Below are 46,014 nucleotides of genomic sequence, written 5' to 3'. Positions count from 1 at the left end.
GTACCGACTGGGGGGGGGGGGCGGTCGCCGCCGCGGCGGGGGCGTTGGGGCTGCGGTTCACCCAGTTCACACTGGTGGGGATGCCGCGGCAGTGGCCGGCGGCGCGCTGCGCCGCCGACCAGTGCCGTGGCACCCGCTGCCGCGTACGATCGGTCGCGGGGGTGGTTCGCGATGTCGGGAATCAGGGGTTCGGCGATGCGGGGCCGAGTGGCGGCATCCGTCGCAGTGATGCTCGGAGTGGCCCTGGGCGGCTTCGGCCTGACGGGCTGCACGGCGTCGGGCGGCTCGAGCGGCGGGGATTCGTCGGCGCTGCCGCCGGTGATCGTCGACCTCGGCGACGTCGACGGCACGACCGTCGAGGTGCCCGAGGGCGGATCCGTCGACCTGACCGGCGACGACGAGACCTACACCGACTGGACGGCCGACATCGCCGATCCGGCGGTCGTGGAGTTCGTGCCCGGCCGCGACGACGGAAGCGCGCAGTTCAACCCGGGCCTCACCGCGAAGTCGGTGGGGACCACCGAGGTGACGCTCGACAACAGCGAGAGCGGCGACTCCGTCACGTTCACCGTCGACGTCGTGCCGAAGCCCGACGGCTACTGACGCCCGTGCCCCGCGCGCGGCGGAGTCAGCCCAGCAGCAGGTTGCGCAGCTGGTCGGTCGAGTGCACGACTGCGATCGTGTCGGCGGCCTCGGCGGGGGAGCCGTAGCCCCACTCGACGAGGATGGTCGGCACGCCGTTCGCGGCGGCGCCGAGCGTGTCGTAGCCGCGGTCGCCGACCATGACGGCGTTCGAGGTGTCGATGCCCTTGGCCTGCAGGCGGCGCAGGGCCTCGCGCACGACGTCGGCCTTGGTGCTCAGCTCCTCGTCGTCGCTCGCGCCGGTGATCTCGGTGAAGTACTGCGAGAGCCCGGCGTGGTCGAGCACCTGGCGGGCCATCGACTCGGGCTTGGAGGTCGCGAGGGCGACGGGGATGCCGGCGGCGTGCAGCCGCTCCAGCACTCCGGCGACGCCGGGGAAGACGGGGGAGCGGAGGAAGTGTTCGCCGTAGTGGTCGCGGTAGACGTTCAGGGCCTCCCACGCCTCGGCGTCGTCGAAGCCGGCGGTGAGGCGGAGGCTGTCGAGCAGCGGGGGCCCGACGTAGGAGCGGAGCACGTCGTCCGAGGGGACGTCGAGTCCGAGCTCCGTGAACATGTGCGCGAGCGACGCCGTGATGTCGGCGGCCGAGTCGACGATCGTGCCGTCGAGGTCGAACAGCACCGTCGACCAGGTGCGCGTGGGCGCCAGGGTCTGGGTGGGCATCGTGGAAGTCACCGTGTCATCCTACGGGTGCAAACCCTGAGTCATTCTCAGGTACCGAGCCTCGTTCGGCGATCGTGATGTATGCGAGTGCATGGGATCCGCGTGTTTCCGCGCCTCGTGCACGACCCTGCGAATCCGCTGAAACGTCTCAGAACAATCTCGCGTGCCCACTGTCGATGCCGCGCATGGCGTCGTAGTCGAGCACGACGCAGCGGATGCCGCGGTCCTCGGCGAGCGTGCGCGCCTGGGGCTTGATCTCCTGCGCGGCGAACACCCCGCTGACGGGCGCGAGGCGCGGGTCGCGGTTCATGAGCTCGAGGTAGCGGGTGAGCTGCTCGACGCCGTCGATGTCGCCACGGCGCTTGAGCTCGACGGCGACCGAGGCGCCCGTGGCATCCGTCGCGAGGATGTCGACGGGACCGATTGCGGTCATGTACTCACGGCGCACGAGGCGGTGGCCCTCGCCGAGGAGTTCGATCTGCTCGGCGAGCAGCTGCTGCAGGTGGGCCTCGACGCCGTCCTTCTGCAGGCCCGGGTCGATGCCGAGCTCGTGCGCGGAGTCGTGCAGCACCTCGTGGATCGACACGACCAGCTGATCGGCGGTCTTCTTGTGCGTGACCTTCCAGACCTCGACGATGCCGGACTCCCGCTGCTCGTCGTCGGGCGGGACGGCCTCGAGCGTGCAGGGCGGGCTCATCCAGTTGAGCGGCTTGTAGCTGCCGCCGTCGGAGTGCACGAGGAGGCTGCCGTCGCCCTTCACCATGAGCAGTCGCGTCGCGAGCGGCAGGTGGGCGGAGAGCCGGCCCGCGTAGTCGACGGAGCAGCGGGCGATGACGAGGCGCACCTGTCGAGTGTACGGCGAGGCGCCGACGCGCTCCGCCCTGCGCGCGGCTCGGGGCAGCGGTCGGCGACGGATGCCGCGGGGCGGCGGTCGGCGACGGATGCCGAGGCGGCTGGCCCGCGCCTCAGCCCTTGACGTGCGCCCGCGGCCCAGACTGCTCGCGCGCCGCCGGCGCCGCGATGCCCGCCAGCACCATGAGCCCGAGGAGCACGAGCAGCGCGTTGAGGATGCCGAAGTGCTCGCCGAGGAAGCCGAGGAACGGCGGGCCGGCGAGGAACGCGCAGTAGCCGATGATCGCCACGGCGCTCACGCGCGAGGCGGCGAGCCGGCGGTCGGGCACGTCGGCCGCGGCGGACATGCCGACCGGGAAGCCGAGCGAGCAGCCGATGCCCCAGAGCACGGTGCCGAGGATGAGCGTCCACGGCTCGGTGCTGAAGATGAAGAGGGAGAGGCCGACGACGCCGATCGCGGCGAGGGCCTGCAGCATCCGCACGCGCCCGAATCGGTCGATGAGCGGGCCGCCGACGATGCGCGCGCCGGTGATGGCGATCGTGAAGACGGTGAACACGGCCGCGCCGATCGTCGCGTCGTAGCCGTGGCCGTCGACGACCGCGAGGGCCAGCCAGTCGTTGGCGCCGCCCTCGGCGAAGGACATGCCGAGCATGACCACGCCGATGAGGAGCAGGCGCACGTCGGCCCAGACCGCGAGGCTCTCGCGCAGGCGCTGCGACAGCGGCACCTTGGGAGCGTCGGGGTGCGGGCCGTCGCCGAGCTCCCCGCGCACGGGCACGTAGCGCACCGCGACGATGACGCCACCGACGACGAGCAGTGCGATCACGCCGAGGTGCGCGGCGACCGCGATGCCGAGCGCGGATGCCGCGGCGGCGAGTCCGGCGCCGGCGACCGTGCCGAAGCTGAAGAACGCATGCATGAGCGGCATCAGCGTCTTGCCGATCTCGCGCTCGGCCTCGGCGCCCTCGACGTTCATCATCACGTCGACCGCGCCGTTGCCGAAGCCGAACAGGAAGAGCCCGATCACGACGAGCGGCACGGACGGCAGCAGGGAGCCGCCGACGCCGACCGACACGAGGCCGACCGACACGGTCACGAGCACGCCGATCATGCCGGCGCGCGCGCCGACGCGGGCCATCAGCCACGGGGCGGCGATGAGGCCGAGCACGGCGCCGATCGATCCGCCCATGATGACGAGCCCGACGCCCTGCGTGCTGAGCTCGGTGAAGTCGCGCACGGCGGGGAGGCGCGCGACCCAGCTCGCCATGCTGAGGCCCGAGAGGAAGAAGACCGCGAAGACCGCGTTGCGCCAGGCCGTGAGCTCCCGGCGGGGGCGGGCGGCATCGGTGCCGTCGGTCGAGTCGGTGCCGTCGGTCGAGTCGGTGCCGGTGGGGCTGCCGGCGCCGTCGCCGGGGCGCGCGGTGGCGCGCTCGTCGTCGGCGGGCACGGATGCCTCGGGGCGCTCGGCCAGCACGGATTCGTCGTCACGGTGTTGCGACATCACTGCCTCGTCGTCGAAGGGGCCTCGTCGGGCCGGATGCGGGAAGGAGTCCGATCAGTCTAGTCGAATCGATTCGATTTGCCACTACCGAATCACGTTCGGATTTGAGGAGCGGTCGATCGGGGCTGTCGGGGCGCGGGATGCCGCGAGTCACCCCGAATCGCGGAGCGTCCGCTTTCGGGCGGCGAAACCGGGTGACTCGGCGCTCATGCGGTGGGACGTGCATCGAGTCACGAGTTTCCGTCGCTCGCTGCCGAGCCAGGCGACGACTTCTCGTGACTCGACGACGCCGGATGCCGCGAGCGACGCGCCGCGGCATCCGCTCGCCTTTCGCCGGCACCACCGGCCGCCGCCCGCACGGCCCCCGACGCACGCCCCGGCGTCATCGACCCGCGGCCGCGATTACGATGAACGGGTCACCTCGACGTGCGTCGTGACCCTCGGCGCACGAGCCCGGCGCCGGCCCACCCCGCAGGCGCCCGTACGAAGAAGGCATCGCCGATGAAGGCCCTGTACAAGCCCGCGCCCGCAGCGGGACTCGAACTCGTCGACCGACTCGAGCCCGAGACCGGGCCCGAGGAGGTCAAGATCCGGGTGCTCCGCACGGGCATCTGCGGCACCGACCTGCACATCGAGCAGTGGGACGACTGGGCCGCGTCCGAGATCCGCACGCCGCTGATCCCCGGCCACGAGTTCTACGGCGAGGTCGTCGAGGTGGGCGACCTCGTCCACGACGTCTCGGTCGGAGACCGCGTCTCGGGCGAGGGCCACATCGTGTGCGGCATGTGCCGCAACTGCCGCGCCGGCCGCCGCCAGATGTGCATCCGCACGAAGGGCCTGGGCCTGCACCGCGACGGCGCGTTCGCCGAGTACGTGGTCATCCCCGGCGAGAACGTGTGGGTGCACCACGCCGACGTCGACCCCGAGGTCGGCGCCATCTTCGATCCGTTCGGCAACGCCGTGCACACCGCCCTGGCGTTCTCGGTCGTCGGCGAGGACGTGCTCGTCACGGGCTGCGGCCCCATCGGCCTCATGTCGATCGCGGTCGCGCGCCACGTCGGCGCCCGGTTCATCGTCGCGAGCGACGTGAGCCCGGCGCGCCTCGAGCTGGCGCTCGCGATGGGGGCGGATGCCGCGGTCGACGTGTCGCGCGAGCGCATCCGCGACGTCCAGCCGCGCCTCGGCATGCGCGAAGGCTTCGACGTCGGCTTCGAGATGTCGGGCTCGGCGAAGGCGCTGCCCGAGATGATCGAGAACATGAACCACGGCGGACGCATCGCGCTCCTCGGCCTGCCGAGCGAGCCCTACGCGATCGACTGGGGCAAGGTCGTGACCCACATGCTCACGCTCAAGGGCATCTACGGTCGCGAGATGTTCGAGACGTGGAACTCCATGAGCGCGATGCTGCAGACGAGCGCCGAGCTTCGTTCGCGCGTGGCATCCATCATCAGCGACCGCTACCCCGCGCGGGAGTGGCGGGCGGCGTTCGACGCGGCCGCGTCCGGCGGCGTCGGCAAGGTCATCCTCGACTGGACGGAGGTCTGAGCGTGTACGGATCGGTGAAGGAGCAGCTGCAGGCGGAGCTCGACGAGATCGAGGCCGCTGGGCTCACGAAGCGCGAGCGCGGCATCCACGGACCGCAGTCCTCGGAGATCGAGGTCGCCGGCCGCGACGTGCTGAACTTCTGCGCGAACAACTACCTCGGCCTCGCGAACGACGAGCGCATCAAGGATGCCGCGCGCCGCGGCCTCGACGAGTGGGGCTACGGGCTCGCGAGCGTACGGTTCATCTGCGGCACGCAGGAGCTGCACCTCGAGCTCGAGCGCAAGGTCTCGGACTTCCTCGGCTACGACGACACGATCCTCTTCTCGTCGTGCTTCGACGCGAACGGCGGCGTCTTCGAGGTGCTCTTCGGTCCGGATGACGCGATCATCTCGGACGAGCTCAACCACGCGTCGATCATCGACGGCATCCGCCTGTCGAAGGCGCAGCGGTTCCGCTACCGCAACCGCGACATGGCCGACCTCGAGGCGAAGCTGCAGGAGGCATCCGGCGCGCGCCGCCGCGTGATCGTCACTGACGGCGTCTTCTCGATGGACGGGTACATCGCGCCGCTGCGGGAGATCTGCGACCTCGCCGAGCGGTACGACGCGCTCGTCTTCGTCGACGACTCCCACGCCGTCGGGTTCGTCGGCGAGCACGGTCGAGGAACGCCCGAGTACTGCGGCGTCGAGGGCCGGGTCGACATCACGACCGGCACGTTCGGCAAGGCGCTCGGCGGGGCATCCGGCGGCTACGTCGCGGCCCGCCAGGAGGTCGTCGACCTGCTGCGCCAGCGCGCGCGGCCGTACCTCTTCTCGAACACGCTCGCGCCCGCGATCGTGTCGGGCACGCTGCAGGCGATCGACCTGCTCGAGTCGTCGGGCGAGCTGCGCGAGCGGCTGAAGGCGAACGCTGCGCTGTTCCGGTCGCTGATGACGGATGCCGGCTTCGACCTGCTCCCCGGCGAGCACGCGATCGTGCCTGTCATGTTCGGCGACGCCGCGCTCACCGCCCGCATCGCCGACGCGCTGCAGCAGCGCGGCGTGTACGTCACCGCGTTCAGCTTCCCCGTGGTGCCGCGGGGGCTCGCGCGCATCCGCGTGCAGCTCTCGGCGGCGCACTCCGAGGACGAGATCCGCCGCTGCGTCGAGGCGTTCGCCGCGGCGCGCGACGAGGTGATGGCCGCCGCGTCGTGAGGGTGACGGATGCCGCGACGGCGCGGCATCCGATGGGGCCGACCGAAGGGAGCCGACCATGGCCGAGGGATTCGTCGCGACGTCGACGATCACGATCGACGCGCCGCGCGAGCGCGTCTGGGCGGTGCTGACCGACCCCGATGCCACGCGCGAGTTCATGTTCGGGACGACGCTCGAGACGGACTGGACCGTCGGTGGGCCCATCCGCTGGCACGGCGTGTGGGAGGGGCGCGAGTACTCGGACCACGGCGTGATCGTCGAGTTCGAGCCCGGGCGGCGGCTCGTCAACACGCACTTCAGCCCGCTGAGCGGCGACGCGGACGTGCCCGAGAACCACCACACGCTCACGTGGACGCTCGAGGACGCCGGCGACGGCACGGTGTTGACGCTCTCGCAGGACGGCAACCGCACGACCGAGGCGCGCGACCACGCCCAGGGCATGTGGGACTCGGCGCTCGCGAAGGTGAAGGAGCTCGCGGAGCACGAGTGAGCGGGTCGCGGCGGGTGGCGCTTCGCCAGGTCAAGAACGGCGGATATACGATCCGACACCCCGGCCCGTGACTCACTCCACCGGCGCGCCGGATCGTATCTCCGCAGGATTCGACGCTCGGCGCGCCCGGGCCGCGCCTCCCAGCCGGGATCGAATCGATTCGGCCTACAATCAGGGGCGAAGGCCGGTTCCGCCGGCCGCCGAGGAGCGACCACACCCATGACCGAGACCGCAACGCGTCCCACCCTCGCCGACGTCGCGGCGAAGGCCGGCGTCTCCGCGTCGACCGCGTCGCTCGCCTTCAGCGGTTCCGGCCCGGTGTCGGATGCCACGAAGGAGCGCGTGCTCGCCGCCGCCTCCGAGCTCGGCTACGCGGGCCCCGACCCGCGGGCGCGCTCGCTGCGCCGCGGCCGCTCGGGCATCGTCGGCGTCGTGCTCGAGGAGCGCGTGCGCGCGGCGTTCCTCGACCCCGTGAAGATCCAGATGCTCGACGGCATCACCGAGGGCATCGCGCCGCTCGGCGCCGGCCTGCTCCTGCTCACCGACACGGGCGAGGCGGGCGGCAACGCCGTCGGCATCGAGTCCGCGCCGGTCGACGCGGTCGTGCTCATCGGCTGCAGCCCGCGGCTCGGGCACTCCGTCGACGCGCTCCGCCGTCGCGGCATCCCGGCGGTCGCCATCGAGGGCGACCCCGGCGAGGACGTGCCGCAGATCTCCATCGACAACCGCGCCGCCACGCGTCGCGGCGCAGAGCACCTGCGAGAGCTCGGGCACACGGATGTCGGGCTCGTCACCCTCCCGTTCGACGCCGCCCGCACGCGGGGCCCGCTCACCTCGTCGCTCGTCGACTCGAGCACGGCCGACACCGCGACGGAGCGACTCCGCGGTGCGCGCGAGGTGTTCCCCGACGCGACGGGCCGCGTCACCGCCGCGAGCTCGATCGAGGAGGGCCTCGAGGCCGGACGCGCCTTGCTCGCCGACCCGTCGCATCGCCCGACGGCGATCCTCGCGCAGAGCGACCTGCTCGCCGCCGGCGTGATCTGGGCGGCCGAGGAGCTCGGCATCGCGGTGCCCGCCGAGCTCAGCGTCGTGGGCTTCGACGGCATCCGCGTCGACGGACTGCAGCACGACCTGACGACGCTCGTGCAGCCGTCGGTCGCCAAGGGCCGCGCCGCGGGCGAGGCCATCGTGCGCCTTCTCGACGGCGAGCCCGGCCAGCCCGCCGAGTCGGTGCAGTTCACGAGCACCCTCCACGTGGGCAGCACGACGGCGCCGCCGCGCGGCTGAGCCGGCCTGGGCAGGCGCGCGCGACCACTTCCGGCACGCATTTGCATGAGATTCGGCGAGATGGATCCTCATACGGACTCATGACCCGGAATCTCATGCAATTCGGCGAAGCCCGCGATCGCACGACTTCAACGGACCCTCGTAACTCAGGGGATTCCGCGAAGTGGGCCGCCGCCTGGGACATACATCCCCGAGTCGCCTGAGTCACGCGGGACGCAGCGTGCGCCGCACCGGGGGAGCGAGCGAAGCGATGTCGGGCCGTCAGGCCGCCGCGCCCAGGACCATCCAGCGCGTGCCACGCGCCCGGAGCGACAGCGTCACCGCGCGCGCCGCGAGGTACCCGATCGCGAACGACGCAGTGAGCCACGCGAGCCAGGCCGCGCCGGGGAGGCCCGCGGCATCCGCCCACCAGACCGTGCCGAGCGCCAGCGGCACGAACGCGGCGAGGTTCACGAGGCCGGTCCAGGCGAGGTAGCGGGCGTCGCCTGCGCCGATGAGCACCCCGTCGAGCACGAAGACGAGTCCCCCGAGCGGTGCCGACAGCCCGAGCACGACGAGCGACGGCGGGAGGAGCGCCGCCACCTCGGGCGACGACGTGAACAGCGCCGGCAGCACCCACGCCGTCGCGATCACCACGGCGCCGAGCACGACGCCCGATCCGATGCCCCACTGCACGCAGCGACGCAGCACCGCGCGCACGTGCTCGACGTCGCCCGAGCCGAGCCCCTTGCCGATGAGCGCCTGCGCCGCGATCGCGAGGGCGTCGAGCGCGAACCCGAGCGTGAAGTAGATCGTGATCGCCACCTGGTACGCCGCGAGTTCGTCGGACCCGAGCGAGGTCGCCGCCCATGTCGCGAGCAGCAGGGCCACGCGCAGGCTCGCCGTGCGCAGGAAGAGCCAGCCGCCCGACACCGCTCCGCGCAGGACGCCGGCGTGATGCGGCAACGGACTCGCGCCCACGCGGCCGACGTGCCGCGCGACGACGACGAGGTACACCGCGACCATGCCCCACTGCGCCACGACCGTGCCGATCGCCGACCCGGCGATGCCCCAGCCGAACCCGTAGATGAAGAGCGCGTTGAGCGCGATGTTCACGGCGAAGCCGATGCCGGCGACCCAGAGCGGCGTGCGCGTGTCCTGCAGGCCGCGCAGCAGGCCGGTGGCCGCGAAGACGATGAGCATGGCGGGCAGCCCGGCCATCGAGATCGAGAGGTACGTGGATGCCGCGGCCGTCACCTCGGCGGATGCCCCGAACACCCCGACCAGCCACGGCGTCGCCGCCCAGCCGGCCAGCGCGAGCACCGCGCCGAGCCCGAGTGCGAGCCAGAGCCCGTCCACTCCGGATGCCACGGCACCGCGTTCGTCGCCCGCACCGAGCCGGCGCGCCACCGACGGCGTCGTCGCGTAGGCGAGGAAGACCATCAGCCCGATGATCGTCTGGAGCACGGCGCTCGCCAGGCCGAGGCCCGCCAGCGGGGTCGCGCCGAGGTGTCCGACCATCGCGGTGTCGGCGAGGAGGAACAGCGGCTCGGCGATCAGGGCGCCGAGCGCGGGAACGGCGAGACGGAGGATGTCGCGGTCGACCGCGCGGCTGGAGAGGGTGGTGCTCATGTGCTCTCGAGCCTAGGCGTCGCCGCCGACTGCCGGGCCGGGCGTTCGGCGGCAGGCGGATGTCGAGGACGAGACGATCCACTGACCGCGTCACGGCGACCGACCCCGAGCGCTGCGCTCGAATCCTGCGCCGACGACGAAATCCTGCGTGGGCACACGGAATCATCTGAAAACGGATGCATTGGAACCGCTTTCCTCGATACGTTGATGCGAGGTCGGCCTACGGGCCGCGAGCGGCACGATGAGGTGCCGCTCGCTCGTCTGCGGGCGTCGATCGCTGCGAACAAGACACGAAACGCACGAGTACAGAGAGGGCACCACCGATGAGTACATCACCCACACCCGTCCGATGGCGCAGACGAGCGCTCGCGGCGGCCGGAGCCCTCGTGCTCGGGACGTCGCTGTTCGCCGCCACCAGTGCAAGTGCCGCTGACGAGGACCCACGAGAGAACCTGCCGCCCGGGTACCTCGGGGCGCAGACGGCGACGAGCAACATCGAGCTGCTGGCGAGCCTGCCTCGCGCGGGCGCGTTCGACGCGGCTCCCGGCCAGTTCAGCTACGTGAACTCCGACCTGGCGTTCACGGGCGACCACGCGATCGTCGGCAGCTACAACGGCTTCCAGGTCTACGACATCACGGATGCTGCGGCCCCGACGCTGCGCAAGGCGTTCGTGTGTCCCGGCGGCCAGGGCGACGTGTCCGTCTACGGCGACCTGCTGTTCATGTCGGTCGAGGAGACGCGCGGCCGCATCGACTGCGGTTCGGGCGCCATCACGAACCCCGTGGCCGAGCGCTTCCGCGGCGTGCGCATCTTCGACATCAGCGACATCGACAACCCCGTGCAGCTGCCCGGGGTGCAGACGTGCCGCGGATCGCACACGCACACGGTGGTGACCGACCCCGACGACCCCGACAACATCTACCTCTACAACTCGGGTACGTCGAGCATCCGTTCGGCGACCGAGCTGGCGGGTTGCAGCACGGGCGGCGCGACCAGCGCGAACCCGACGAACTGGCGAATCGACGTCATCAAGGTGCCGCTGGCGGCACCCGCGACGGCGGCGATCGTGAACCAGCCGCGGATCTTCGCCGACCCGACGACTGGAGCGGTGAACGGCCTGCAGAACGGCCCGACGCAGCCGCTGCACCCCTCGGGCGCCGCCTACTCGCCGAGCCCGAACACCACGACGTGCCATGACATCACGGCCTACCCCGAGATCGGACTGGCCGCCGGCGCCTGCCAGGGCAACGGCATCCTGCTCGACATCTCCGACCCGGCGAACCCGGTGCGGATCGACGCGGTCGCCGATGTGAACTTCTCGTACTGGCACTCGGCGACGTTCAACAACGACGGCACGAAGGTCATCTTCACCGACGAGTGGGGCGGCGGCACCGGCGCTCGCTGCCGCGTGACCGACCGGCCCGAGTGGGGCGCCAACGCGCTGTTCGACATCGTCGACGGCAAGATGGTGTTCCGGAGCTACTACAAGCTCCCGGCCGTGCAGACCGCGCAGGAGAACTGCGTGGCGCACAACGGCTCGCTCGTGCCCGTGCCCGGTCGCGACATCATGGTCCAGGCCTGGTACCAGGGCGGCGTCTCGGTGATCGACTTCACCGACACGGCCCACCCGAAGGAGATCGCCTACCTCGACCGCGGCCCGATCAACACGCCGAGCACGACGGGGATCAACCTCGGTGGCTACTGGTCGACCTACTGGTACAACGGCAACGTGCTGGGCAGCGAGATCGCCCGAGGCTTCGACAGCCTCGCGTTCACGCCCAGCCAGTTCCTGTCGGCCAACGAGATCGCCGCGGCCGGTGAGGTCCAGCTCGCCGAGTTCAACGCGCAGGCGCAGACCAAGCTCGTGCACGACCCGAGCTTCGCGGTGGTGCGGTCGTTCGTCGACCAGGCGGAGCGCGACGGCACGCTCAAGGGCAACGCGCTCAAGCAGGTGCGCAAGTCGATCGACCAGGCCGAGAAGCTCTCGGCCGGCGGGTCGGCGAGCGCCAACGCGGTCTCGACGCACCTCGGCAATGCGGCTCGCACGTCGGGCCAGCCCGCCGATTCGAACCTCGTGCAGGCGCTCGACGCGCTCGCTGCCGCGGGGAGCTGATGACCGGGTCCGACTGATCGGATGAGGGGAGGCCGGGCTTCGTGCCCGGCCTCCTTTCACGTGCGGTCGGCGGTGACTCCCGCGACTGATCGAGCGCTGGGACTCAGGACGCGCGCTCCGCGAGCATCGACTGCATGCGGGCGATCTCGATGCCCTGGTCGCCCTCGACGTGCGACGCGAACTGGCCGATCGAGGCCTCCTGGCCGCCACCCGCCTTGTAGAGGTCCTGCACCATCTGCAGTGCGCCCTCGTGGTGCTGGATCATGTACTCGAGGAACAGCGTGTCGAACGCGTCGCCCTTCGCCGCCTCGAGCTTCGCGAGCTGCTCCTCGGTGAGCATGCCCGGCATCTCGTGCCCCGCGCCGTGACCGTCGTGGCCGTTCTCGCGCAGCGGCTGCGCGCGGTCCTGGAGCCAGCGCGCCATCTGGTCGATCTCGTCCTCCTGGCTGACCTCCATGCGCTCGGCGAGCAGGCGGATGTCACGGTCGTCGGTGCGCGCCTTCACGTAGCCGGTCATCACGAGGGCCTGGGAGTGGTGGTCGATCATGTCGAGCATGAACGTCACGTCGGCGTCGACGTGCTCGGGAACCTCGAGTCCCGCGACCTCCTCGGGCGTGAGCGTGCGGTTCGGCTGGCCGGGAGCACCCAGCTGCACCACCGGGTCGGTCGGCGCGGGCTCACCGCCGACCGTGCACGCGGTCAGGCCGAGCGCGAGCACGACCACCATCCCGAGCTGCAGTGGTCGCCCCGTCGCCGTCATCCCGCTCCCTCGTTCGATGCGCCGGACCGCCGCCGAGCGCCGGTCCGGCGTCGACCCGCGGCCATGCGGATGCACCCCAGTCAACCCGAATTCGGGCGAGATGTCGAAGCCCGCGGCAAACGCATACCGAGCGGCATCCGACGACCCGCTCGCTCGACGGGCACGGCGGCAACCTGCTGCCGAACGTCCGAGCGCGGGCGTATGGTGTGCCCGTGGCCACCCGCAGGCGGGCCGAAGAGGGCCCGGCAGAGCAACTGCGCCGTCGATTCAGACTGCACCCGGCGCAGGTGGTGGTCGTCGGGTTCCTGGGCGCCATCACCGCGGGCACGCTGCTGCTGCTCCTGCCGGGGATGACGATGCGCGGCCGCTCCACGACGTTCGTCGACGCGCTCTTCACCGCGGCATCCGCTGTGACGACCACCGGGCTCAACTCGGTCGACACCGCGACGCACTGGACGTTCCTCGGCCAGCTCACCATCATCGTGCTGACCCAGCTCGGCGGCCTCGGCATCCTCGTGTCGGCGGCGCTCGTCGGCGTGCTGCTCGCGCGCCGCCTCTCGCTGCGCACCCGGCTGAACGCCGCCGGCGAGTTCCGCGCCGAGGGGTTCACCGACCTGCGCCACCTGGTGCGGTCGGTCATCGGCATCACGCTGCTCATCGAGGCGGTGGTCGCCGCGCTGCTGTTCCTCCGCTACGTCACCTACTACGACTGGGACGTCGGCGAGGCCGTCTGGAACGCCTCGTTCACGTCGATCTCGGCGTTCACGAACCTGGGCTTCACCCTGCAGTCCGACAGCATGATGGGCTTCGTCGGAGACCCGTTCGTGTGCCTGCCGGTCTGCGCCGCGGTCATCCTCGGCGGCCTGGGCTTCCCCGTCATCGCGCAGCTCTGGAAGGACTGGCGGCGTCCGCTGCGCTGGAGCATGAACACGAACCTCGTGGTCGTGGGCACGATCCTGCTGCTCCTCGGCGGGTGGGCGTACTTCACGGCGGTGGAGTGGTCGAATCCCGGCACCCTCGGCCCGCTCGATCCGGGGACGAAGCTGCTCGCCGGGTTCTTCGCGTCGGTCATGACGAGATCGGCCGGGTTCAACACGGTGGACATCAACGCCATGACGGGCGAGAGCTGGTTCGCGACCGACGTGCTGATGTTCATCGGCACGGGGCCCGCGAGCGTCGGCGGCGGCATCCGCATCACGACCTTCCTCGTGCTGTTCTTCGTCATGATCGCCGAGTTCCGCGGCGAGGCGCAGGTGAACATCTTCGGCAAGCGGTTGTCGCGCGCCGTGCACCGCCAGGCCATCACGGTCGTGCTCGTGGCCGTCGCCGCGGTCGTCGGGCCCACGCTCCTGCTGCTCCAGCTCACCGACATCTCGCTCGACCGCATCCTGTTCGAGGTGATCTCGGCGTTCAGCACGACCGGGATGTCGACCGGGATCACGCCCGAACTGCCCGATTCCGCCAAGGTCCTGCTCGTCCTGCTCATGCTCCTCGGCCGTGTCGGTCCGCTCACGCTCGGCAGTGCGCTCATCCTGCGCGACCGCCGCATCCTCTACGAGTTCCCGAGAGAGAGGCCCGTCGTTGGCTAGACGATCGTTGTTCGGCGACCAGGGGTACACGCGACGCATCGCCGAGGCCGACTCGGTCGCAGTCATCGGGCTCGGCCGGTTCGGCCGGTCGCTCGCGCTCGAGCTCATGGCGGGCGGCACCGAGGTGCTCGGCGTCGACATCCGCGAGGACAACGTGCAGAGCCTCAACGGCCAGCTCACGCAGGTGGTGCGCGCCGATCCGACCAAGCCCGAGGTGCTGCGCCAGCTCTCGATCGACCAGTTCGATCGGGTCGTGGTGGCGATCGGCGGCAACCTCGAGGCGTCGATCCTCACGTCGTCGGCCCTGCTCTCGATGGGGCTGCCGTCGATCTGGGCGAAGGCCGACAGCGCGGAGCACGCCGTCATCCTCGAGCAGATCGGCGTGCACCACGTCGTCCAGCCCGAGAGCGACATGGGCCGCAAGGTCGCGCACCTCGTGCGCGGCGCCGCGCTCGACTACATCGAGATCGAGCGCGGCTACGCGATCGTGAAGTCCGCGCCGCCCGAGCGCCTGTGGGGCATCCCGCTCGGCAGGACCGGCCTGCGCAAGGAGTTCGGCGTGACCATCGCGGCCTACAAGAAGCCGGGCGCCGACTGGACGAACGCCGACGCCGAGACCGTGCTCGGTGCCGACGACACGATCCTCATCGTGGGGCCGACGCGCAAGGCCGAGGGGTTCGCGCAGCTGCGCTGAGCGGGCGGATGCCGCGGGCCGGGGCGCCGGGGTCTCGAGACGCGTCCGGCTCCGCCGGGCGCTCCCTCAGCCACCGGGTGAGCCCGAGGCTGCAAGTGCGCCGAGAGACGCGCCGTCGGGGCATCCGCCGGGCCCCGGGGCCACCGTAGGCTGTGGGGATGACGAAGCTCCCCTCAGGCATCGCGAAGGACGAACTCGACGACGAGGTGCGCCCGCAGGACGACCTCTTCCGGCACGTCAACGGCAAGTGGATCGAACGTACGGAGATCCCGGCCGACAAGGCCCGCTACGGCTCGTTCCTCGTGCTGCACGAGGAGGCCGAGAAGGCCGTGCGCGAGATCATCGAGGAGGCGCAGCAGGCCGATCCGGGCACCGAGGCCCGCAAGGTCGGCGACCTCTACGCGAGCTTCATGAACGAGCAGCGCGCCGACCTGCTGGGCGCCACGCCCATCGCCGCGCAGCTCGTCGAGGTCTCGCTCGTGAACTCGGTCGAATCGTTCCTCGACACGCTCGGCCGGCTCGAGCGCCAGGGCGTGGCCGGGCTCGTGCAGCTCTACGTCGACAACGACCCGGGCGACCCCGAACGCTACCTCGTGTTCGTCGAGCAGGGCGGCATCGGCCTGCCCGACGAGAGCTACTTCCGCGAGGAGCGCTTCGCCGCCGTGCGCACGGCCTACGGCGCGCACCTCGAGCGCATGTTCGCGCTGGCGAAGCTCCCCGACGCGGCCGATCGCGCGGTGCGCGTGTTCGACCTCGAGACCGACCTCGCGAAGGCGCACTGGAACAACGTCGACACGCGCGACAGCGAGAAGACGTACAACCTCTACGCGTGGGCGGATGCCGCGGCCGCGTCGTCCCTCGACCTGCAGGTGTGGCGCGACGCCATGGGCGTGCCCGAGGGCGCGTTCGCCGAGCTCGTGCTGCGCGAGCCGTCGTTCGTCGAGGCCCTCGGCGGCCTGCTCACCGAGGAGCGCCTCGAGGCGTGGAAGGACTGGCTGGCGTGGCAGGTCATCCGCTCGACGGCCGCCTACCTGTCGAACGACTTCGTCGAGGCGAACTTCGACTTCTACGGCCGCACGCTGACCGGCACGCCGCAGATGCGCGAGCGGTGGAAGCGCGGCGTCTCGCTCGTCGAGGGCGCCATGGGCGAGGCCGTCGGCCGCATCTACGTGGAGCGCCACTTCCCGCCCGCGGCGAAGGAGGCCATGGACGACCTCGTCGCCAACCTCGTCGAGGCCTACCGCGAATCGATCGCGGCGCTCGACTGGATGGGCGACGAGACCCGGGCCAAGGCGCTGGAGAAGCTCGGGAAGTTCACGCCGAAGATCGGCTTCCCCGTGAAGTGGCGCGACTACTCGACGCTCGAGATCGACGCCGACGACCTCGTGGGCAACGTGCGCGCGACCGCGGAGTTCGAGTTCAACCGCGAGCTCGGCAAGATCGGCAAGCCGATCGATCGCGACGAGTGGTTCATGACGCCGCAGACGATCAATGCGTACTACAACCCGGGCTTCAACGAGATCGTGTTCCCGGCGGCCATCCTGCAGTACCCGTTCTTCGACGCCGACCGCGACGCCGCCGCCAACTACGGCGCGATCGGCGCGGTCATCGGCCACGAGATCGGGCACGGGTTCGACGACCAGGGCTCGAAGTACGACGGCGACGGCCGGCTCACCGACTGGTGGACTGAGGCCGACCGGGCCGCGTTCGAGGACCGCACCAAGGCGCTCATCGCGCAGTACGACGCACTGACGCCGGCGCAGCTCGACGGGGAGGGCGGCGACGACCACCACGTGAACGGCGCCCTCACGATCGGGGAGAACATCGGCGACCTCGGGGGGCTCGCCATCGCCTGGAAGGCCTACCTGCTGTCGCTGGACGGCAAGAAGCCGGCCGCCGTCGAGGGCCTCTCGGGGGCCCAGCGGTTCTTCCTCTCGTGGGCGCAGGCCTGGCAGATGAAGGGCCGTGACGAGGAGGTCATCCGCCTCCTGGCGATCGATCCGCACTCGCCGAACGAGTTCCGGTGCAACCAGATCGTGAGGAACATCGACGAGTTCTACACTGGCTTCGGTGTGACTGACGACGACGCCCTCTGGCTCGATCCGGCCGAGCGGGTGACGATCTGGTAGGCCACCCGCAACAACCAACCGATCCGAACTTCTCGAGCGCGCCGCTGACCGCGGTGGGGGAGCGCCGACCGTCCGAGGAAGAGCGTGCAATCACCGTGGTGACGTCGTCGCAGGGTTCCGAGCGGCGAGCGCGCCACGCGAGCATCCGGAGGGGACGACACCGCACGGACGAGCACAACGAGGACTTCACACGCGGGTTCGACGCGCTCGGCGAACTCGCGCTCGCGGGCGTGCAGGTGTCGGCGCGCGCGACCGACCTCGCCACCGGCAAGGTGCTCTTCTCGGTCGACGACCACGTCGTGATGCCCACCGCGTCGATCGGCAAGGTCCTGCTGCTCGTGGAGGTCGCGTCGCGGCTGGCGGGCGCCACGGCCGAGGCGTTCACGGTGCTCGACCGCGCCCCGCGCGACGCGGTCGGCGACTCCGGCATCTGGCAGCACATGCAGTCGCCGTCGCTGCCGCTGGCCGACCTCGCAGCGCTCATCGGCGCCTCCAGCGACAATCTCGCGACCAACGTCCTCATCCGCCACGTCGGCCTCGAGTCGGTGCGCGCCCGCACCGAGGCGCTCGGCCTCACCCGCACCGCGCTGCTCGACCTCGTGCGCGACCACCGCGGTCCCGACGACGCCCCCCAACTGTCGATCGGCTCGGCGAAGGAGCTCACCTGGCTCTTCGCGTCGCTCGCCCGCGGCGAGGTCGTGAGCCCCGAGGTCTCGCAGCGCGTCGTCGGCTGGCTCTCGCTCAACGCCGACCTCTCGCTCGTGGCATCCGCGTTCGGCCTCGACCCGCTCGCGCACCGCATGCCCGACCACGGCGTGCTGCTCATGAACAAGACGGGCACCGACGGCGGCGTGCGCAGTGAGGTCGGCGTGCTCCGCGGTCCGCGTGCGAGCGTCGCCTACGCGGTGTCGATGTACTTCGCCGACACGATGCTCACCTCGCGTCTCGCTGTGCTCGACGGCATGCGCCAGGTCGGGCTGGACCTGCTCGAGTACGTGCACTGAGCCCCTCCCGAGGCGGATTCGTCACGTCACTGGGGCGACGACCGTTCCGACTGTTCGGCCGTGCCCGGAGTGCCCGCCGCGTCGGCCAGGTCGGCGAGGTCGACGTCATCCGCGCGCGTCGGGTCCTGCGTGAGCAGCGCGATCCCCTCGCGCACCGCCTCCAGCGTCTCGGGCGCCGCGAGCACGCGGAAGTGGCCCGCGACCGGAACCCGCACGTTCGTCGCGCCCTCGAGCGCGCTGCCGTCGGGCACGTGCGGGTCGAACGTGCCGAACACCGAGACGATGCGCGCGTTCACGGATGCCGCGTCCCCGAGCATCACGATCGTCTCGTCGCTCGGCAGCAGCCCCCGGATGCTCGGGTCGGCGAAGAGCCGCGCCCGCCGCGCGCCCGCGAACGGCGTGCAGATCGCCACGACTCCGCGCACGCCGAGCGCTTCGCCCTCGTCGTCGATGAGCACGTGCTTGCCGATGAGCCCGCCCTTGCTGTGCGCCACGATCACGCGTCCGGCGGGCGGCGGGGCCGACCTCGCGAGCGCCTTCGCGACCCGCGCGGCGGTCTCGGCGATCGGACGCCGGTTCGCGCGCATGCCGTGCACGACGACGACGCGGTGTCCGGCCGCGTGCAGCGCGTCGCCGAGCGGTCGCAGGAACGACCAGTGCTCGTAGACGCCGGGCAGCAGCACGACCTGCGGCTTGCCGGGGTCGCCGTGGCGCCATCCGGCGGGCTCGTGTCCGGCGCCGAACACCGCGAGCTGATGCCATCCCGCGAACGCGTAGTCGCGGGCCATCACGCCGAGCGCGGCCGGCACGCCGAGGTGCGGTGCCTCGTCGGCGGGCGCGTCGACCAGCGAGACGGGACGCCCGGCCGGCAGTCCCTGCGCGTGCCGCACGATGAGCTCGCCGACGCGCCGTCCGGCCCGGATCATGGTCTCGTGCCCGCGGCCCGGCACCTCCGCGTAGCGGCCGTCGGGCACGAGCCGCGCGACCTCCTCCGCCCACTCCCGCGGCACGATGCGGTCGTGCTCGCCGCGGATGACGAGCGTCGGCGCCGCGATCTCGGGCAGGATCAGCTCGATCCTGTGGTCGAGCATCGGCCGCAGGTTCGCCGCGTACCAGCGCGGGCCCGCCCTCGCGTAGAGCGCGATGCCGTAGCCCAGGGCCTTCGGATGCACCAGGGCGATGTCCTGCAGGAACCGCAGGGTCTGCTTGCCGAGTGTGCGCTCCCGCGGGTTCACGGTCGGCGCGATGAGCACGAGGCGGTCGACGAGCTCCGGATGCCGCGCCGCCGTCTCCGCGGCGACCTGCGCGCCCGTCGAATGCCCGACGAGCACCGGCCGGTCGATCCCCTCGGCGACGAGCAGCTCCGCGAGGAGCTCCCCCGCGGCGGGCATGCTCAACGGCTCGCGGGGCTCGGGCGCGTCGCCGAAGCCGGGCAGGTCGAGCGCGTGCACCGTGCCGGTCGGCTCGAGCACCGCGGCGAGCTCCGACCAGTAGTCGTGCGCCATGCCGAGCCCGTGCACGAGCACGTAGTCGGGTCCGTCGGGCCTGCCCGACTCGTGGATCACGACGACGTCCTCGCCGCGGCGGAACTCGCGGGTCGGCGACATGACCGCAGTCTAGGCGCGCGTCAGTCGATGACGTCGGATGCCGCGAGCCGACGCAGCACCTCGGCGCCCGCGGGCGGGCAGCGGTCGACGTCGGCCGTCGTGACCCAGTGCAGCTCGCCCACCTCCGCCGACGCGGCGGGCGCGGCATCCGTCTCGGCTCGGAACACCCGCATGCGCACGAGCCGGCCCTCGGGCTCGCCATGCGCCTGCACGACCACCTCGAAGAGCTCGACGAGCGCGTCGGGATCGAGCTCGAGCGCCACCTCCTCGAAGGCCTCGCGGGCGGCCGCCTCGGCGGCCGTCTCGCCGGGGTCGATCTTGCCGCCCGGCATGTAGTGCACGTCGCGGTCGCGCGGTGACCATGAGCACGCGACGGTCGCGCACGAGCGCGATCGCGGCGACGAGCAGGTCGGGCAGCTGGGACATCCACTCCACCCTAGGCGGCGGCTACGCTGGCTCGCAGTCCGGTCGCGACGGCGCGACGGGGTGTCGGAGCGGAGGAGCCGGACGATGGGCGATGCGCAGCGCGGGTACGCACGGGTCGTGCAGTCGGAGGTGTACCGCGCGGGCGTGGGCGGTACGAAGCCGGCCGTGCCGGTCGACAACTCCGCGCTTGAGCAGGCCGCGCGCAAGGCTGTCTCGGCCGAGGCGTTCGCGTACCTCGCCGGCGGTGCTGGCGGCGAGGCGACCATGGCAGCGAATCGTGCCGCGTTCGCGCGCTGGCAGGTGTGGCCGCGGGTCCTCCGCGACGTCGCCGAGCGCGACCTGTCGATCGAGCTGCTCGGCAAGCGCCGCGCGACCCCGTTCATCCTGTCGCCCATCGGGGTCGCCGAGCTCGCGCACGCCGACGCCGACGTGGCCGTCGGGCGCGCGGCATCCGAGCTCGACGTGCCCTACGTGCTCTCGAACCAGGGGTCGCGGCCCATGGAGGAGGTCGCCGCCGCGATGGGGGAGGGCTCGCGGTGGTTCCAGCTCTACTGGAGTGCGTCCGACGAGCTCAACGCCTCGTTCCTGCGCCGTGCGGAGGCGGCCGGCTGCGAGGCGATCGTCGTGACGCTCGATACGCACCTGCTCGGCTGGCGCACGCGCGACCTGGATGCCGCGTTCCTGCCGTTCACACGTGGCCAGGGCATCGCGCAGTACACGAGCGACCCCGTCTTCGCCGAGCTCGTGCGCGACCGCGTCGCCCGCAGCACCGGGCCGGGCGAGCGGCCCAGGGTCACGCCGACGCTGCTCCGCTCCGCGTTCTCGATCGCGCGCTCGGCCGTCGGCACGAAGCTCGTCGACGGCGGCGTGCGCGACGCCCTGCGCTCGCCGCTGCCGCGCGCCGCGGTGGAGACGTTCCTCGACGTGTTCTCCGACCCGAGCCTCACCTGGGACGACCTCGCCCGCCTGCGCGAGTGGACGTCACTGCCCGTGCTCGTCAAGGGCGTGCTGCATCCCGACGACGCGGGTCGGGCGCTCGACCACGGCGTCGACGGCATCGTCGTGTCCAACCACGGCGGGCGCCAGGTCGACCGCTCGGTCGCCACGCTCGACGCGTTGCCCGAGATCGTCGAGCGCGTCGCCGGCCGCGTGCCGATCGTGCTCGACAGCGGCATCCGCGGCGGCGCCGACGCCGCCATCGCGCTCGCACTCGGCGCGACGGCCGTCGGCATCGGACGCCCGTACGCCTACGGGCTCGCCGTCGCCGGGCAGGCCGGCGTGCGCGAGGTCGTGCGCAACCACATCGCCGAGCTCGACCTCACGCTGGGGCTCGCCGGCCACCGCTCGGTCGCCGAGCTCGGGCCCGAGACACTGCGGGCGGCGGGCTGACGCGTCATGGGTGGATGTCGCTCGAGAACACGTCGTTCAGCGTCACCGTCGTCAGCCCGCGGTCGACGATGATCGAGCGGAGCTGGTCGAACACCGTCGTCACGGGCTTCCAGTTCAGGTGCCCGATGATGATGTGCTGCGGCAGGAACCACTGGTTCGCGAGCTCGACGATCTTCTCGGGCGGGAGCTCGGCCGAATCCGACAGCGAGCCGTACCAGAGGGTGGGCACGGTGTAGCCGAGGCCCGCGGCGACCGCGTCGACGCGCTCGTCGTGGAAGCCGAACGGCGGGCGGAAGTACGGCCGCGCGTCGACGCCGAACGACTCGCCGATGAAGTCGTGGGTCCGCTGCAGCTCGTCGGCGATGCCCGCGTCGTCGAGCGTCGTGAGGTCGGGGTGCGACCAGGTGTGGTTCGCGAGCTGCACCTGCCCCGAGGCGATGAGCGGCGCGAGCGTGGCGACGTTCTCGTCCCACGCGAAGTAGGTGCCCGTCACGAACATGGTCAGCCGGATGCCGGTGGCTGCCGCGAACGCGGCGTAGGCGGCGATGACCGCGGCGTCCGTGCCGTCGTCGATCGTCCAGGCGAGCAGCGAGCCCTCGCCGGGTAGCCGGTCGATCGTGCCGTACGGCGCGGGAACCTTCGCGATCGACGGTGCGCCCTGCGGCGGCACCGCGGGCGGCGGTCCGGCCTCGACCGCGATCGGCGGCGGGGCATCCGGCATCGTGGGCTGCGGCGCGGGCCCGGTCGACGTGGTCGTCTCGCCGACGGCGACGGGCGTCGCGCACGCCGACAAGGCGGCGAGCGCCGCGGATGCCCCCACGGCCAGCGCCGCGCGTCGTGTCAGGTCCCCCATGCGTCCCCCCAGGCGTCCGTGGGCTACTTCGTCAGCGTCCGCACGAGTGCGACCGCCTCCTTCGGCGAGACCTCGGGCAGGTACGCCCGGCCGATCGCGACGCCGATGGTCGGCAGCGCGAGCGGATCGGGGTAGGCCATCGAGATGGTCTCGTAGTCGGGATTGAACTTGGCCTTGAACCGGAACAGCGACGAGAACCCGTAGGCGGGCTCGAGCGTGCGTCCCAGGAACTCGAGCAGGCGCGTCATCGCCGTCGGCTCGGGCGGCTCCTCGCCGGCGGCGAGCGGCTTCGTCGCGAGCGGCGCACCCGACAGGCTCAGGACCTCGTGGCCCTCCTCCTTCATGTGCAGGGCGGCCGACGCGATGAGGAACTCCATGATGCCGTTCATGCTGTGGTCGGTGCGCCGCATGAAGTCGATGGTCCAGCCGACCACGTCGCCGTCGCGGTAGACGGGCAGCCAGCTCGTGATCGCCTGGATGCGGCCGTCGGGCCCGACCGCGAGCATGAGCCGTACGTCGGGATCCTTCAGCTCGTCCATGCCGCCGAGCGTGAAGCCCATCTCGGGGAGCTCCTTCTCGGAGACCCACTCCTCGGAGATCGCGGTGATCTCCGCGACCGTCGGCCGCGGGAGCTCGTCCCACGTCGTCCACACCGTGGTCATGCCCTCCTTGATGCCGCGGTTCAGGGCCTGGCGCACCTTCTGCCACGGCTTGCCCGTGAGCTCGAGGCCGGTCGTCCGCACGAGCGTCTCCTCGCCGACCGACGTGTGCTGCCAGCCGAGCTCCTCGAACACGGGCAGGTACTGCGGGTGCACGCTGTAGAAGACGGGCACCCAGCTGTTCGCGTCGCAGAACGCGGCGAACTCGCGGATGACCCGTCCGGCCTCCTCCGGGCGGCAGATCGGGTCCGACATCGTGATCGCGATCCCGTTGACGACGCGGTACGCCACCGCCGACTCGCCGTCCGCACTGAACCAGGGCACGTTGCCCGGCCAGGTGCCCATGAACCCGAGGGTGCCGCCGCCGTTGCGCCGGATGATCGCGCGCAGCTTCAGGCGGTCGGCGAAGCCGAGCTCGGCCTTCGTGTGCCGCATCAGCCGGATCGCCGCAACGATGAAGATCGCCCAGAACAGCGGCCCGACCACCTGGTACGCGATGCTCGTGAGGTCGTGCGCCGGGATCACGATCGGGTCGACCACCGCGAGGAAGTGCGGCGGCACGAACCGCTTGAGCGTGTCGACGAGCAGGTCGACGGGGCTCGCCGTCGGCCAGTACTCGCCGATCGTCGCGAACCCGATCGCGTAGTACGCCGCCGCGAGCGCGACGAACGAGACGACGACCGTCGTGACGAACCGCGCGAACGAGCCCCGCGGCGAACGGACCTGGAAGTGCCGGCGGGTCACCGTGAGCATCACGATGATGGCGATCGGCAGCGCGAGCACGGCGAGCGCCCAGACGATCAGCTCGCCGATGTCGAACACCGTCCAATCGCCGCTCTCCACGTCGGCGGTCGTGACCGTGACGTCGAACGCCGTGCGGGCGAACAGCAGGATCGCCACGTTCACCGAGATCGCGAGCCAGCGGGCGAAGCGACGGCCGGCGCGCAGTCCCCACGCCGCGAGCAGGAGCAGCAGCACCGGCACGAACGACAGCAGGAACATCCCGAAGCCCTGCGAGCTCAGCACCGCGAGCTGCTTCAGGCACTCGTCGGTGACGGCGGATGCCGCGGCCCCGCACTGCGAGATGAGCACGTCGATGTCGACCGGGTCGTCGTCGTAGAGGTAGGAGCCGAACCCGAACGGCGTGAGCTCGGTGCGGTTCACGAACGCGACGATCGGACCGATCGCGGTCACCGCGACGACGGCCGCGACGAGCGTGCGGGTCTCGGCGTGCGAACTGCGGCGGGCCCGGAGCGTGGAGGCGTCGCGCGTGAGGAGCGCCCCGAGGAACAGGCCGACGATCGCCGCGATGAGCCGGTAGACGTTCGACGAGTCGCCGTCGTAGAGCACGAACACGAGGATGAACGCGAACGTCACGATCCGGATGCGGCGGCGCCACAGTACGCCCATGAACGCCGTCGAGGTGATGAGCGCGCCGACGATGCCCGCGAGCGGATCGAGCGTGAGGTCGGCCGACGTGCCCGTCGCCCACCACTCGCCGTAGAGCGACCCGAACCACTGCAACCAGGTGCCGAGCGCGACCCCGAGGATGCCGGTCACGAGGAACGCGACGATCGCGCGCCACGTGCCCATGCGGCGCTCGGCGATGCCGAGCAGCAGGAACGACAGCATGACGCCGAACACGAGCTGGAACGGGTCGAACGGGATGAACAGGGCCGTGACGACGGTCCACCACTGCGTCCCGTCGATCGTCGTGACGACCCCGGCGGCCCAGGCGTTCGCCGTGGCATCCGATGCCTCGCCGACGATCGTGCCGGTGACGATGGAGGTGACGAGCAGCAGCACCGCGAACGCGATGCTGAACGGCACCCTGCGGGCGAAGCCCGCGAGCGCCTCGCCCGTGGTGCGCAGCCGGCCCTTCGGCTCGACGTCGGTGATTGTGGGATCGGTCTCGGTCACGGGGCCGCCAATCCGAGTCGTGGGTAGAGCACCTCGAATCCCTTCTCGAGTCCGCCGAGGAGGCCGCTCACGCCGTGGTCGGCGTCGGGCACCACGTAGAACGTCGTCTGCATGCCGGCCTGCATCGCGGCATCCGACAGCCGTTGCGTGCCCGGGGCGAACTCGCCGTCGTTCGCGCCGATCGTGAAGATCGCGACCGAGTTCGGGTACGGCGCCTTCTGCGCCATGATCGTCGCGGGCTTCACCGCGTCGTACGCCGCCTGGTCGCCGTCGAACACCGCGTCGAGCACGTGGTCGGGCTGCTCGGCGCCCTGGTACTCGGTGGGCGACACGGCGAGGATGTTTCCGAACACCTCGGGGTACTTCGAGCCGAAGTACGCGGCGCACTGGCCCCCGTTCGAGTACCCGGCGACGGTCGTGAACTGCGGACCCTGCAGCACGCGCAGGTGGGTCTTCGCCCACGGCACCACGTCCTGCATGATGTACGTCTCGACGTGGCCCATGACGGTGTCGAGGCAGAGCGGGTCGACGTTGGGATCGCCGAGTTGGTCGACGACGAGCGCGATCGGCGCGAGCCCCTGGTTGCGCGACGCGAAGTCGTCGAGCACCTGGGCGATGAAGGTCGCGTCGGGGTCGCCCGGCTGGCCCATCATCATGATGACGAGGGGCAGCGCCGGGGCGTTGTCGACGAGTGCGGCCGGCGGCAGGTAGAGCTGCGGCTCGCGGGCCGGGAAGCCCGAGTTCGGGTTCGGGATGTTGCCCTCGGGCGTGCCGATCCGGCCCTTCTCCGGCATGCCGGCCGGTGGCGTCCACGTGAGGTAGAGCGGCTCGGCGGGGTCGGCCGAGGGGCTCGCGCTCGGGTCGTCGAGGTCGATGGTGCCCGCGGTGGAGATGCCCATCAGGGCACCGAGCGTGCGGTCGAGGCCGTAGGCGGCGTTGATGCCGAACAGGGCCGTGAGCGAGAAGATCGGCACCGCGAGGATCGCGATCAGCTTGCGCCACCAGCGGGAGTACCAGAGGTTCCAGACGGCGAGTGCGCAGCCGGCGAAGGCGCCCGCCACCCAGAACCACACCTCGGGCAGGATCGGCCCGGCGATCGCCCCGAGCACGTTCACGCTGACCCAGAGGATGCCCGCGCCGACGATGGCGCCGACGATGAGCACCACGATGGCCGTGAGCACCCACGACCAGCCGGGACCGCGGCCGAGCAGGTAGAGGAACACGGCGGCGGCGATGGCGTACACCGTGTACAGGAACGGTCCGTCGACGATGTTGACGTCAAGCAGGAAGTTCCACACCGTCGCCCCCCTCGGACACCGGACGTGATGGGGCACAGCGTAGCGCCCGTAGGATGGTGGAACCGTGTCGTCTCCGGGCAATTCGCCCGATCCCCGCACCATTGGAGCCACCGTGGCCGCACCCAGCCGTCTCGAGTCCGTCATCGCCCTCGCCCAGCACCGGGGCTTCGTCTTCCAGGCCGGCGAGATCTACGGCGGTTCCCGGTCCGCGTGGGACTACGGACCCCTGGGCGTCGAGCTGAAGGAGAACATCAAGCGCCAGTGGTGGCGCACGATGGTGACGAGCCGCGCCGACGTCGTCGGCCTCGACTCGAGCGTCATCCTGCCCAAGCAGGTGTGGGTGGCATCCGGTCACGTCGGCGTCTTCACCGACCCGCTCGTCGAGTGCCTGCACTGCCACAAGCGCTTCCGCGAGGACCACCTCATCGAGGCCTACGAGGCGAAGAAGGGCCGCGAGCCCGAGAACGGCATGGCCGACATCGTGTGCCCGAACTGCGGCACCCGCGGCCAGTGGACGCCGCCCCGCGACTTCAACATGATGCTGCAGACGTTCCTCGGCCCCGTGCAGGACGAGTCCGGCCTGCACTACCTGCGCCCCGAGACCGCGCAGGGCATCTTCACGAACTTCGCGAACGTCCTGCAGGCGTCGCGCATGAAGCCGCCCTTCGGCATCGGCCAGATCGGCAAGTCGTTCCGCAACGAGATCACGCCCGGCAACTTCATCTTCCGCACGCGCGAGTTCGAGCAGATGGAGATGGAGTTCTTCGTCGAGCCCGGCACCGACGACGAGTGGTTCCAGTACTGGGTCGACCAGCGTTGGAACTGGTACATCGACCTCGGCATCGACCCCGAGAACCTGCGGCTCTTCGAGCACCCGAAGGAGAAGCTGTCGCACTACTCGAAGCGCACGATCGACATCGAGTACCGCTTCGGCTTCCAGGGCGGCGATTGGGGCGAGCTCGAGGGCGTCGCGAACCGCACCGACTTCGACCTCTCGACGCACTCCGAGCACTCCGGCAAGGACCTCTCGTACTTCGACCAGTCGAAGAACGAGCGCTGGGTCCCCTACGTCATCGAGCCCGCGGCGGGCCTCACCCGCTCGCTCATGGCCTTCCTCGTCGACGCGTACGACGTCGAGGAGGTGCCGAACGCGAAGGGCGGCACCGACAGCCGCACCGTGCTCCGCCTCGACCCGCGCCTCGCGCCCGTCAAGGCCGCCGTGCTCCCGCTGAGCCGCAACGAGCGCCTCTCGCCCCTGGCGCGCGACATCGCCGCCTCGCTGCGCAAGCACTGGAACGTCGACTTCGACGACGCCGGCGCGATCGGCCGTCGCTACCGCCGCCAGGACGAGATCGGCACCCCGTTCTGCGTCACGGTCGACTTCGACTCGCTCGACGACAACGCGGTGACCGTGCGCGAGCGCGACACCATGGGCCAGGATCGCGTGCCGATCGCGGAGCTCGAGGGGTACCTCGCGGCTCGCCTGCTCGGCGCGTAGCGGGGCGGCTCGCCTGCTCGGCGCGTAGCGGGGCGGCTCGCCTTTCGGTCCGCCCCGGCGGCGCGGCGCCGCCCGTCCTCGCCCCCGGCTCGACCGGGATTCAGGCGATCGCGCGCGATTCAGGCAGCAACCCGCGATTCCAGCCTGAGCTGCGCACGCTTGCCTGAATCGCGTTCGTGCGGTGCTCGGCGCGCCCGGCACAGGCGACGGATGCCGCGGAGGCGCGTCGAGAGCATCGCCATCATGCACGTGGCATCCGCCGGCTTCTTCGACGTCGGCCCCGACGATTCCGACTCCGAGCGCGCGGTCGAGGTCCCGCCGACTCCGCCGTGGCTGCAGCGCCCCAGGACGTGATCCCCGGTCGCGTCGTGCTCGACGAGCTCGTGCACCGCGACGACGCGACGGCGGTGCTCCTGCGCGAAGTCCGTGTGTACCCCGATGGCGTCGAGCTCCGGATCCGGTGGGTTCGGCGGCGCCGAGGCGAGAGCGAACGCGAATGGCACCGATGGATCCAGGAGCGCCACATGGTGCCGCCGTCGGACGACGTGGAGCCAGATGACCTGCACGTCGGCGTTCGACTGGCCGATGGCACTCGGGTGCTCCCGCTCGGCATGCGTCGCGCCTGGCAGCCCGATGCGGACCGGGTCCCGCCGACCCTGACGGTGCTGGGCGGGGGAGGCGGCGGCGGACTCGACCAGTACGACGGCGCCGTCAACGCGTGGCTCTGGCTCGGCGGTCCGGTCGAGGGTGCCCTCGACGCCGTCCTGCAGTGGCGCGCCATCGGACTCGACGAGACGAGCGTGCGCATCCCGGCCGAGCTCGTGCAGACGGCCCCGTCCGCACGACCGCTGTGGCCCTGAGCCAGCTCGCAGCAGGCCTTCTCACGCCCGAGTTCCGGCGGACCTTCTCTCCGCGGAAGCGGTAGATCGATCGATCCGGCCACAAATCGACAAGTCGACTTGTCGACAAATCGACCAGTCGACTTGTCGACTTATCGACCAGTCGACAAATCGACCAGTCGACTTGTCGACTTATCGACCAGTCGACAAATCGACCTCTCGACAAGTCGACGTGTTTACCGGTTCTGCGGACGGACACTCCCGCGAATCAGGCGATCACACGAGATTCAGGCAGCAAAGCATCGGTTTCTGCCTGAATAGCGGACGTTCGCCTGAATCGGGAACTGGGTCCACGCCCAACGCCGCGCTCTACGCGCGCAACGTCGGTCGAGGACGCGCCCAGCCGAGACGCGACGCGCGGGCTCCGCGCCGGGCGGCTACGCGCGCCGCGTCAGGCAATGGCGCAGCGCTACGCGCGCAGCGCCGCCCACTCGCGGCGGAGGATCCCGTAGACCGCGGTGTCCTGCCACTCGCCGTCGTTGAACTCCTCCTCGAGGAGGGTCGCCTCGCGACGCATCCCGAGCCGTTCGCAGAGGGCGGCGGATGCCGCGTTCCGCGCGTCGAGGAAGGCCTGCACGCGGTGCGGGTTCAGGTGCTCGAACGCGAAGTCGCGCACCGCGGTCGCCGCCTCGCGGGCGTAGCCCCTGCCCTGGAAGTCGGGATGGAGCACCCATCCGAGCTCCAGCTGCGCGTGCTGCACGCTCGAGACGCGGATCATGACGTCGCCGATCAGGCGGTCGCGGTCGGCCGGCACCGGTCCGTCGGCGGCGGCTCCCGGCAGCATCGCGGCGAAGAAGACGAAGTCCCCGTCGGCGGCGAGCATCCGGCCGGCGGCGCGGCGCGCGGTGTGGGCGTACGCCTCCGCTCGCTCGCGCATCGGCCACGGGAGGTACCGGAGCACCTCGGGGATGCGCTGGTACTCGTACACCTCGGCCGCGTCGGAGGCCTCGAGCGGCCGCAGCACGAGCCGCTCGGTCCGGAGCGGCTGCTCGGTCAGCGCGGCGGCGTCGTACGGGAAGCGGAGCGCGGGCGGTCCGTCGGCGGCCGCCGCGGCGGGGCGCTCGGGATCGGCGAGCAGGTCGGAGGTGGACATCGCTCCGGTCACGAGGCGTCGGCCTGCTCGGCCCGCTCCGCGGCATCCGTCGACGCGGCACCAGCCGAACCGGGCGCCGACGAAGGCGTCGCCGAAGCATCCGCCCGCACCGCCTGCGCGCCCGCGTCGGGCTTCACGCCGAAGAGCGCCTCGAGCCCGTCGATCCAGGCGGCCTGCTCGCCCGCCCGGGCGAGCTCGCGCGACCGCACCATGGGCGTGTGCAGCAGCACGCCGGCCATGTGGCGCAGGGCGGCCTCGGTGCGTCCGTCGTCGTCGCCGCGGGACTTCGCCCGCTCGATCTCGGCGTCCATGAGGTCGAAGACGTGGCGGCGCAGGGCGACGACGGCCGGCGCGAGGTCGCGCTCCTCGCCGGTGTCGCCGAACGCGCGGGCGTCGTGGTCCACGATCGTGCGCGCGGCATCCGTGGCACCCAGCTCCTCGAGCGGCGCATGGATCTTGATCGTCTCGAGGTCGAGCAGCTCGACGCCGGGCATGTCGACGACGTCGGGGGCGACGTTGCGGGGGAGTCCGAGGTCGATCACGAGCTGGCGCGACTCGGCGGCCGAGGCGGGGTCGGCGGCCGAGGCCGCACCTGGCAGTGTCGCCACGGTGCCGGCGGATGCCGCGAGCTCCTCGCGTCCGACGGCGATGAGCGCGCGGTCGACGACGTGGTGCTCGGCCGTGGTGCAGGTCACGATGATGTCGGCGTCGGCGGCCGCCGCGGCGAACTCGCCACGCGGAACGGCGGCGATGCCGTGGTTCGCCGCGAACTTCGCACCGCGACCCGATGGCGAGTGCACGCGCACGTCGGTGACGCCGCGGTCGCGGAGGGCCGCGAGCGAGGCACCGGCGAACCGGCCCGTGCCGACGAGCAGCACGCGGGTCTGCGCCCAGTCGGAGACGCGGCTCTCGGCGAGGTCGAGGGCGAGGCGCACGAGCGAGCGGCCCTCGCCGCCGATGCCGGTCTCGTTCTTCACGCGTCGGGAGGTCTGCGAGGCGCGCTGGAAGAGGCGCTCGAGCTCGGGGGTCGTGGTGCCCTCGGCGCGCGCCTGCTCGAGCGAGCGGCGCACCTGGCCGGCGATCTCGCCCTCGCCGACGACGACCGACTCGAGCCCGGAGGCGACGGCGAAGAGGTGCCCGGCCACGGCGTTGCCGTGCACGAAGCCGAAGGTGGTGCGCAGCTCCTCGGCCTCGAGCCCCGCGACCGTGCCCACCGCGCGGATCGCCTCGTGCACCGCGGCGACCGGCGAGGCGCCCTCGGGGGTGTCGAGGTCGAGGTAGGCCTCGAATCGGTTGCACGTCGCGACGACGACCGCGCCCTGGAGCGAGTCGTGGCCGCCGAGGATGCGGGGTGCGGCGTGCTCCGCGTTCGCCGAAAGACGCTCGAGCATGTCGAACCCGGCGTTCTTGTGACTCGCGGTGAGGCAGATGAGCACGAAGGGGATTCTACCCGCCGTCGAACGGGGGTTCGAATCAGGGTGGACGCTGAACGACTCGGAAGCCGAGGACTCCTCAGCGGCGATTCGCGGTCGCGGCGGCCTGCATGGCCGGCGTGATGATCGGGATCGGCGCGGTGAGCGGCGGAAGCTCGAGTCCCTCGGACGCGAGGGCCGTTCGGTGCATGGCCTTCCAGCTCCGGACGGTCGCGTAGAACGGCGCGTCGGCGAGCGCGTACCGGCCCACCCTGTCGGACGCGAGGATGATCGGGAGCTCGATGCTGTGGCCGTGGTGGCGGATGCGCAGCGCCGCGACCTGCACCTTCGCGCCGCCGACGACCATCGTGTCGGCGCGGATCGTGCGCACCTCGCGCCACGGGAAGTGCGCGGCCCGGCGCGGACGGCGACCGCCGTTCCAGAATGCGATGCCGAGCTCGTCGACCACGATCGAGTAGCGGGCGCCGAGGCGCACGCGCTCGTCGGCCAGCTCGTTGAGGCGCTGCTCGAGCAGCCGGCTCCGGATGCCGCAGCTGAGCTCGCCGCGGAGGGACGCCTCGAGTGCGGTGCGACGGGCGCGAGTGCGGGCCGCGCGGCCGAGCTGGGCGACCGCCCAGACGACGAACGCGATCGCGCCGATCCCGACGAGGATCATGGCGACCCGGGTGGTGGGAACCGCCGGCATGCTCGGCACGTGCTGCTCGAGCATCGGGGTTCCGGCCACGATGCCGGCGACCACCGCGACGGCGGCGAGCGCGACGAGGACGGTGAGGCTGACGCGGTGGGCGGCCGGGTTCATCGGCCCCCTCCGCCCCCCGACGTCAGGTGCCTTCGCCGCATCCAGGCAGCGCGACGAATGATGGACCTGGTGTTCGAAACGATCGGGGACACGTCGTTCTTCTTCTCCGTGGGGGGCGGAGGCGCGCCTGCGACGGCACGTCGTCGTGCGGGGAGACACGACGTGACCGACTGTATCGTGCGAGCGCTCTCATGCAACAGGGGGGAATCGCGTGTCATCGTGCCGATCGACGCGCGAATCCGTTCTTGACGAGGAAGCCTCAGTCTCGTTCCGCCGCGAAGCGGAAGCGGCCCGGCGAGGGTTCAGAGCGCCTTCGAGAACGCGACCCGATGCTCGCCGGGGCCGTCGTAGTCCCGCCACGCGCGCACGCCGTCGAAGTCGGTGTCGCCGGATGCCGCGAACCCGAGTGCGGCATGGAACGCCTGCGACCGACGGTTCGGTACGCCCGTGATGGCGTCGACGCGGTGGCAGCCGTCGGCCCGCGACTCGGCGAAGAACACCTCGTAGAGCGTTCGGGCGAGGCCGTGCCCGCGCAGGTCGGGACGCACCCCGACGAAGTGGATGTAGGCGACGCCGGGCTGCGCGTGCGAGCGGAACCCGATGAGGAAGGCGGCGAGCCCCGCGGCATCCTCGGCGTACAGGCTCGTGTCGCTGAAGTGCTGGAAGAACAGCGGCGGCAGGAGCAGGGGCAGCGGCGTTCCGGGCATGCCCCACCACTCGGGGATCGCGTCGACGACAGCGGCGTGGTCGGCGACGCGCGGCCGGCGCAGCACGGTGCCGGGCGGAAGCGCGGCATCCGCCGGGAGCTCGATGGGCGGCTGCAGCATCCGTGGTTCGCGGGCCATGCTCGATCCTCCCAGCGAGCGGCCGCGGATCACAGCCCGACCGACCGCAGAGCGGGACGCCCAGCCCGATACGCGACAATGTCACGCGTGATCCTCTCGCCGCAGCATCCCCTGTCCGCCGGCCTCACGGGCGACTCGCGCCTCGTGCGCGCCTACCGAGGGGAGCGCAGCGACACCACGCCCGTGTGGTTCATGCGCCAGGCGGGGCGCTCGCTGCCCGAGTACCGCGACCTGCGCGTCGGCACGCGCATGCTCGACGCGTGCCTCGACCCCGCCATGGCGAGCGAGATCACCCTCCAGCCAGTGCGCCGGCACAAGGTCGACGCGGGCATCTTCTTCAGCGACATCGTGGTGCCGTTGAAGCTCGTCGGCGTCGACGTCGAGATCCAGCCCGGCCGCGGCCCGGTCTTCGGGCGCGGGTACGCGGATGCCGCCGGCGTCGCCGAGCTGACGGCGGTCGACCCCGCGCGCCTCGACGAGGCATCCGGCCCCATCACCGAGGCGGTCGCGCGCACGGTCGCGGAGCTGAACCGCACGCCCCCTGAGCCCGTCGAAGGGGGTGGGTCCGCTTCGACGGGCTCGGCGACCGCGACCGCGACCCCGCTCATCGGCTTCGCGGGCGCGCCCTTCACGCTCGCGGCCTACCTGGCCGAGGGCGGCCCGTCGAAGGACCACCTCGCCGCCCGCACGCTCATGCACGCCGACCCGGGCGCATGGCGCGCCCTCATGGACTGGACCGCCGAGCTCACCGGCCGCTTCCTGCGCACCCAGGTGCTCGCGGGCGCCTCGGCCGCGCAGCTCTTCGACTCCTGGGCGGGCGCGCTCTCGCTCGCCGACTACGAGACCCACGTGGCCCCCGCGTCGGCGAAGGCGCTCGCCCACGTGCACGACCTCGAGTACCAGACCGCGGATGCCGCGGGCGCCCCCGTGACTCGCGCCGTGCCCGTCGTGCACTTCGGCGTCGGCACCGGCGAGCTGCTCGCCGCCATGCACGGCATCGGCGTCGACACCGTCGGCGTGGACTACCGGGTGCCGCTCGATGTGGCCGCGAAGCGCGTCGGCGGCGACGTGCCGCTCCAGGGGAACCTCGACCCGGCGCTGCTCGCCGCCCCGTGGCCCGTGCTCGAGGCGGCGGTGCGCGACGTGCTCGCCCGCGGTCGCGTGGCGCCGGCGCACGTCTTCAACCTCGGCCACGGCGTGCCGCCCGAGACCGACCCCACGGTGCTCACGCGGGTCGTGGAACTCGTGCACGAGGCGGGCGCATGACGGAGCCCGAGACGCACGACACCTCAGATCCTGTTGCCGGGTTCGGTGTTCCGGAGCGACACGCCGACCGATCAGCCATGGGCCAAGGCGTGTCGCCCGAAACACCGAATCCGGCAACCGCAACGGGTGCGAGCGGGGCGGGCGACGGCCACGCCACCGACGTCATCGTCGTCGGCGCCGGCGTCGCCGGCCTCGTCGCCGCGCTCGAGTGCGCGAAGGTCGGCCTCCGCGTCACCGTGCTCGAGCGGCGCGAGTCGATCGGCGGATGCGTCGGCCGCATCGAGCTCGACGGGCTCTCGCTCGACAGCGGAGCCGAGTCGTTCGCGACCCGCGGCGGCACGGTCGCCGAGCTCGTCGAGTCGCTCGGACTGTCCGACGCGGTCGAGTCGCCGAACGCCGCCGGCGCCTGGCTCGCGTGGCCCGGGTCGGGCCGCCGCCTGGACGCCGCGCCGCTGCCGCGCACGGGCATGCTCGGCATCCCCGCGAACCCGCTCGGCGACGACGTGCGCCGCATCATCGGGTGGCGCGGCGCCTGGCGCGCGTATGCCGACCGCCTCATGCCGATCCTCACGATCGGCCGGGCGCACAGCCTCGGCAAGCTCGTCCGCAGCCGCATGGGCGACGCCGTGCTCGAGCGGCTCGTCACCCCGATCTCGGCGGGCGTGTACTCGACGAACCCCGACGACCTCGACCTGGACGTCGTCGCGCCGGGCCTCAACGAGGCGATGACGCGCACCGGTTCCCTCTCGGGCGGCGTCGGCCAGCTCGTCGAGGAACGCCGCGCCGGAGGCGCCGTGCAGGGCCTCCGCGGCGGGATGCACACGCTCGTCGACGCGCTCGCCGCGCAGCTCGAGCGCTTCGGCGTCGACGTGCGCACCGGCACGGAGGCGACCGACCTCGAACGACTGGGCGGAGGAGAGGCCGCGACGACCGGATGGCGCGTGCGCGCGACCGCGCTCGCCGCACCGGCGGAGCCCTCGGCGACGGGCGAGGTCCTCGCCGCGGGCGAGCCCGTGGACGCCGAGCCGCGAGAGCTCGTGCCCGACGCGCCCTACGTGATCCTCGCGGCGCCGGCCGACACCTCGCGACGGCTGCTCGATCAAGCTGCGCTCGGGTGGGCGGATGCCGCGGACTGGCCGAGCGCGGCATCCGTCGAGCTCGTGACGCTCGTGCTCGACGCGCCCGCGCTCGGCGCGGCACCGCGCGGAACCGGCGTGCTCGTCGCCGCCGGCACGCCCGGCGTGACGGCGAAGGCACTCACGCACTCGACCGCGAAGTGGTCGTGGCTCGCGGAACTCGCCGGCGGGCGCCACGTCGTCCGCCTCTCGTACGGGCGGGCCGGCGAGGCCAACCCGCTCGACGGCCGCACCGATGACGAGGTCGCGGCGCTCGCGCTCGCCGATGCGGGCGCCCTGCTCGGCACGCCGCTCGACGCCTCGATGCTCCGGGCGTCCGGCCGCAGCGCGTGGCGCGACGCGCTCTCGCAGGCGACGATCGGCCAGCGCGATCGCGTGCGGGCGCTCGAGGACGTCCTCGCCGCCGAGCCCGGCATCGAGGCGACCGGCTCGTGGGTCGCCGGCACGGGCCTGGCCTCCGTGATCCCGCACGCGCTCGAGGCGGCACGCCGCATCCGCCACCTCGCAGTGAACCCCGGCGACGCGCCCGACGCGGCCGGGGAGACGCCGAGGGACCGCTCGGAAGGCGACGCATAGCCGGAACGGCATACTTTCTCCGCAACCCCCTTGCGCCACTTCGCACGGGGTCTACGCTGGAGGGGTCGCTGTGGTCATCCACCGGCCGGCCACAGGGGGAGATGGGGTGCACATGAAGGGCAGGATCCTCTTCGTCGTCGGGCTCGGCGTGGGCTACGTGCTGGGCACGCGCGCCGGACGCGAGCGCTACGAGCAGATCAAGCGCGCGGCCGAGAACGTCTGGAACACGCCGACGGTCCAGCAGGGCGTCGGCACCGTGAAGGAGTTCGCGATGAGCCGCGTCGGCGACCTCGGCGACACGGTGCTCGACAACGTGAAGGGCATGATCGGCAACGCCACCAAGAGCTCGGGCGCGACCAAGGCCGACGTCAACCGGGCCGCGCGCACCGCGAAGTCGAACATCTCGAAGGCCGCGACCGCCGCACGTTCGGCGGTCGACGACGCCGCATCGAAACTCGAGGACGCCGTCGACGGCGCCGCCGAGGTGGCATCGAAGTCCGCTGGATCGGGCACCTCGAAGTCGGGCTCGTCGAGCTCGAAGTCGACCGGGAAGGGCGGCACCTCGTCGCGCGGCTCCACCACGTCCGGCTCCTGACCCCCGGAGGCGATCATGTCAGCACCGTCGAATGACGACCGTTCGCTGTTCACCCTCGTCGGCGAGCTGCCCGACCGGGTGTCCGACCTCGTCCGCGCCGAGCTCGACCAGATCAAGGCCGAGATCAGCTACAAGCTCAAGCACTTCGGCATCGGGTCGGGCCTCTTCGCCGCCGCGGCGGTCGTCGGCATCTTCCTGCTCTTCACGCTCATCGTGGCGGCGATCTTCGCGCTCGCGCTCGTGATGCCGGCCTGGGCCGCGGCGCTCACGGTCTCGGGCATCCTGGTGCTGATCATCGCGATCCTCGTCTGGATCGGCGTCGTCAACTTCAAGCGCGGCAGCGAGCCGCTCGAGTCCATCGAGAGCCTGCGCAAGGACCTCGACGTGGTGAAGGGAACGGGCGAGTATGACCGCGACTGACGCCGGCAAGGTCACGGGGCGCGACGCCAAGGCGCGCCAGCGCAACCTCACGCGCCTCGAGGCGCGCGCCAACTCCGAGCGCGCCCGCAAGGAGTTCGCGGGCACGCTCGATGCGCTCGAAGACAAGCTGAACGTGCCCAAGCAGGTGCGCATCAAGACCGCGCGGGCGAAGGTCGAGTTCCGCCGCTTCGCGAAGGAGCAGCCGGGTGCGGCGATCGCCACCGGCGTGACCGTCGCCGCGGTCGTCGGCGTGACGGTCTGGCTGATCGTACGCGCCGTCGTCTCCGACAATTGATCCCGACGAGCGGATGCCGCGATGTCGTCGCTCGACGCCACGGGCGCTGAAGCCCTGCATCCCGCGCCGACGGCCGTCGAGCGCGTGGCCGACGCGGTGCGCGCCGAGATCCTGAGCGGCGAGCTCCCGGCCGACGCTCCGCTGCGCGAAGAGGCCGCGGCCGCCCGCTACGGCGTCTCGCGGCACACCGTGCGCGCCGCGTTCCAGCGGCTCGTGGCCGAGCGGCTCGCCGTCGCGCTGCCCTACCGCGGGGTGCGCGTGGCCAGTTTCGACCGCGACACGATCGTGGCGCTCCAGCAGCTCCGCGCCGCGCTCGAGGTCGAGGCGGTGCGCATCGCGCGGCAGCGCTACGGCAGCGACTGGCCGGATGCCGCGCTGGCTCCCGCCCGCGACGCGCTCGAGCGGCTCGGGGCATCAGCCGACTGGCTCGAGGCCGAGCGGGTGCACGCGGACTTCCACCGGGCGCTCGTCGCGGCATCCGGGAGCCCCCGTATCATCGAGGCGCACGCCGCGCTCGGCAGCGAGCTGCTGCTGTTCCTGCTGCACGTGCGACCGCACTACACGATCGAGTCGCTCGTGGTCGAGCACCGCGAGCTGCTCGACGCGGTGCAGTCCGAGGGCCCCGAGGCCGTGCGGGAGCATCTCGAGCACTCCACGCGCCTGCTCGTGGAGGACTGAGGCCGCGCCCGGGCGGCCCGATCGAAGGAGATCGACATGACCCACGATTCCGCTGCGGCATCCGGCGGGGCCGCACCCGGCCGCCCTGACGAGGCCGCGACGCAGGCGTTCGCCGACCGGGTCTTCGGCTCGGTGCTCGGCGCGATCGAGCTGCTGAGCATCCACCTCGGCGATCGGCTCGGGTGGTACCGCGCGCTCGACGATTCGGGGCCGCTGTCGTCGACCGAGCTGGCCGAGCGCACGGACACGGTCGAGCGGTACGCCCGCGAGTGGCTCGAGCAGCAGGCCGTCAACGGCATACTCACCGTCGACGGGTCGGATGCCGCGGCGCCCGCGTCCGAGCGCCGGTTCGCGCTGCCCGCGGCGCACGCCGAGGTGCTCACCGACGCCGCGTCGCTCGATTACCTGGCGCCCGTCGCGCGCATGATCACGGCGGCCGGGATGCGGGCCGCGTCGCTCGTGGAGGCGTACCGCGGCGGCGGCGGCGTCACGTGGGAGCAGTTCGGCGACGACGCCCACGAGTCGCAGGCCGACGTCAACCGGCCGTGGTTCGAGCGGCGCCTCGGCGACGCGGTCGCGTCGGTCGCCGAGCTCGACGCGGTGCTGTCGCGGCCGGGCGCCCGCATCGCCGACATCGGCTGCGGGCACGGCTGGTCGACGCTCGCGCTCGCCCGTGCGTACCCGTCGGCACGGGTCGTCGGCATCGACGTGGACGAGCCGTCGATCGCTGCCGCCCGCGAGAACGCTGAGGCCGCGGGGCTCGCCGATCGGGTCGAGTTCCGGCTGGCCGGCGGCGAGGAGCTCAGCGAGCCGGGCGCGTTCGACGCCGCCTTCGTCTTCGAGGCGCTGCACGACATGCCGCGGCCCGTCGAGGTGCTCGACGCGATGCGCCGGGCGGTGCGCGACGACGGCGCGGTCGTGATCATGGACGAGGCGGTCGCGCCCGGGTTCGCCCCCGACGGCGACGACGTCGAGCGGCTCATGTACGGGTACAGCATCCTGATGTGCCTGCCCGACAGTCTCGCGACACCGGGGTCGGTCGGCACCGGCACGGTCATGCGACAGTCCACGCTCGAGCGGTACGCGACCGAGGCCGGGTTCTCGCGCATCGAGGAGCTGCCCATCGAGGGCTTCGCGCTGTTCCGGTTCACGCGGCTCGTGCACTGACGGCGGACGCGGCATCCGCTGCGCCGCTTCGACGTGGTCTGCGCCCGTACACGTGGCGCGATGCGCGTAGAAGTGGCGCGGCGGCGGCCCGGACACCGCCGGAGTAGGCTCCGGCGCGTGGGGAGCGGGGCGGCGGAACGCATCTCGCCGATCGACGCGGCGACGCTGGGCATCAGCGTGCACGGCGGCCAGCCCTACCTCATCACGCTGGCCGGCGTCCTCGGTCCGGGCGACCTCGTCGACGCGGCCGGGCGACCGGATGCCGCGGCGATCCGTCGGCTGCTGGCCGGCCGGATCGGGGGGGTCCCGGGGCTCGCGCAGCGTGCGGTGCTGCGCGACGACGCGTGGTGGTGGGAGCCGCGCGATCCCGACCTCGCGGCGCACGTGCGGATCGAGGAGCCCGGAGCGGGGACTCACGGCTTCGAGGCCGTGTGCGGGCGCCTCCTGATGCGGCCGCTGCCGCCCGATCGCCCGCTCTGGGAGATCGTGCTCGTGCCCGGCGCCCGTCCCGGCGGCTGCGGCATCGTGATCCGCTTCCACCACGTGATCGCCGACGGCGCGCACGCGGTGGCGCTCGTCGAGGAGCTCTTCGACCCGGCGGGGGACGACAGCGGGGAGCCGTTCGGCGGACCGGCGGCGAGCTCCGCCGCCGCGCCGATCGCAGGCCCAGCCGCCGCGCCAGCCGCCGCCCCGACCGCAGCCCCAGCCGCCGCCCCGGCCGCGGCTCCGTCCCGCCCGCCGTCCCGCACCGCCGTCCTCGCCTACCGCATCCGCCAGTTCGTGCGCCCGTGGATCCGCTCGCGGACGCTGCTCGGCCCGCTCGGGCCGCGCCGGGATGCGGCCGGGGCATCCGTCGACCTGGACCGACTGCATCACGCGGCGCACGCCGCCGGCGGCACGATCGGCGACGCGTTCCTCGCCGCGGTCGGACGCGGACTCGCGCACGCGATGCGCGCGGCGGGAGAGCGCGTGCCGGCGACGATCACGGTCTCGCAGCCCGTGCGCCTCGCCTCGCGCGACGGGCAGCTCAACTCGGTCGGCGTGATGCTCGCGCCGGTGCCGCTCGGCGGCACGATGCCGGACGCGATGCGGCGGATCGCGCGCACGACGACCGCGGCCAAGCCGGTGGCGCGCGCCGCGGGCACGGTCATCCGCTCCCCGAGGGCCGCGCGCGGGTTCGACGCGTTCGCGCGGCACCAGCACCTCATCGCTGCCGTCGTGTCGAACGTGCCCGGCCCGAGCCGCCGGCTCGCGCTCGCCGGCTCGCCGCTCGTCGAGCTGCTGCCGCTCGGCCCCCTCGCGGGGAACGTGCGCATCGGCGTGACCGCCGCGTCGTACGACGGGCGCTTCTGGCTCGCCGTCGTGACGGACGCCGACCACGTGATCGGGGCCGCCGAGGTCGCCGACCGCATCGCCGGCGCGCTGGAGGAGCTCGACGCCTGAGCCCTTTTGGCCGATGGGGCTGGAAGGGGGAGACTGGAGGCATGTCTTCCCCCGCTGCCGAAGCGGCAGCCGACGCGCTCCAGACCGATTCCACCGCCGAGCAGTCTCCCGAGGGCTACACGGTGTTCGCCGTGTTCCGCAAGGACCCGGCGCGCCCCGACGACCTCGACGGGCACGACGTGCCCCGCTTCGTGCGCGAGCTCGACGACATGATCGGCCTCGTCGAGGACGAGGACGTCGTGGTGCGCGGCATCTACGACGTCTCGGGCCTCCGAGCCGACGCCGACGTGATGCTGTGGCTGCACGGCCCGACCGCCGAGGGGCTGCAGTGGGCGCTTCGCGAGCTGCGCCGCGCGCGCCTGTTCCGCGCCCTCCTGCCGACGTGGAACGCCATGGGCGTGCACCGCGACGCCGAGTTCAACAAGGCGCACGTGCCCGGCTTCCTGCGGGGCATCGAGCCGAAGCAATGGCTCACCGTCTACCCGTTCGTGCGCAGCTACGAGTGGTACCTCCTGCCGCCCGAGGAGCGCGGACGCATGCTCGCCGAGCACGGCCGCAAGGGCGCCGCGTTCACGGGCGTCATCGCCAACACGGTCGCGTCGTTCTCGCTGGGCGACTACGAGTGGCTGCTGCCGCTCGAGGCCGACGAGCTCACCGACCTGGTCGACCTCATGCGCGACCTGCGCGCCACCGACGCGCGCCGTCACGTGCGCGAGGAGGTCCCGTTCTACACGGGCCGCCGCGTGTCCACCGCCGAGCTCGTCGAGGTGGTGCAGTAGTGGCGGCGGTCAACCTCGGCTCCACGGGCGCCGCGGATGCTGCGGACTCCGCGCATCGCGGTCGCAAGCCCGCCCCCGCGGCATCCGCACCCTGTGCGCCCGGAGCGATCGTGCCGGGCGCGACGCCCGCCGCCCAGGGCGGCGCCGAGCACGTGACGGAGCCGGTCGCCTACGACGCGATCCTCCTCGCCGGCTTCGGCGGGCCCGAGGGCCAAGACGACGTCATCCCGTTCCTGCGCAACGTCACGAGCGGGCGCGGCATCCCCGACGAGCGGCTCGAGGAGGTGGCGCACCACTACCGTCACTTCGGCGGCGTCAGCCCGATCAACGAGCAGAACCGGCAGCTGAAGGCGGCGCTCGAGGCGGAGCTCGCGCGGCGCGGCGTCGACCTGCCGGTCATCTGGGGCAACCGCAACTGGGACCCGTACCTCAACGACGCCCTCGCCGAGGCGAAGGAGCGCGGCTTCGCGAAGCTCATCGCCATCGCGACGAGCGCCTACAGCTCGTACTCGAGCTGCCGCCAGTACCGCGAGGACTTCGCCGACGCGCTCGCCGACACCGGCACGGGCGACGAGATCCAGATCGACAAGGTGCGCCAGTTCTTCGACCAGCCCGGCTTCGTGCAGCCGTTCATCGAGGGCGTGCGCGACGGCATCGCCGGGCTCGTGGCGGACAACCCGGGACTCGACCGCACGACCGAGGTCGAGGTGCTGTTCGCCACGCACTCGATCCCGTCGACGGATGCCGCGAAGTCGGGTCCGGCCGAGCGCGGATTCGGCGAGGGCGGCGCCTACGCGGCCCAGCACCGCGCGGTGGCCGAGGTGGTCATGCGCGAGGCCGGCGCGACCGAGGTGCCCTGGCAGCTCGTCTACCAGTCGCGGTCGGGGCCGCCCTCGATGCCGTGGCTCGAGCCCGACATCAACGACGCCATCGAGCAGCTTCCCGCCGCGGGCCGCAAGGCCGTCGTGATCGTGCCGCTCGGGTTCGTGAGCGACCACATGGAGGTGCTCTGGGACCTCGACAACGAGGCGCTCGAGACGGCTCAGGAGCACGGCCTCGCCGCCGTGCGCGTGCCGACGCCGGGCACCCACCCGGCGTACGTCGCGGGGCTCGTCGACCTCGTGCTCGAGCGGGTGCAGGGCACGCCCGTCGCCGACCGTCCGGCCATGACCGAGCTCGGTCCCTGGTACGACGTGTGCCGACCCGGATGCTGCGAGAACGTGCGCCTCGGCTTCCGCCCGGCGCTGGCGGGGATCGCGCCGTGAGCGGCTCGAACGTGATCCGCGTCGGCACCCGCGCGAGCGCGCTCGCCATGGCGCAGACGACCCAGATCGCCGAGCGCATCGCGAAGGCCGCCAAGGCCGACATCGAGCTCGTGCCCGTGACGACCGAGGGCGACACGTCCCGCGCCTCGCTCGCATCGCTCGGCGGCACGGGCGTGTTCGCCGCGGCCCTGCGCGAGGCGCTGCTGCGCGGCGAGGTCGACATGGTCGTGCACTCGCTGAAGGACCTGCCCACGGCCGACCACCCCGGCCTGCGCATCGGGGCGATCCCGAAGCGCGCGGACGCCCGCGACGCGCTCTGCGCCCGCGACGGCCTCGTGCTCGCCGACCTGCCCGAGGGCGCTCGCGTCGGCACCGGGTCGCCGCGGCGCATCGCGCAGCTCGCCGCCGCCCGCCCCGACGTCGTCGCCGTCGACATCCGCGGCAACGTCGACACGCGGCTCGGCAAGGTCGCCTCGGGCGAACTCGACGCCGTGCTGCTCGCGGCCGCGGGCCTCGGCCGGCTCGGGCGATCGGATGCCGCGACCGAGCTGCTCTCGCTCGGCTCGTGGCCCACGGCACCCGGCCAGGGTGCCCTGGCGATCGAGGTCCGCCGCGAGCGCGGCGACCGCGCGCTGGAGCGTGGGCTCGAAGCCGTGGACCACGCCACGACCCGCGCCACGGTGCTCGCCGAGCGACTCGTGCTCGCGGGCCTCGAGGCCGGTTGCGCGGCGCCCGTGGGTGCAAGCGCCTTCATCGAGGACGAACTTCTGTTCCTGTCCGCGAGCGTGTACAGTGCCGACGGGACGGGGCAGCTGACCAGTTCGCATGCCGCCACCCCCGACAGCCGCTCGGCCGCCGATCTGGCGGACGCGGCCCGTGACGTCGCCGATCGCGTCGTCGCAGAACTCCTCGGCAACGGCGCCGCCGATCTTGCACCTCGTGAGGAGTCACCGTGAGCGAATTCGAATGGACCGGCGCGATCGGACTGCCGTTCCACGACGGCAAGCCGCTCGCCGGATGGCGCGTGCTCGTGCCCAGGGGCGGACCCTGGGGCGACGGCGTCGCCGCTGCGCTGCGCGCGCGCGGCGCGACCCCGATCGTGGCGCCGATGATCAACTTCGCGCCCACCGACGACCAGCCCGCCCTCGAGGCGGCCCTGGCCAAGCTCGCCGGCGGCGGATTCGACTGGGTCACCGTCACGAGCGCCACCACGGTCGACGTGCTCGCGTCGTACGGTGCGGTCATTCCGGCCTCGACGAAGGTCGCCGCGGTCGGCGAGACCACCGCGGCCGCCCTCGTCGCGGCCGGCTACCACGCCGACATCGTCCCCTCGGAAGACAACTCCGCCCGCGGCCTGCTCGAGGAGTGGGAGGCGGCGACCGAGGGCGAGAAGGGCCTGCGCGTGCTCGCGCTGCGCTCCGCGATCGCGAAGCAGGTGCTCTCGATCGGGCTCGCCCGCATCGGCCACCACGTCGAGGCGGTCGTCGCCTACCGCACGATCGGCGTACCGGTCGCGGCGAAGGTGATCGACGACGTGCGTGCGGGCAACGTGCACGCCGTGCTCATCACGTCGGGCAGCGTCGCCGAGCAGGTGCAGCAGCAGCTCGGCCCCATCCCCGAGTCGATCCTCGTCGCCGCCATCGGCCCGCAGACCCAGCGGGATGCCGCGCAGATCGGCCTCCGCGTCGACGTCATCGCCCGCGAGCGCAGCGCCGAGTCCCTCATCGACGCGCTCGTCGAGGCGGCCACCGCGCGAGCCTGACGCTCCGCCCCCTCCGGGCGACTCCCGCCACGCGCGCTCACGTCGTGCGCAATTCAGGTCGGCGCACGGCGCGTCGCGCCGACGCGTCGCCATCCGGGTCCGCGACACGCCTCCACACCTGAATTGCGCACAACCCGAGCGGATGCTGCGGCGGCCCCGCTCCCGTCGGGCGAGCGCCCAGCCGGCGCAACGTAGGCTGTTCGGGTGACTTCCACGCCCCTTCCCCGAGTTCGACCGCGCCGTCTTCGCGGGACGCCGGCGCTGCGGCGGCTCGTGTCGGAGACCCGCCTGCACCCGTCCGACCTCGTGCTGCCGCTGTTCGTCCGCGAGGGGATCACCGCACCCATGCCGATCGCGTCGATGCCCGGCGTGGTGCAGCACTCGCTCGAGAGCCTGCCCGCCGCGATCGACGAGGCTGCAGCGGCCGGTGTGGGCGGGGTGATGCTGTTCGGCGTGCCCGAGGTGCGCGACGCCCGCGGCTCAGGGGCGACCGATCCCGAGGGCATCCTCAACGTGGCCACGCGCGTCGCCGTCGAGGCATCCGCGGGCCGGCTCGTCGTGCAGACCGACCTGTGCCTCGACGAGTTCACCGACCACGGCCACTGCGGCGTGCTCAGCCCGTCGACGAGCTCGGGGACCGGGTACGTCGTCGACAACGACGCCACGCTCGAGCGCTACCGGGCGATGGGCCTCGAGCAGGCCCGCGCCGGGTCCCAGGTGCTCGGCCTCTCGGGCATGATGGACGGCCAGGTCGCCGCCGTGCGCGACGCGCTCGACGACCAGGGGCACACGGACGTCGCGATCCTCGCCTACTCGGCCAAGTACGCGTCGGCCTACTACGGCCCGTTCCGCGACGCCGTCGAGTCGACGCTCGAGGGCGACCGCCGCACCTACCAGCTCGATCCCGGCAACCGTCGCGAGGGCCTCCGCGAGGCGATGATCGACATCGAGGAGGGCGCCGACGTCGTCATGGTGAAGCCCGCGGGCAGCTACCTCGACGTGCTCGCCGACGTCGCCGCGGCGTCCGAGGTGCCGGTCTGGGCGTACCAGGTGTCGGGCGAGTACTCGATGATCGAGGCCGCCGCCGCGCACGGCTGGATCGACCGCAAGCGCGCCGTGATCGAGTCCGTGCGTGGCATCCGCCGCGCCGGCGCCGACGTGGTGCTCACGTACTGGGCGACCGAGCTCGCCGTCTGGATCCGGAACGGGGACACGGAATGACGACGAACGCCGACCTCTTCGCCCGCGCGCAGGCCGCGATCCCGGGCGGCGTGAACTCGCCCGTGCGCGCGTTCCGCTCGGTCGGCGGCACGCCGCGCTTCCTCGTGTCGGCGCGCGGCCCGTACGTGACCGACGCCGAGGGACGCGAGTACGTCGACCTCGTCGCCGGCTGGGGTCCCGCGATCCTCGGCCACGCCGACCCGCGCGTCATCGAGGCGGTGACGGATGCCGCGCGCCGCGGCCTCTCCTTCGGCTCGTCGACGCCCGCCGAGACCGAGCTCGCCGAGCTCGTCGAGCAGCGCGTGGCGCCGGTCGAGCAGCTCCGCCTCGTATCGACCGGCACGGAGGCGACGATGAGCGCCATCCGCCTCGCGCGCGGCTTCACCGGTCGCGACCTGCTCGTGAAGTTCGCGGGGCACTACCACGGCCACTCCGACGGCCTGCTCGCGGAAGCGGGCTCCGGCCTCGCGACGTTCGCGCTCCCCGGCTCGGCCGGCGTGCCCGCCGACATCGCGGCGCTCACGCTCGTGCTGCCCTACAACGACCTCGACGCGCTGCGCGCCGCGTTCGCCGAGCACGGCGACCGCATCGCGGCCGTCATCGTCGAGGCCGCCGCCGC

At 72.2% G+C, this 46,014-nt stretch carries 42 protein-coding genes (1 of these 42 only partly in view); 28 read left to right on the top strand and 14 right to left on the bottom strand.

The features are described from left to right. The first annotated feature begins 195 nt into the window (after nucleotides 1–195). Complete coding sequence (locus ACWGO8_RS07400) at nucleotides 196–603, top strand: hypothetical protein (RefSeq protein WP_452042444.1); 408 nt, start codon at nucleotides 196–198, stop codon at nucleotides 601–603. 25 nt (nucleotides 604–628) lie between these two features. Here ACWGO8_RS07400 and ACWGO8_RS07395 read toward each other — a convergent pair whose 3' ends face one another. The 3 genes from ACWGO8_RS07395 to ACWGO8_RS07385 form a co-directional block, all read right to left on the bottom strand. Further along, complete coding sequence (locus ACWGO8_RS07395) at nucleotides 629–1,315, bottom strand: HAD hydrolase-like protein (protein ID WP_452042443.1); 687 nt, start codon at nucleotides 1,313–1,315, stop codon at nucleotides 629–631. Nucleotides 1,316–1,451: 136 nt separating this feature from the next. Further along, nucleotides 1,452–2,147, bottom strand: a complete 696-nt coding sequence (nucS, locus tag ACWGO8_RS07390) for an endonuclease NucS (protein WP_452042442.1) — start codon at nucleotides 2,145–2,147, stop codon at nucleotides 1,452–1,454. 121 nt (nucleotides 2,148–2,268) lie between these two features. Continuing rightward, on the bottom strand, nucleotides 2,269–3,657 hold the full coding sequence (locus ACWGO8_RS07385; protein WP_452042441.1) for an MFS transporter: 1,389 nt from the start codon (nucleotides 3,655–3,657) through the stop codon (nucleotides 2,269–2,271). Nucleotides 3,658–4,158: 501 nt separating this feature from the next. Here ACWGO8_RS07385 and tdh point away from each other — a divergent pair. The 4 genes from tdh (at nucleotide 4,159) to ACWGO8_RS07365 (ending at nucleotide 8,172) form a co-directional block, all read left to right on the top strand. Then, a complete protein-coding gene (tdh, locus tag ACWGO8_RS07380; RefSeq protein WP_452042440.1) occupies nucleotides 4,159–5,202 on the top strand; it encodes an L-threonine 3-dehydrogenase in 1,044 nt (347 codons plus the stop codon). Nucleotides 5,203–5,204: 2 nt separating this feature from the next. Continuing rightward, complete coding sequence (locus ACWGO8_RS07375) at nucleotides 5,205–6,395, top strand: glycine C-acetyltransferase (RefSeq protein WP_452042439.1); 1,191 nt, start codon at nucleotides 5,205–5,207, stop codon at nucleotides 6,393–6,395. Between the two features lie 58 nt (nucleotides 6,396–6,453). Further along, nucleotides 6,454–6,885, top strand: a complete 432-nt coding sequence (locus tag ACWGO8_RS07370; RefSeq protein ID WP_452042438.1) for an SRPBCC domain-containing protein — start codon at nucleotides 6,454–6,456, stop codon at nucleotides 6,883–6,885. 219 nt (nucleotides 6,886–7,104) lie between these two features. Further along, complete coding sequence (locus ACWGO8_RS07365; protein ID WP_452042437.1) at nucleotides 7,105–8,172, top strand: LacI family DNA-binding transcriptional regulator; 1,068 nt, start codon at nucleotides 7,105–7,107, stop codon at nucleotides 8,170–8,172. A gap of 261 nt (nucleotides 8,173–8,433) precedes the next feature. Here the strand turns inward: ACWGO8_RS07365 and ACWGO8_RS07360 are convergent, their stop codons facing one another. Continuing rightward, nucleotides 8,434–9,783 (bottom strand): MATE family efflux transporter, encoded by a 1,350-nt coding sequence (locus tag ACWGO8_RS07360; protein ID WP_452042436.1) that lies wholly within the window; start codon nucleotides 9,781–9,783, stop codon nucleotides 8,434–8,436. A 323-nt stretch (nucleotides 9,784–10,106) separates the two neighbouring features. On the opposite strand from ACWGO8_RS07360, the gene ACWGO8_RS07355 reads away from it, so the two are divergent. Next, nucleotides 10,107–11,897 carry an LVIVD repeat-containing protein gene (locus ACWGO8_RS07355; protein ID WP_452042435.1) on the top strand — a complete coding sequence of 597 codons (1,791 nt, stop codon included), beginning with the start codon at nucleotides 10,107–10,109 and terminating at the stop codon, nucleotides 11,895–11,897. 103 nt (nucleotides 11,898–12,000) lie between these two features. Here the strand turns inward: ACWGO8_RS07355 and ACWGO8_RS07350 are convergent, their stop codons facing one another. Further along, nucleotides 12,001–12,657 carry a DUF305 domain-containing protein gene (locus ACWGO8_RS07350; RefSeq protein ID WP_452042434.1) on the bottom strand — a complete coding sequence of 219 codons (657 nt, stop codon included), beginning with the start codon at nucleotides 12,655–12,657 and terminating at the stop codon, nucleotides 12,001–12,003. 212 nt (nucleotides 12,658–12,869) lie between these two features. Here ACWGO8_RS07350 and ACWGO8_RS07345 point away from each other — a divergent pair, with 212 nt between their 5' ends. From ACWGO8_RS07345 to ACWGO8_RS07330, 4 genes are all read left to right on the top strand, one after another. Beyond that, nucleotides 12,870–14,246, top strand: coding sequence for a TrkH family potassium uptake protein (locus ACWGO8_RS07345; RefSeq protein WP_452042433.1), 1,377 nt, complete (start codon nucleotides 12,870–12,872; stop codon nucleotides 14,244–14,246). Then, on the top strand, nucleotides 14,239–14,940 hold the full coding sequence (locus ACWGO8_RS07340) for a potassium channel family protein (protein WP_452042432.1): 702 nt from the start codon (nucleotides 14,239–14,241) through the stop codon (nucleotides 14,938–14,940). Before ACWGO8_RS07345 ends, ACWGO8_RS07340 begins: the two co-directional genes overlap by 8 nt. Nucleotides 14,941–15,098: 158 nt before the next feature. Further along, on the top strand, nucleotides 15,099–17,069 hold the full coding sequence (locus ACWGO8_RS07335) for a M13 family metallopeptidase (protein WP_452042431.1): 1,971 nt from the start codon (nucleotides 15,099–15,101) through the stop codon (nucleotides 17,067–17,069). A 98-nt stretch (nucleotides 17,070–17,167) separates the two neighbouring features. Beyond that, on the top strand, nucleotides 17,168–18,073 hold the full coding sequence (locus ACWGO8_RS07330; RefSeq protein ID WP_452042430.1) for a serine hydrolase: 906 nt from the start codon (nucleotides 17,168–17,170) through the stop codon (nucleotides 18,071–18,073). Between the two features lie 26 nt (nucleotides 18,074–18,099). Here the strand turns inward: ACWGO8_RS07330 and ACWGO8_RS07325 are convergent, their stop codons facing one another. Both ACWGO8_RS07325 and ACWGO8_RS07320 read right to left on the bottom strand, forming a co-directional pair. Next, a complete protein-coding gene (locus tag ACWGO8_RS07325) occupies nucleotides 18,100–19,680 on the bottom strand; it encodes an alpha/beta fold hydrolase (protein ID WP_452042429.1) in 1,581 nt (526 codons plus the stop codon). Nucleotides 19,681–19,700: 20 nt separating this feature from the next. Further along, nucleotides 19,701–20,012 carry an NUDIX domain-containing protein gene (locus tag ACWGO8_RS07320; RefSeq protein ID WP_452042428.1) on the bottom strand — a complete coding sequence of 104 codons (312 nt, stop codon included), beginning with the start codon at nucleotides 20,010–20,012 and terminating at the stop codon, nucleotides 19,701–19,703. A gap of 178 nt (nucleotides 20,013–20,190) precedes the next feature. On the opposite strand from ACWGO8_RS07320, the gene ACWGO8_RS07315 reads away from it, so the two are divergent. Then, complete coding sequence (locus ACWGO8_RS07315; RefSeq protein WP_452042427.1) at nucleotides 20,191–21,495, top strand: alpha-hydroxy-acid oxidizing protein; 1,305 nt, start codon at nucleotides 20,191–20,193, stop codon at nucleotides 21,493–21,495. A 4-nt stretch (nucleotides 21,496–21,499) separates the two neighbouring features. Here ACWGO8_RS07315 and ACWGO8_RS07310 read toward each other — a convergent pair whose 3' ends face one another. Genes ACWGO8_RS07310 through ACWGO8_RS07300 form a run of 3 tightly spaced genes read right to left on the bottom strand, consistent with a single transcriptional unit; the run spans nucleotide 21,500 to nucleotide 26,225 of the window. Next, nucleotides 21,500–22,348: a polysaccharide deacetylase family protein gene (locus tag ACWGO8_RS07310; protein ID WP_452042426.1), complete on the bottom strand. Its 849-nt coding sequence runs from the start codon at nucleotides 22,346–22,348 to the stop codon at nucleotides 21,500–21,502. 23 nt (nucleotides 22,349–22,371) lie between these two features. Then, nucleotides 22,372–24,927, bottom strand: coding sequence for a rhomboid family intramembrane serine protease (locus ACWGO8_RS07305; protein ID WP_452042425.1), 2,556 nt, complete (start codon nucleotides 24,925–24,927; stop codon nucleotides 22,372–22,374). Further along, on the bottom strand, nucleotides 24,924–26,225 hold the full coding sequence (locus ACWGO8_RS07300; RefSeq protein WP_452042424.1) for an alpha/beta hydrolase-fold protein: 1,302 nt from the start codon (nucleotides 26,223–26,225) through the stop codon (nucleotides 24,924–24,926). The genes ACWGO8_RS07305 and ACWGO8_RS07300 overlap by 4 nt, the downstream gene beginning before the upstream one ends. A gap of 112 nt (nucleotides 26,226–26,337) precedes the next feature. Here ACWGO8_RS07300 and ACWGO8_RS07295 point away from each other — a divergent pair, with 112 nt between their 5' ends. The 3 genes from ACWGO8_RS07295 to ACWGO8_RS07285 all read left to right on the top strand — a co-directional run bounded on the left by ACWGO8_RS07295 (nucleotide 26,338) and on the right by ACWGO8_RS07285 (nucleotide 28,583). Next, a complete protein-coding gene (locus ACWGO8_RS07295; RefSeq protein WP_452042423.1) occupies nucleotides 26,338–27,723 on the top strand; it encodes a glycine--tRNA ligase in 1,386 nt (461 codons plus the stop codon). A 210-nt stretch (nucleotides 27,724–27,933) separates the two neighbouring features. Next, nucleotides 27,934–28,077, top strand: a complete 144-nt coding sequence (locus ACWGO8_RS07290) for a hypothetical protein (RefSeq protein WP_452042422.1) — start codon at nucleotides 27,934–27,936, stop codon at nucleotides 28,075–28,077. Further along, nucleotides 28,053–28,583 carry a hypothetical protein gene (locus ACWGO8_RS07285; RefSeq protein ID WP_452042421.1) on the top strand — a complete coding sequence of 177 codons (531 nt, stop codon included), beginning with the start codon at nucleotides 28,053–28,055 and terminating at the stop codon, nucleotides 28,581–28,583. The genes ACWGO8_RS07290 and ACWGO8_RS07285 overlap by 25 nt, the downstream gene beginning before the upstream one ends. 448 nt (nucleotides 28,584–29,031) lie before the next feature. Here the strand turns inward: ACWGO8_RS07285 and ACWGO8_RS07280 are convergent, their stop codons facing one another. The 4 genes from ACWGO8_RS07280 to ACWGO8_RS07265 all read right to left on the bottom strand — a co-directional run bounded on the left by ACWGO8_RS07280 (nucleotide 29,032) and on the right by ACWGO8_RS07265 (nucleotide 32,792). After that, complete coding sequence (locus ACWGO8_RS07280) at nucleotides 29,032–29,727, bottom strand: GNAT family N-acetyltransferase (protein ID WP_452042420.1); 696 nt, start codon at nucleotides 29,725–29,727, stop codon at nucleotides 29,032–29,034. Further along, nucleotides 29,724–31,151 (bottom strand): glutamyl-tRNA reductase, encoded by a 1,428-nt coding sequence (locus tag ACWGO8_RS07275; RefSeq protein WP_452042419.1) that lies wholly within the window; start codon nucleotides 31,149–31,151, stop codon nucleotides 29,724–29,726. The genes ACWGO8_RS07280 and ACWGO8_RS07275 overlap by 4 nt, the downstream gene beginning before the upstream one ends. Before the next feature lie 76 nt (nucleotides 31,152–31,227). Continuing rightward, nucleotides 31,228–31,947: a hypothetical protein gene (locus tag ACWGO8_RS07270; protein ID WP_452042418.1), complete on the bottom strand. Its 720-nt coding sequence runs from the start codon at nucleotides 31,945–31,947 to the stop codon at nucleotides 31,228–31,230. 302 nt (nucleotides 31,948–32,249) lie between these two features. Next, nucleotides 32,250–32,792, bottom strand: coding sequence for a GNAT family N-acetyltransferase (locus tag ACWGO8_RS07265; protein ID WP_452042417.1), 543 nt, complete (start codon nucleotides 32,790–32,792; stop codon nucleotides 32,250–32,252). Nucleotides 32,793–32,870: 78 nt separating this feature from the next. Here ACWGO8_RS07265 and ACWGO8_RS07260 point away from each other — a divergent pair, with 78 nt between their 5' ends. The 14 genes from ACWGO8_RS07260 to hemL all read left to right on the top strand — a co-directional run. Further along, entirely contained in the window at nucleotides 32,871–34,058 is a 1,188-nt protein-coding gene (locus ACWGO8_RS07260; protein WP_452042416.1) for a uroporphyrinogen decarboxylase, read from the top strand. An 89-nt stretch (nucleotides 34,059–34,147) separates the two neighbouring features. Further along, on the top strand, nucleotides 34,148–35,770 hold the full coding sequence (locus ACWGO8_RS07255; protein WP_452042415.1) for a protoporphyrinogen/coproporphyrinogen oxidase: 1,623 nt from the start codon (nucleotides 34,148–34,150) through the stop codon (nucleotides 35,768–35,770). A gap of 112 nt (nucleotides 35,771–35,882) precedes the next feature. Continuing rightward, nucleotides 35,883–36,365 carry a hypothetical protein gene (locus tag ACWGO8_RS07250; protein ID WP_452042414.1) on the top strand — a complete coding sequence of 161 codons (483 nt, stop codon included), beginning with the start codon at nucleotides 35,883–35,885 and terminating at the stop codon, nucleotides 36,363–36,365. Between the two features lie 15 nt (nucleotides 36,366–36,380). Beyond that, nucleotides 36,381–36,785 (top strand): phage holin family protein, encoded by a 405-nt coding sequence (locus ACWGO8_RS07245; RefSeq protein WP_376952799.1) that lies wholly within the window; start codon nucleotides 36,381–36,383, stop codon nucleotides 36,783–36,785. After that, the gene (locus tag ACWGO8_RS07240; protein WP_452042413.1) at nucleotides 36,772–37,080 is read left to right on the top strand and encodes a hypothetical protein; all 309 of its coding nucleotides are present in this window, start codon (nucleotides 36,772–36,774) and stop codon (nucleotides 37,078–37,080) included. The genes ACWGO8_RS07245 and ACWGO8_RS07240 overlap by 14 nt, the downstream gene beginning before the upstream one ends. 21 nt (nucleotides 37,081–37,101) lie before the next feature. Next, nucleotides 37,102–37,758 carry a GntR family transcriptional regulator gene (locus ACWGO8_RS07235; protein ID WP_452042412.1) on the top strand — a complete coding sequence of 219 codons (657 nt, stop codon included), beginning with the start codon at nucleotides 37,102–37,104 and terminating at the stop codon, nucleotides 37,756–37,758. 36 nt (nucleotides 37,759–37,794) lie between these two features. Further along, nucleotides 37,795–38,925 (top strand): class I SAM-dependent methyltransferase, encoded by a 1,131-nt coding sequence (locus ACWGO8_RS07230; RefSeq protein WP_452042411.1) that lies wholly within the window; start codon nucleotides 37,795–37,797, stop codon nucleotides 38,923–38,925. 117 nt (nucleotides 38,926–39,042) lie between these two features. Further along, entirely contained in the window at nucleotides 39,043–40,368 is a 1,326-nt protein-coding gene (locus ACWGO8_RS07225) for a wax ester/triacylglycerol synthase domain-containing protein (protein ID WP_452042410.1), read from the top strand. A gap of 41 nt (nucleotides 40,369–40,409) precedes the next feature. Beyond that, on the top strand, nucleotides 40,410–41,147 hold the full coding sequence (hemQ, locus tag ACWGO8_RS07220) for a hydrogen peroxide-dependent heme synthase (RefSeq protein WP_452042409.1): 738 nt from the start codon (nucleotides 40,410–40,412) through the stop codon (nucleotides 41,145–41,147). A gap of 107 nt (nucleotides 41,148–41,254) precedes the next feature. Then, complete coding sequence (locus ACWGO8_RS07215) at nucleotides 41,255–42,412, top strand: ferrochelatase (protein ID WP_452043529.1); 1,158 nt, start codon at nucleotides 41,255–41,257, stop codon at nucleotides 42,410–42,412. Beyond that, on the top strand, nucleotides 42,409–43,368 hold the full coding sequence (hemC, locus tag ACWGO8_RS07210; protein WP_452042408.1) for a hydroxymethylbilane synthase: 960 nt from the start codon (nucleotides 42,409–42,411) through the stop codon (nucleotides 43,366–43,368). The genes ACWGO8_RS07215 and hemC overlap by 4 nt, the downstream gene beginning before the upstream one ends. Next, the gene (locus tag ACWGO8_RS07205; RefSeq protein WP_452042407.1) at nucleotides 43,365–44,174 is read left to right on the top strand and encodes a uroporphyrinogen-III synthase; all 810 of its coding nucleotides are present in this window, start codon (nucleotides 43,365–43,367) and stop codon (nucleotides 44,172–44,174) included. The genes hemC and ACWGO8_RS07205 overlap by 4 nt, the downstream gene beginning before the upstream one ends. A gap of 204 nt (nucleotides 44,175–44,378) precedes the next feature. Beyond that, nucleotides 44,379–45,395, top strand: coding sequence for a porphobilinogen synthase (gene hemB / locus ACWGO8_RS07200; protein ID WP_452042406.1), 1,017 nt, complete (start codon nucleotides 44,379–44,381; stop codon nucleotides 45,393–45,395). After that, nucleotides 45,392–46,014: the 5' end (the start) of a glutamate-1-semialdehyde 2,1-aminomutase gene (hemL, locus tag ACWGO8_RS07195; protein WP_452042405.1), read on the top strand. Its footprint extends 694 nt past the window's final position; 623 of the gene's 1,317 nt are visible here — the first part of the coding sequence; its start codon is at nucleotides 45,392–45,394; its stop codon lies off the right edge, out of view. Before hemB ends, hemL begins: the two co-directional genes overlap by 4 nt.

The sequence above is a fragment of the Agromyces sp. NPDC055661 genome (assembly GCF_053618135.1).
The sequence above is the reverse complement of the archived record's forward strand: the minus strand, read 5'-3'. Positions and strand labels throughout refer to the sequence as shown.

What these genes read in the sequence shown, in the direction of transcription:
- ACWGO8_RS07350 (WP_452042434.1), bottom strand. Translation starts at nt 12,657, where the DNA reads ATGACGGCGACGGGGCGACCACTGCAGCTCGGGATGGTGGTCGTGCTC.
- tdh (WP_452042440.1), top strand. Translation starts at nt 4,159, where the DNA reads ATGAAGGCCCTGTACAAGCCCGCGCCCGCAGCGGGACTCGAACTCGTC.
- ACWGO8_RS07400 (WP_452042444.1), top strand. Translation starts at nt 196, where the DNA reads ATGCGGGGCCGAGTGGCGGCATCCGTCGCAGTGATGCTCGGAGTGGCC.
- ACWGO8_RS07370 (WP_452042438.1), top strand. Translation starts at nt 6,454, where the DNA reads ATGGCCGAGGGATTCGTCGCGACGTCGACGATCACGATCGACGCGCCG.
- ACWGO8_RS07290 (WP_452042422.1), top strand. Translation starts at nt 27,934, where the DNA reads ATGCCGCGGAGGCGCGTCGAGAGCATCGCCATCATGCACGTGGCATCC.
- ACWGO8_RS07355 (WP_452042435.1), top strand. Translation starts at nt 10,107, where the DNA reads ATGAGTACATCACCCACACCCGTCCGATGGCGCAGACGAGCGCTCGCG.
- ACWGO8_RS07230 (WP_452042411.1), top strand. Translation starts at nt 37,795, where the DNA reads ATGACCCACGATTCCGCTGCGGCATCCGGCGGGGCCGCACCCGGCCGC.
- ACWGO8_RS07310 (WP_452042426.1), bottom strand. Translation starts at nt 22,348, where the DNA reads ATGGGGGACCTGACACGACGCGCGGCGCTGGCCGTGGGGGCATCCGCG.
- ACWGO8_RS07240 (WP_452042413.1), top strand. Translation starts at nt 36,772, where the DNA reads ATGACCGCGACTGACGCCGGCAAGGTCACGGGGCGCGACGCCAAGGCG.
- ACWGO8_RS07245 (WP_376952799.1), top strand. Translation starts at nt 36,381, where the DNA reads ATGTCAGCACCGTCGAATGACGACCGTTCGCTGTTCACCCTCGTCGGC.
- ACWGO8_RS07315 (WP_452042427.1), top strand. Translation starts at nt 20,191, where the DNA reads ATGGGCGATGCGCAGCGCGGGTACGCACGGGTCGTGCAGTCGGAGGTG.
- ACWGO8_RS07325 (WP_452042429.1), bottom strand. Translation starts at nt 19,680, where the DNA reads ATGTCGCCGACCCGCGAGTTCCGCCGCGGCGAGGACGTCGTCGTGATC.
- hemQ (WP_452042409.1), top strand. Translation starts at nt 40,410, where the DNA reads ATGTCTTCCCCCGCTGCCGAAGCGGCAGCCGACGCGCTCCAGACCGAT.
- ACWGO8_RS07265 (WP_452042417.1), bottom strand. Translation starts at nt 32,792, where the DNA reads ATGGCCCGCGAACCACGGATGCTGCAGCCGCCCATCGAGCTCCCGGCG.
- ACWGO8_RS07365 (WP_452042437.1), top strand. Translation starts at nt 7,105, where the DNA reads ATGACCGAGACCGCAACGCGTCCCACCCTCGCCGACGTCGCGGCGAAG.
- ACWGO8_RS07335 (WP_452042431.1), top strand. Translation starts at nt 15,099, where the DNA reads ATGACGAAGCTCCCCTCAGGCATCGCGAAGGACGAACTCGACGACGAG.
- ACWGO8_RS07320 (WP_452042428.1), bottom strand. Translation starts at nt 20,012, where the DNA reads ATGCCGGGCGGCAAGATCGACCCCGGCGAGACGGCCGCCGAGGCGGCC.
- ACWGO8_RS07270 (WP_452042418.1), bottom strand. Translation starts at nt 31,947, where the DNA reads ATGAACCCGGCCGCCCACCGCGTCAGCCTCACCGTCCTCGTCGCGCTC.
- ACWGO8_RS07260 (WP_452042416.1), top strand. Translation starts at nt 32,871, where the DNA reads ATGTCACGCGTGATCCTCTCGCCGCAGCATCCCCTGTCCGCCGGCCTC.
- ACWGO8_RS07360 (WP_452042436.1), bottom strand. Translation starts at nt 9,783, where the DNA reads ATGAGCACCACCCTCTCCAGCCGCGCGGTCGACCGCGACATCCTCCGT.
- ACWGO8_RS07235 (WP_452042412.1), top strand. Translation starts at nt 37,102, where the DNA reads ATGTCGTCGCTCGACGCCACGGGCGCTGAAGCCCTGCATCCCGCGCCG.
- ACWGO8_RS07385 (WP_452042441.1), bottom strand. Translation starts at nt 3,657, where the DNA reads ATGTCGCAACACCGTGACGACGAATCCGTGCTGGCCGAGCGCCCCGAG.
- ACWGO8_RS07250 (WP_452042414.1), top strand. Translation starts at nt 35,883, where the DNA reads ATGAAGGGCAGGATCCTCTTCGTCGTCGGGCTCGGCGTGGGCTACGTG.